We start from the raw sequence: 54,700 nt of genomic DNA, 5'->3' as shown, positions 1-54,700 counted from the left end.
CCCCGGCGATTCCACGCCGTGCCGCGGCCCTCGACCGCGGCACGGCGCCTCACAGGAGGAGCAGCGAGCTATGCAAGACGTGATCGTCGCGCCCGCCCCGCAGGCCGCGACCCCAGAGCCGCCGCGCAGGCGCCGGCCGCTGAGCAGGACCGCCGAGCCGTACGGGTTCCTGGCGCCGACCCTCGCCCTGATGTTCGTACTGATGATCATCCCGGTCGTCCTCGTCGTCGGCTACTCGTTCATGGACAACGTGATCCTGAACGCGACGCCGGAGCTCGTCGGCGTCGACAACTTCGTCACGGTCCTCACCGACAGCGTGTTCCTGACCGCGACCGGCAACACCCTCTTCTTCACGGTCGGCAGCGTCGCCGCACACCTCGTGATCGGCCTCTGCTTCGCGATGCTGCTCAACAGCCCGCTCATCGGCAACATCCCGCGTGCGATCTTCCGCGCCCTGTACATCCTTCCGTGGCTGTTCACTGCGGCCGTGATCGCAGTGCTGTGGCGGATGCTGCTCGCCCCCAACGGCGTCATCAACTACCTGCTGAGCACTGATGTCGAATGGCTCGCCTCGCCGGCCCTCGCGCTCGGCACCGTCACGTTCATCAACATCTGGGCCGGCTACCCGTTCTTCATGGTGAGCCTGCTCGCGGGTCTCCAGGGCGTCCCCGCCCAGCTGCACGAGGCGGCGACGGTGGACGGCGCCAGCGCCTGGCAGCGGTTCTGGAACGTGACGATCCCTCAGCTCAGGCCGATCATCATCAGCCTGACGCTGCTCGACCTCATCTGGACCTCGCAGCAGTTCGCGCTGATCTGGATGACGACAGGCGGCGGGCCCGTCAACGTGACCGAGATGCTCAGCACGTACACCTACAAGCTCGCGTTCAGCCGCTACGAGTTCTCGCTCGCGTCCACGAGCGCGGTGCTGGTGCTGCTCATGTCGATGGTGCTCGCGTTCTTCTACGTGCGTCACCAGAGGGCGGGGGACTGACCATGTCCGAGACCAGGACCACGATGGAGCGCCGGCGGTCGCGCCAGCGGGTCGGTGTCGTCATCGGCCTCGTGCTCGGGGCGATCTTCGCCGCGGCACCCGTGCTGTGGATGCTCGCGAGCTCGTTCAAGTCGAACACTGAGATCTTCGAGCTCCCGCCCCGGCTGATCACCGACGGCTTCTCGTTCGACGCCTACGCCGCGATCTTCAGCGATCCCGAGAAGGTGCGGTTCTTCGTCAACAGCTACGTGGTGTCATTGTCGGTCACGGTGCTCACGCTGCTGGTGGCGATCCACGCGGCCTACGCCTTCAGCCGGTTCGACTTCGCGGGCAAGAGGCCGATCAACATGGTGATCGTCAGCGTGCAGGCGGTCCCGCCGATCACGCTGCTGATCCCGTACTTCGGCATCGTGGTCGCGCTCGGCCTGTACAACACGTATCCCGGGCTGATCCTCACCTACATGGTGTTCACGCTGCCGTACGCCATCGTCATGATGACCGGCTACCTCAACACGATCCCCAAGGAGCTGGACGAGGCCGTCCGTATGGACGGCGCGGGGTCGATGACGGCCCTGTGGCGCGTGCTCGTGCCGGTGTCGGTGCCCGGGATCGTCTCGGTCGGCGTCTACACGTTCATGATCGCGTGGAACGAGTACCTGTTCGCGCTCACGCTGACCCGCACGCAGGACATGCGCACGGTTCCGATCGGCATCCAGCTGCTCATGGGCCAGCACTCGTACGAGTGGAACGAGCTCATGGCGATGAGCATCCTCGGGTCGATCCCGGTGCTCGTCCTCTTCCTCTTCTTCCAGCGCTACTTCATCAGCGGCCTCACCTCCGGATCGGTGAAGAGCTGACCGGCCCCTCGACCCATCCCCGGAAACAAGCATCGGAGAACACACAGTGCTCATCAACGGTAAGGCTCTGCTCGACGTCGCCAACGCGAACAACTTCGCGGTCCCGGCGTTCAACATCAGCGACTGGGCCATGTTCACCGGAATCATGGACATCAGCGAGGAGCTCGAGGCTCCCGTCATCATCGCGATACATCCCGACGAGGTGAGCCACGTGACGACGGACCTGATCCAGGCCATCCGCTCGCGGGCGCACCGCTCGCGGGTGCCCGTCGTCATCCACTGGGACCACGGCGGTACGTACGAGCAGATGCTCGTCGCGATCCAGGCCGGCTTCACGTCGGTCATGATCGACGCGTCGCTGCTGCCGTTCGAGGAGAACGTGGCGATCACGAAGAGGGTCGTCGACACCGCCCACGTCGTGGGGGTGTCGGTCGAGGGCGAGCTCGGCACGATCGGCGCCAACGACAGCTACGGCGAGGCCGGCGCCGCCGAGATCACCTACACCGACCCCGCCGACGCCCTGCGCTTCGTGCAGGAGACCGGCGTCGACAGCCTCGCGATCGCGATCGGCACGTCGCACGGCCTCTACCCGGCGGAGAAGAGTCCGGAGCTCAAGCTCGACCTGCTGCGCGAGATCAAGGGCGTCGTCGGCATCCCCCTGGTGCTGCACGGCGGCTCGTCCAACCCGGACGAGGAGATCGGCCAGTCCGTCAAGCTCGGCGTCAACAAGATCAACATCTCGAGCGACATCAAGGTGGCCTATCACGAGCGCATGCGCGAGGTCCTCGGCACCGACCGCAAGCTACGCGAGCCCAACGCGATCCAGCCCGAGCCGATCGCCGCCCTCAAGGTCACCGCCGCCCAGAAGATCCACCTCTTCGACGCCGCGGGCCAGGCAACCCTCTACTGAAAGCCGTACATGAGCGACTCGATAGTGCTGGGCCTCGGCGGGACCGTCGACTACGAGCTCACCTGGGACGCCCGGGTGCTCGAGTCGCTCGCGGCGCACCACGGGATCGTGGCATCCGAGCTGGATGCCACGATCCCGGTGGTCGACGAGCGCAGCCTCGTCGTCTCGATCCTCGGCTACCTGCGGGACGGCGTCGGCGGGGAACGCTTCGTCGCGAGCTCGGCGATCCTCGACGCGTTCGCCGCCCGGTTCGACACCCGGGTGACCCTGGGCGGCACGTGCGTGCGGGCGGCGATCGCCATGCGCTCGCTCGGCGTCGGCTCGCTCGTGCACCTGGTCAGCATCGACGATCACGTGCGCCGGCTGCTGCCCGACGGCGTCTCGTACGTGTGCAGCGCCGACCAGGACTCGACCGAGCCGCACCTGATCGTGCAGTACCCGGCGGGCGCGACGATCCGCGTGGGTGACGCCGAGATCATCACCGAGCACCCGAACCGCCTGATCTACGTCAACGACAGGCCCAACCGGGAGCTCGTGCTGAGCGACGAGCTCGACACGCTCGTGCCGGATGCCGGGGTGTTCCTGGTGTCGGGATTCAACACGATCCAGGACCCGGTCCTGCTCGAGGACCGCCTCCGGCACATCGAGCGGCTGCTCAAGGCCGTCCCGGCCGGCGGGGTCTCGATCTTCGAGGACGCCGGCTACCACGAGCCGGCGTTCAGCCTCCGCGCCCGCGCGGCGATGGCACCTGCCGTCAGCGTGTACTCGCTCAACGAGGACGAGCTGTTCGCCTACCTCGGCCGCCGGTTCGATCTCCTCGATGCCGACGCCGTCGAGCAGGGCCTGCACGACATCGCGACACTGATCCCGGCGCGCTGCCTCGTGATCCACACGAAGTACTGGGCCCTGGCCCTGGGCGAGCGCGCCCAGGAGCTCGCCGGCGCTGTCCGCGGCGGAATCCTGATGGCGAGCACGCGCTACCTCGTGGGCGACGGCCAGACGGCCGACGACTACGCCCGCACCGCCGCGCTGGATCCGCCCGCGCGCGGCGCCGACTTCGCGCAGGAGCTCGAGCGCCGGTTCGGTGCCCGGCTCGCGTGCCGGCCCGCTCTCGCCCTGACGACGCCTACCCCGACCACGATCGGGCTCGGTGACACCTTCGTCGGCGGCTTCATCGCGGCCCTGGCCCTGGGCGCGGATTCCGCACCGGCCTGAGCTGCCCCGGGCCGGACGCCGAGCGAACCGGATTCCCCCAGGAGCGCGGCCACCGTGCCCTGCAGGACGGTCGCGGCAAGGACGAAGAGCATGACGGGCACGCTACATCCCGCCCAGAATCTTCCACTGTAAGAATTTTTGGGTACGATCGGTCGCGGTACTCGAGGATGCAGCTGCAACGGGGTGGCTGTGGAGAGGGCCGTGCCGAATGAAGGGGTTCCCCATGCCGACGACATCCGTACAGCTCTACTCGGTCCGAGACGCGGTTGCTGAAGACCTGGACGGCGCCGTGGCGCGCCTGGCCGAGATCGGGCTCGAGCACGTCGAGCCGTACGCCTTTCACGAGCGCACCGAGGAGTATCGGCGCGCGTTCGCGACCACGGGGCTGACGGCGCCCTCCGGGCATGCGCCCGTCCTGGCGTCGGAGAAGCCCGAGGCGATCTTCGACGCCGCCGCCGCGCTGGGGATGACCACCGTGATCGACCCGTTCGTCCCCGCCGAGCACTGGCAGACGGCGGACCAGGTGGCCGAGCTCGCCGAGCGCGTGAACCGGCTCGCCACGCTGGCCACGGAACGGGGCCTCGAGTTCGGGTACCACAACCACGCCTGGGAGCTGAGCACCCGGATCGACGGTCGGCACGCGCTGGAGCTGTTCGTCGGGCACCTGGCGCCCGGCGTGGTGCTGGAGATCGACACCTACTGGGCCGGTGTCGGCGGCGCCGACACCCCGGCGCTGCTGGCCGCGCTCGGCGACCGCGTACGGCTCATCCACGTCAAGGACGGCACGCTGGACGGCGACGTCGACAAGCAGCGGCCGGCCGGCTCGGGCGACGTGGGCGTGCCGGCGATCCTGGCGGCGGCCCCCCAGGCGACCCGCGTGATCGAGTTCGACGCGTACGCGGGCGACGTGTTCGCCGGCATCGCGCAGTCGTTCGCCTGGCTGACGGAGAACGACCGATGACCCGGCCCGGTGCGGCGGGCGTCGGCATCATCGGCGCGGGCAACATCTCGACCCAGTACCTGGAGAACCTGACCCGCTTCCCCGACGTCGAGGTCCGGTTCGTCGCGGACCTCGACCAGGCGCGCGCCTCCGCCCGGGCGGAGGCGTACGGCGTGCCCGGCTCGGGGAGCGTGGACGAGCTGCTGGCCCGCGAGGACATCGAGGTGGTCGTGAACCTCACCGTCCCGGCGGTGCATACCGATGTCGGGCACCGCATCCTCGCGGCCGGGAAGCACGTCTGGAGCGAGAAGCCGCTCGCCCTCGACCGGGCCGCGGCCTCCGCCCTGCTGGCCGACGCCGAGGCGCGCGGCCTGCGGGTCGCGTGCGCACCCGACACGGTGCTGGGCGCGGGCATCCAGACGGCGCTCCGGGCGATCGCGCGCGGCGACATCGGGGAGCCGCTGACCGCGACCACGATGTTCCACGTACCCGGTCCGGAGGCGTGGCACCCGAGCCCCGACTTCCTGTTCGCGGTCGGCGCGGGTCCGCTGTTCGACATGGGCCCGTACTACGTGACCACGCTCGTGCACGTCTTCGGGTCCGCGACGCGGGTCCAGGCCGTGGCCTCTACCTCCCGCCCGACCCGCACCATCGGCAGCGGCCCCCGGGCCGGCGAGGTGTTCGACGTGCTCGTGCCGACGCACCACGCCGCGCTGATCGAGTTCGGGCCCGGGCGCTCGGCGCAGTCGACGTTCTCGTTCCAGCACGCCCTGCCCCGGAACGGGCTCGTGGAGATCAACGGCACCGAGGGCACGATCGTCCTGCCCGACCCGAACACCTTCGGCGGAGACTCCAGCCTGTGGCGGTACGGGCAGGACGAGCCCACCACGCTCCCCGCCGTCGGCCCCGAGCTCGGCCGCGGCGCCGGGGTGGTCGACCTGGTCCGCTCGGTCCGGGACGGCGGCAGCGAGCGTGCGTCGGGTGCGGTCGCCGCGCACGTGCTGGACATCCTGCTCGCCGTCCGGGACGCGGCGGACGGCGAGAAGCCCGTGGAGATCGACTCTTCGGTGGGGCCGGTCGAGCCGTTGCCGGACGGCTGGGACCCGACCGTCGCGTCGGTGGGGTAGCGCTACCGGCGTGGCTCCGGCCCGGTGCTGGTCCCTTCGGCACCGGGCAGGAGCCGCTCCAGCAGCGCCAGCGAGCGGCGGACGTCGACGTTGTCGGGGTCGAGCAGCCACTGCAGCTGCAGTCCGTCGGACGCGGCGACGACCAGCGCAGCGGCGTCGTCCGGGTCGACGTCGGCGGCTATCGCGCCGGAGCGCTGCCCGGCCCGGACCCGCTCGGCGAGGTCCGACCGCACGCGCCGGTACCGCGTGTGCACGAACTCGCGTGTCCCCGGGTGCTGCTGACCCTGGAGGGCGTCCGTCGTCAGCGTCGCGTACAGCTCCACGAGGCCGGGGATCGAGCGGTTCCGTTCGGCGCTGTTCTCCATCATCGCCACCGCCGAGACCTCGCTGCCCGCAGAACGCTCGTCCGCCTGTGCCTGGTGCACCCGGGCCTCGTGCGTCCGGTAGACCTCGACGAGCAGCTCGTCGCGGTTCGCGAAGTAGTAGCGCAGAGCGGCGTGCGAGACGCCGATCGCCTCGCCGATCGCGCGCAGCGAAGCACCCACACCGCGCTCGGCGAACAGCTCCAAGGCGCTGAGGAGGATCTGCGCGCGCCGCTCGGGCCCTTTCCGGTAGGACCGTTCGTGGGATCCCGCATCGCCGTTCGCCATGGGGGTCATCGTACGAATGCCTGTGACGTACGGCGCTCGCGCGTACGGAATGCGTCTCGCGCCCCGTAGGTTGCCGAGCGTATGAGCACATTCGGCATCATCGGAGCAGGGAACATCGGCAGCCAGGTGGCCCGCGTGGCGATCGCGCAGGGCAACGAGGTGGTGATCGCCAACTCGCGCGGTCCCGAGACCCTCGCGGACCTGGTCGCGGAGCTCGGGCCGAAGGCTCGGGCGGCAACGGCCGAGGAGGCTGCAGCGGCGGCCGACGTCGCCGTCGTGTCGGTGCCGCTCAGGGCGTACCGCGACATCCCGGTCGAGCCGCTGGCGGGGAAGATCGTGCTCGACACGAACAACTACTACTGGGAGCGCGACGGTCACGTCGAAGCGCTCGACCGCGGCGAGGCGACGGTGTCCGGCCTGTTGCAGGAGCACCTGCCGACCTCGAAGGTCGTCAAGGCGTTCAACCACATCACCGCCCCGAGCATCACGACCGACGGCACCCCTGCGGGGACGGAGAACCGCCGGGCGCTCGTGACGGCGAGCGACTACCCGGAGGCCATCGAGCTCGTCACGCGACTCTACGACGGGGCCGGTTTCGACACCGTCAGCGTGGGGCCGCTCAGCGAGTCCTGGCGCGCCGAGCGCGACCGGCCGGCCTACGGGGCGCGCCAGAACGCCGAGCAGCTCGAGGCGAACCTGGCCCGGGCGCAGCGCGTCATCTGATCCGCCGCGGGGCCGGCGTCTTAGGAGGGCCGGCCCCGGTCACGGCTCAGGCCCCGAACGCATCCAGCGCGACGGGCTCCCACTCGCGCCACGTGCGCAGGCGCTCGGCATAGATCTGCTCGACCTCGGCGAAGGGCCTGCCGAGAAAGACGTGCAGCGGGGGCTGCTCGGCGTCGGCGATCCGGAGGAGGGCCGCGCGGGTCGCGTGCGGGTCGCCGATCTGGAAGTCGGGGGCCGTCGCCTCGCGCACCTTGTCGTAGTCCGGGCTCGGGTCGCTGACGTGCGCGGCGGTGGCGAACCCCGTGGCGTAAGGGCCGGGCTCGACGTCAGTGACGTGGATGCCGAACGCCGCCACCTCCTGCGCGAGCGACTCGGTCAGGCCCTCCACCGCCCACTTGGACGCGTGGTACGCGCCGAAGCCGGGGTAGGCCCGGACGCCGCCCTCGCTCGTGACCTGGAGGATTCGCCCGGCCCTCTGCGCGCGCATGACCGGCAGGACCGCCTGGGTGACCCAGACCGTGCCGAAGAAGTTGGTCTCGAGCTGGGCACGCAGCTCGCGCTCGGTGACCTCCTCGACCATGCCGAGGTGCCCGTACCCCGCGCTGTTGACGACCACGTCGAGCCGGCCGAGGCGCTCGGCGGCGCGCGCGACGGCGTCGAACACGGCGGCGCGGTCCGTGACGTCGAGGGCGATCGGCAGGACGGCGTCGCCGTACTTGCTGGTGAGCGGCTCCAGCGTGCTGGTGTCGCGGGCGGTGGCGGCGACGCGGTCGCCGCGTTCGAGTGCTGCCTCGGCCCACTCGCGGCCGAGGCCGGTTGATGTTCCGGTGATGAGCCATGTCTTCTGCATACCGCCAGCGTGCGATGCCGCGAGCCATTCCACCAGCGACTCTTTCGCACACCAGACATGAGTCTGTCGCATGACTCATGATGGGCCGTATGGCTGAGCTCACCGTCACCGCTCTGCGGGTCGTGCACGCCGTCGTCGGCACGGGGTCCTTCACCGCGACGGCGGACCTGCTGGGGTACACCCAGTCGGCCGTCTCCCGTCAGGTGGCGGCGGCGGAGTCCGCGGCGGGCGTGCCGCTGTTCGTGCGCGGGGCGCGCGGCGTCGTGCCGACGCCGGCCGGGGCGCTGGTCGCCCGCCGCGCCGCGACGGTGCTCGCCGAGCTGGACGCCGTCGGCAAGGACCTCGCGGGGCTGGCCGACCGGCTCGGCGGCCGGGTGGTGCTCGGCGCGTTCCCGACGGCGATGTGGGTGCTCGCGCCACGGGCGGTCGCGGCCGTGCGGGGGCGGCATCCTGGCCTGACGGTCGACCTGCAGGAGGCGTCCTCTCCCGCGCAGCTCCGTCAGCTCCGGGCAGGGCGTATCGACGTCGCCGTGATCGGCGTGGGCGCGGACCTGCCCGCGTACGACCTGGACGGGCTGCGGCGCGAGCACCTCCTGGACGGCCGCTCCCTCGTGGCGGTGTCGAAGGAGCACCGCTTCGCCGGCCGCGGTCAGGTCCCGGTGACGGAGCTGGCCGAGGAGGAGTGGATAGTCGGCAAGGGGCTGCGGGGCGAACCGCAGTTCGGGGCGTGGCCCACCCTGCTCGAGCCGAAGGTGGCGCACACCGCCCGTGAGTGGCACTCGCGGCTCGGTCTGGTCGCCGCAGGGCTCGGCATCACCACGCTGCCCGAGATAGCCGCGCCCGCGATGCCCGCCGACGTCGTGACGGTCCGCGTGGACGACCCGGCCTGGCTCGGCCGCGCGGCGGTCGCGGTCACGCGGCCGGAGCGCGCCGCGAGCGTGGAAGCCGTGCTGGCGGTGCTCCGGGACGTGGCGCAGGAGCTGCGCTGAGCCCGTTCCGTTAATCTCGGCGCATGCCGACGACCAGCCCGGACGACCCCTGGTCCGCCGTCGCCGACGACTGGGGGCGGTACTGGGGCACGTTCGCGCAACCGGTCTGGGAGCCGCTGCTGCGCACCGCCCGGATCGGGCGTGGCACCCGGGTGCTCGACGTCGGCTGCGGCAGCGGCGAGCTGCTCGAACACCTCCAGGACCGAGGCGCGGTGCCCAGCGGCGTCGACCCGTCGTCCCGGATGGCCGAGCTCGCCCAGGCTCGCGCGATCGGCGTGGACGTGCGGCTCGGTGACTTCGAGCGGCTCCCGTTCGGCGACGGCGCGTTCGACGCGCTGCTCGCCGTGAACGCGCTCCAGTTCGCCGAGGACCAGGACGCCGCGCTGGCCGAGGCCGGCCGCGTGCTGGTGCCCGGCGGAGTCGTCGGCCTGGCCGGGTGGGCCGAACGTGCGCGGAACGACCTCGACGCGATCAACGTCGCGCTCGCGGAGGTCGACGACGACGAACCGCCCGAGGACGGTCCGTTGCGCGTCGAGGGCGGGCTCGCCGACGTGCTGCGGGGCGCGGGCTGGGACGTGCTCGACGACGGCGTCGTGCCCGTGGCGTGGACCGCACGCGGCGACACCGACCTGGTGCGCGGGATCCTCTTCGGCGAGGCGGATTCGACGATCGCGGACCTCGCGCCCGTCGTGCTCGACGCCGCCGCGCCGTTCCGCAGGCCGGACGGCACGTACCGGCTCATGAACGCCTATCGCTGGGCCGTGGCGCGCGTTCCCACCTGACCGTCCGCGAGCGTCGGCCTACTGCGCGTAGAGGCTCGTCGCCGTCCGGACGAACCGGGCGACGTGCGGCGAGCGAGAACCCTCGGGCCAGGCGATCACCACGGTGTACGGCGTCGCGTCGGTGACGCGGCGGTACGCGACGTCGGCGCGCGGGTTGCTCAGCGCCAGCGACTCGGGAACCAGCGCAACGGCCTGCCCGAGCGCCACCACTTCGAGGAGCTGGCCGGGGTCCGCGACTGCCGGGCCGGGGCGGCGTGTGACGCGCGGCTCCGCCGGGTCGGCGTCGGCGCCCGACCAGTAGGCGTGCTCGGCGGGCGTGGTCCCGGGCCACACGGGTACCGGCTCGTCGCGCAGGTCGTGGCACCGCAGGGTGTCGCGCCGGGCGAGCGGGTGTTCCGCCGGCAGGGCGGCCACCCGGGGACCCGAGGTCAGGGGCTCGACGTCGAGCCCGCGCCGGTCGAACCAGGAGCCCAGCAGGGCGACGTCCGCTCGGCCGTCCCGCACCATGTCCGCCTGATCGCGGAAGCCGCTGACGAGCACCGTCGCCTGGGCGGCGTCCTGGGCCGCGTACGCGGCCACTATGCGCTGCAGCATGCCGGTCGCGATGCCGGGCTTGGCGGTCGTCAGCAGGGTGGGGGCCGTCGTCGCGGCGCGCCGGGCACGGCGGGAGACGCCGGAGACGACGTCGAGGGCCGGACGCGCGTCGTCGAGCAGGGCCTGACCGGCGTCGGTCAGGGCGACGTGGCGGGTGTCCCGGCGGAAGAGGTCCGCCCCGACCCGCCGCTCGATCTGTCGGATGGCGGGTGAGAGCGGCGGCTGCGCCATGTTCAGCCGCTCGGCCGCGCGCGAGAAGCTGAGCTCCTCCGCGACCGCGACGAAGTAGCGCAGCTGACGCACGTCGAGGTCCTCCATACCCCCAGGATATGAGTCATATCAAGGCGGTCTTTCCGCTCTCGGTACCCCCGGTGCTGCGATGGGCGCATGACAGATCTCCAGCAGAACGCGGTCCTCCTCGGCGAGGGCACGCGTCGCACCGCGTCCGACATCGGCCTGCTCGTGCTCCGGCTCGCGGCCGGCGCGATCTTCATCGCCCACGGCTGGGGCGACGCGTCGCAGGACGGCGGCGCGGGCGCCAACATCGTCAACTATCGGGACGCCGGCATCCCGCTGGCCGAGCTGAGCGCGTGGTTCGGCGCCTATATGCAGCTCATCGGCGGCGGCCTGCTCGTCCTGGGTGTGCTCACCCCGGTGGCCGCGGCCGGCCTCGCGGTCGTCATGGCGGGCGCCCTGGTCTTCGTGCATCCCGGCGAGCCGCTCGTCATGGCGCCCGACGGCAGCGGCGCGGGATTCGCGCTCGCCATGTTCGCGATCTCGCTGTGCCTGCTGGGTACCGGCGCGGGCAGGCTGAGCGTCGACCACGTGCTGCTGCCGCGGCTGGCGCGCCGAGGCTGACCGCTCACGCCTCCCGCGCGCGGCCGGCGATGTCGATGACCACCTTGCCGAGGGCGTGCCCCTCGCCGTGGACGGCCAGCGCCTCGGGTACCTCGTCGAGCGGGAACGTGCGGTCGATGTGGATGTCGATCTCCCCGGCGAGGCACCGGTCGGCCAGCTGCTCGAAGTACCGGGGTCCCGGGCGCACGAGCAGCAGCCCGATCCGGCGTCCGCTCAGCCCGCCCACGACGGCGCCGCCGATCAGGACTGCCAGCACCCGCGGCACCGGCCCGCCGACGCACAGGTACCTACCGCCGCGCGCGAGCGCGCGGCAGTAGGCGAACACGGACCGGCGGGCGACGAGGTCGAGGATCAGGTCGTACGGCCCGGTCCTGGTGTAGTCCTCGGTGCGGTAGTCGATGACCTCGTCGGCGCCGAGGGAGCGCATGTAGTCGAGCTTGCCGGCGTTGTCCACGGCGGTCACGTGGGCGCCTGCCTGCTTGGCGAGCTGGATCGCGAAGGATCCCGAACCGCCCCCGCCGCCGTTGACCAGTACCCGCCGGCCCAGGTCCGCCGCGGCGGTGCCCTGGAGCGCGATCGGGCCGGCCTGCGGCAGCGTCGACGCCTCGGCGAACGTCAACGACGCCGGCTTGTGCGCGAGGGCCGACTCGGGCGCGACCGCGTACTCGGCGAATCCGCCCATGAGCGTGAGGATGTCGCCGTACACCGCGTCGCCGGGCCGGAACCGCGTGACCTCCGAGCCGACGGCGTCGACCCAGCCGGCGATGTCCGAGCCGAGCACCCGCCGGCCCGGCCGGAACAGCCCGCCGAACCGGGCGTAGGCCGGCGTCCCGTGCAGGCCCTCCCAGTCGGAGAGGTTGACCGACGCAGCGGCGACCTCGACCAGCACCTGGTCCGGTCCCGGAGCCGGCTTCGGCATCTCCTCGACCCGCAGCACGTCCGGTGGCCCGTACGCGTCGTACACGACTGCCCGCATCCCGGTCTCCTGTCGATCTCGGCTGCTGTCAGACGCGCAGGTCACTCCTGTGACCTGCGGATCTGACTCGTCGGGCCGATGTGGTGCCCGGTTTACACGGTTTGGCCGTGGGCGACAAGGGTTCCGTGGGGCGAACCTCGTACTGAGAACGGTTATCATCTACCCGGCGACGAGCGGACGCCGCCGGACCGCCGTCGAACCCGGGAGAGAGGCACGATGAGCAGGGCTGCCGCGAGTGGGCGCGTGCCCGTGGTGACACTGACCGGGCACCTCGGCGCCGGCAAGACGACGCTGCTCAACCACCTGCTCCAGCAGCCCGGCGCGCGGGTCGGCGTGGTGGTCAACGACTTCGGCGACGTCAACGTCGACGCCGGCCTCGTCACCGGGCAGATCGACGAGCCGGCGTCTATTGCCGGTGGCTGCCTGTGCTGCCTGCCCGACGCCGGTGGCCTCGACGACGCGCTCGAGAAGCTCACCCACCCGCGGCTCGGGCTGGACGTCGTCATCGTGGAGGCCAGCGGCATCGCCGACCCGGTGACGCTGTCCCGCATGATCCGGTTCAGCGGCGTCGAACGCGTGCGGCCCGGGGGAGTGGTCGACGTCGTCGACGCCGCCGAGCAGTTCGGCACCGTCGACCACGGCGGCGAGGCGCCCGCGCGGTACGCGGTGACGTCGCTCGTCGTCGTGAACAAGACCGACCGACTCCCGGCCGGGGAGGCCGAGCGGACGCTCGCGCGCATCGAGGCCCGCGTCCGCGAGCGCAACCCCGCGGCGCAGGTCGTGCGCACCTCGCACGGCCGCGTGGACCCCGCTCTCGTGTACGACGCCGCGTCCGCCGAGGACCCGCCCGACCAGCTCCCGCTCGCCGCCCTGCTGCGCGACGGCCGCGAGCACGACCACGAGCACGCCGACGCCGTCACGGTCACAGCGCCCGGGCCGGTCGCTCCGGGGCGGCTGGTCGATCTCCTGGAGGAGCCGCCGCCGGGCGCGTACCGGATCAAGGGCAGGGTGGTTGTCGACACCGGACGCAGCCTGCGGGGATACGTCGTCAACGTCGTGGGGCGGTCGGTGCACGTGAGCAGCCGCAGGGTCGACGGGTCGGCGGGTGCGGCAGGCGGCACCGGTGAGCTGGTCGCGATCGGCATGCACCTCGACGTGGGACACGTCCGCGAGCGGCTGGAGCATGCGCTGGCGCCGGCCGAGCGGCCCGACGCCGGGGGCTTCGCCCGCCTGCAGCGCTACCGGCGGCTGAGCGACTGACGGCCTCCGCCGACCTCGTAGGGTGAGTTCACGTGAGCAGCACGTCGACCGACCAGCAGAACCCACCCATCCTGCGTGTCCCCGGGATGCGTGCGCTGCTCGGCGTGTCGCTGCTCGGCTTCGCCGGCTACGCGCTCCTGCTCCCGACAGCGCCCCTGTGGGCCACGCGCCGCGGCGCCGACGAGGGCGGTGCGGGCCTGGTCAACGCCGTCCTGATGCTCGCAACCGTCGCCTTTCAGACGACGGTGCCGTGGGCGCTGCGCCGGTGGGGCTGGCGCACCACGCTCGTCATCGGGGTGCTGCTGCTCGGTCTGCCCTCGTTCGCGCTCGTGCTCACCGATCAGCTCGCCGGGATCCTGGCCGTGTCCGCCGTGCGCGGCGCCGGGTTCGCGATCGTGACAGTCTGCGGCGCGAGCGCCATCGCCGAGCTGGTCGACGCCGCCCGGCGGGGGCGGGCGATCGGCGTCTACGGGCTCGCGGTCGCCGGGCCGCAGCTGGTCCTCGTGCCGAGCGCCGCCTGGATCGCCGAGTCGGTGGACTTCCGGGTGGTGTTCGTGGTCGGCGCGCTGCCGGCGCTCGCGGTGCCGTTCGCGGCGGCCCTTGGTCGTCGTCTGGACGAGATCACCCGCCGTGCTGAAGCCGTCAGCCGCGACGCCGGTGACGAGCCGCGGCACACGCGGGGGCGGGTGCTCCTGGCGCTGGTCCTGCCCTCGCTCGTCCTGCTCGCGGTCACCACCCCGGGCGGGGCGCTGCTCACCTTCGCCCCGCAGTTCCGGCACGGCGCTCAGGTCGCGGTGCTCGGCCTGCTGGGCTTCACCGCGGCGGCGGCCCTGTCCCGCCTGCTCATCGGCGCGCCGGCCGACCGGTTCGGGCCGCGCCGGTTCGTCCCGCCGCTGCTCGTGCTCAGCGCCGGAGGCCTGGTGCTGTGCGCCTGGTCGCTCGCCGAGACCGGCCCGGGCGCCGGCGTGCTGGCGGTGGGAATGACCGTCGTCGGTGTCGCTTACGGCAGCCTGCAGAACCTGACCCTGGTCAGCGCCTTCGCCGCCGTGCCCGACCGGGACCGCAGCGTCGCGAGCGCGGTCTGGAACATCGGGTTCGACACCGGCACCGGCCTCGGCTCGCTCGTTGTCGGCTTCATCGCCGCGGGGACGAGCTTCTCCGTCGGTCTGGCGACCACCGCCGTGCTGTGCGTGCTGATCGCCGTGGTCGCCCTGGTGGCCCCCGCCCGCGCCGCTTGACGTCCCGTCCAGGGCGGTGCCACACTCGTCGACATCACCGGAAACGTTTCCAGGCCGATCAACCCTGGAACCTGGAAACGTTTCCAACCGAGCCACCGCAAGACCTCACGACGAAGTGGAGCCGACAGTGTCGTCATCACGCGCCACCCTGATGCAGGTGGCGGAGCGCGCCGGGGTGTCGCTCGCGTCGACCTCGCGGGCGCTGCACGGCACCGGAGCGAGCCAGGCCATGGTGGACCGGGTCCGCGCCGCGGCCGCCGAGCTCGGCTACAGCCCGGACGCGATCGGCCGGTCCCTGCGGATGAAGCGCACCTTCCAGGTCGCGTTCGCCGTCGCCGACATCGGCAACCCCGTCTACGTCGAGATGCTGACCGCCATCCACGAGGTGCTGGCGCCGCACGGGTACCGCGTGGTCGTCATGTCCACCGGGCACACCGTCGCCTCCACCGTGGACCTGGTCCGCAGCCTCGGCAGCGGGTTCGTCGACGGCCTGATCGTGAGCCCGCTGCGCACCGACGACGCGCTCGTCGAGGCGATCCGGCAGGCGCCCGTGCCGGTCGTCGTCATCGGCCGGTCGCTCGAGAAGCAGGGCATCGACTCGGTCTCGACCGACTCGGCGGCCGGCATCGGCCAGGCTGTCGCGCACCTCGTAAAGATCGGGCGACGCCGGATCGGCTTCGTCAACGGCCCGCTGGACACCACGCCGGGTGCCGCCCGTCAGCGCGGTTTCGACGCCGCCACGAGCGCCCCGGCGTTCGCCGGGAACCACGCCGAGACCGAGCGGGCGGAGAACTTCACGGTCGCCGCGGGGCTCGCCGCCGCGCGCCGCCTGCTCAGCCGAACCCCGGCGTCCGGCCCGTTCGACGCCGTCGTCGCCGCCAACGACCTGCTCGCCATCGGCGTCATCCGGGCCGCGGGGGAGCTGGGGCTGTCGGTGCCCGGCGAGCTCGCGGTGACCGGGATGGACGACACCGAGATCGGCAAGGTCTTCCAGCCGAGCCTGACCAGCGTGTCCCTCGGGTCGGCCGAGCGTGGCCGCGCCGCGGCGCAGCTCGTGCTGGACCGGGTCGGCGACGTCGTCGAGCCCGCCCAGCAGATCGCCATCGGGCCGCACCTCGTCGTGCGCGAGTCCACCGCCCCGCCCACCGAACTGCCCGCTTCGAAGGAGAAGAGCGCACGATGACCGCCCCCACCACCTCCCGGCCGCCGGCGCGGACGCCCCGGCCCGGACGCCGTCGCGCCCCGAGCGGCCTGGACCGGGCCCGGCGTCGCGAGGCGGCGGCGCTGGTGATGCCGTCGCTGCTGCCCATCCTGGTGCTGTCCGTGGCGCCGCTCCTGATGGGCGTGCTCCTGGCGTTCACCGACGCCGAGCTGGTGCGCCGTCCCGACTACCAGTTCGTCGGCATCGACAACTTCACGCGGCTGGCGGGCAACTCGTTCTTCTGGGACTCGTTCCGCATCGGCATGATCTGGGCGGTCGCGGTGACGCTGCTCCAGCTCGTCGCCGCGCTCGGGCTCGCGCTGCTGCTCAACTCCGGGCTGCGGCTCCAGTCGCTCACGCGGGTGCTGGCGCTCATCCCGTGGGCGATGCCGCCCGTCGTCGTCGCGATCATGTGGCGGATGATCTACTCGCCCAACGCCGGGCCGCTCAACGCGTTCCTCGGCTCGCTGGGCCTGCCGGACGACATCAACTGGCTCGCCGACTTCTCGACCGCGCTGCCCGCCGTCATCGTCGTCGGCGTCTGGGTGGGCATGCCGCAGACGACGGTGACGCTGCTGGCCGGCCTGCAGCAGATCCCGCCCGAGCTGAACGAGGCCGCCTCGATGGACGGCGCCGGGGCGTGGCGCCGGTTCACGGCCGTGACGCTGCCGAGCCTGCGGCCCATCGTCACGTCGATCACGTCGCTGAACTTCATCTGGAACTTCAACTCGTTCTCCCTGGTCTACGTGCTGACCGAGGGCGGCCCCGGCGGCCGCACCATGCTGCCGATGCTGTTCACCTACCTGGAGGCGTTCAAGAACCGCAACATCGGGTACGCGGCGGCGATGGGTGTCGTGCTCGTCGTCGTGGTCGTGCTCCTGCTGACGGTCTACCTGCGGTCGCAGTTCCGCGACGACCGCGTCGAGACGAAAAAGAAGGAGGGCTGAGCTGATGCGCGTCTTTGCCCAGCAGCTGGTCCGCCCCGCCCAGTACGTGGCGCTGGCCGGTTACATCGTCTTCCTCGGCTTCCCGCTGCTGTGGCTGATCTCCGCGTCGGTGAAGTCGTCCGCCGAGCTCAACTCGCTCGTAGTGAGCCTGCTGCCGCAGGAGTGGCACTGGGCGAACTACGCCGACGCGCTCGCCCGCCAGGGCCTCGTGAGCTCGGCCGGCAACAGCGCGATCGTGGCGCTGGCGTCCACCGCGCTCGTCATCCTGATCGCGCTGCCGGCGTCCTACGTGCTGGCCCGGCTCAAGGGTGCGATCCGCGCGGCCGGCGTCGGCTGGATCCTGGTGAGCCAGGTGTTCCCCGTGATCCTCGTGGTGCTGCCGCTTTTCCTGATCCTGCGGACGATCGGCCTGACGGACAGCCTCGTCGGCCTCATCCTCGTGCACACCACGTACACGATGCCGTTCGCGCTGTGGATGCTGCAGGGCTACGTCGCCGCGATCCCGGTCGACCTCGAGGAGGCCGGGGCGGTGGACGGCGGCAACCGCCTGGTCGTGCTGCGCCGGATCGTCTTCCCGCTGCTCGCCCCGGGTGTCGTGGCGACGGCGATGTTCAGCTTCGTCTCGTCGTGGAACGAGTTCTTCTTCGCCCTCGTCCTGCTCCAGTCGCCCGAGAACTACACCCTGCCCATCACCCTGTCGACGTTCATCGGCGGCGAGGGCAAGGTCGCGCTCGGACCCCTCGCCGCGGGCTCCGTGCTCGCCGCGATCCCCAGCATCGTCTTCTTCTCCATCATGCAGAAGAAGCTCACCGGCGGCCTCATGGCCGGGGCGGTCAAGGGATGACCGCCCACCCCATCGGAAAGGTAGACCCATGAAGACCCGTGGAGTGTCCATCGCCGCATGCCTCACGATCACCACCGCGCTGCTCGCGTCCTGCGGGAGCGGGGACGCCGGCGACGACGGCCCGGTGACGCTGAAGTTCCAGGCCCTGTCCGACCAGCCCGCGGCCATCGCCGCGACGGAGTCGATAGTCGAGGACTGGAACACCGAGAACCCCGACATCCAGGTCGAGATCGTCCCGGCGGGCTGGGACGGCGTCTACGACAAGCTGATCACCCAGTTCAACGGCGGCGCCGCGCCCGACATCATCCACTTCGAGGCCGCGAGCATCGTGTCCTTCGCCCGCGACGGCTACCTCGCGGACCTCACCGACCTCATGTCGGACGAGCGCCGCGCGGACATCCCCGAGGGCATCCTCGACTCGGTGACTGTCGACGACCAGGTCATCGCCTACCCGACCGAGCTGCAGTCGTACGTCGCCTTCGCCAACCGGACGCTCCTGGAGGACGCCGGCGTGGAGATCCCCACGGGTGACACGATGACGTGGGACGAGCTGCGCGAGATCGCGAAGGCGACCACGAAGGGTGACGTGTACGGCCTCGGCTGGGGCCTGTCGAGCCCGACGGCGACGTTCATGTCGCTGGCGCCCGGGTTCGGCGGTACCTACCTGGAGGGCACCGGCGAGGACGCCACCCTGACCATCGGCGAGGGCGAGATGGCCCTGCCCGAGCTGGTGCACGACATGGCGTACGAGGACGAGTCGATCCTCCCGGTCACCATGACTCAGTCGGGGTCGGAGGCCATCGCCTCGTTCTACGCGGGCCAGACCGCGATGACCGTGCAGGGCTCCTACCAGGCCGCGAACATCGCGAAGGACGCGCCCAAGGACCTCGACTGGGTGGCGCTGCCGCCCCTGGCCGGGCCCGAGGGGCCGCAGCAGGCCGCCAACCCGCAGACGCTGTCGGTCAACATCGACTCCGAGCACGTCGAGGAGTCGGCGGAGTTCATCGAGTTCTTCACCCAGACGGAGAACCTCGCGGCGCTCAACGAGGCGGACGCGCTGATCCCGGCGACGACGTCGGCGCAGGAGAGCCTGACCGAGAAGCTGGGCGACGAGAACGGCTGGAGCACGATCCTGGCCGGGGGCCAGAACTTCGTCTCCGCCCCGTACCTGTTCGCGGACTCCTACGCGCAGTGGAAGGACACGGTGGCGACGCCGGCCTACCAGCGCTACCTGGCGCAGGAGACCGACGAGACGGAGCTCGCGGACCAGCTCACGAGTGGCTGGACCGAGATCACCCAGTAACTGCTTGGTTGTGGGCTGGAGAACGACACTACGTAAGGAGCGTGACCGTGAGCTGGTTAGAGGACCGGTCGGTGGCCGTGATCACCGGTGCCGCCGTCGGGGACGCCCTCGGCGGCGCCACCGAGGGCTGGACACCCGCGCAGATCGAGGAGCGGCACGGGGGCCGCGTCCGCGGGATCGTCGGGCCCTGGTACCCGAACTGGCAGGACGCGCGCCCCATCGCGCCGTACCACAAGGGCGACGGGCACATCACCGACGACACCCTCATGACCAGGGCACTGGTGGAGGTGTACGCGAAGCGGCGCGAGCACCTCGACGCGTACGCGATGGCCGAGGACCTGGTGCCGCTGATGATCGGCGAGCCCCGCTGGATCCCCGAGCTCGAGTCGACGGCGCTGCTGCTCCAGCGGGTGTTCCTCGCCGAGAAGTGGCTGGTGGCGCGGCTGCACTACGGGCACGTCGACCCGCGCGAGGCCGGTGTGGGCAACGTCGTGAACTGCGGGGCCGCGATGTACGCGGCGCCGGTCGGGCTGGTGAACGCGGGCGACCCGCGGGGCGCCTACGCAGAGGCGATCGACCTCACGGGCGCCCACCAGTCCAGCTATGGGCGGGAGGCGGCGGGGGTCTTCGCGGCGATGGTCGCGGCGTCCGTCGCCCCGAGGGCCACGCTCGACGACGTCGTGGTGGCGGCGTTCGACGTCGCGCACGACGGGACCGCAGCTGCCCTCCGCGCCGTGGTGGACGCCGTCGGCGGGTGGTCCGGCTCGGGCGCCGGCGGGGTGCCCGCAACCGACGACGAGGAGCGCGAGCTCGCGCGCGCCGTCCGGGAGGCCGTCGCCCCGTACGACTCGGTGGGGCCGGAATACCGGCACATGTCGATGGACGCCCGCCGTCCGTCGCGGACCAAGTCGATCGAGGAGCTGCCCGCCGCGCTCGGGCTGCTGCTCGGCCACCGGGGTGACTACCGTGGCTCTGTGCTCGCCGCGGTGAACTACGGACGCGACGCCGACTCGATAGCCGTCATGGCCGGCGCGATCTGCGCCGGGCTGGGCGGGAGCGGCGTCGTGCCGACCGACTGGCTCGACGAGATCGAGTCGGCCAGCAAGATGGACGTCCGGGAGACCGGCCGGCTCATGGCCTCCGCCGCGGCGGACATCCTCCGCGCGGACCGCGAGCGGGCCCTGACCCGGCTGACGGCGCTCGACGCGGTCGATGCAGCCGACGTGGCGACGGTGGGTGAGCCCGCGTGAGGCTGACCTGGGCCCAGCCGGAGGACCTGCTGACGCACGAGCTCGTGCAGTCGGCGGACGAGGGCAAGGACGTGACCGACGTCCGCCACCGCTGGGTCGCCGTCGGCGGGGATCCGACGCCGGCGGTGAGCGGCGCCGGACCGGCGCCCGCGACCCCCCAGCTCCGCGCGGTGGCGCGGGTGCTGCTGGACGAGCTGGACGCGCGGCCCGCGCCGTCGGCCCCCGAGGAGCCGGACGAGTGGGACCGGATCGAGGCGCTGCTGCCGCCCGCGCCCGATCTGCCGCGGCGGCCGTCCGGGCCTGACGCCGCGTACGCCGACCGGGTGCTCGGCGCCTGGACCGGCCGCGCGGCCGGCTGCCTGCTCGGCAAGCCCGTGGAGAAGATCCCCCGGGCGGGCATAGAGGAGATCCTGCGGTCCACCGGCCGGTGGCCGCTGGACCGCTACTTCACCGCGGCAGGCCTGCCCGACGACGTCGCGGCCCGGTGGCCCTGGAACCGCCGGTCGGCGCCGACGTCGCTGGAGGAGAACATCCACGGCATGCCCGAGGACGACGACCTGAACTACCCGATCCTCGCCCTTGAGCTCCTGGAGCGGCACGGCCGCGGGTTCACCACCGACGACGTCGCGCAGCTCTGGCTCGACAACCTGCCCGCCGGGCGCACCTTCACGGCGGAGCGCGCCGCGTACCGCAACATCCTGGACGCGCGCCCCGTGCCTGAGACCGCCACGCATCACAACCCCTTCCGTGAGTGGATCGGCGCGCTCATCCGCACCGACCTGCTCGGCTGGGTCTCGCCCGGCGACGTCCGCGAGGCGGCCCGGCTGGCCTGGGCGGACGCCCGGCTCAGCCACACCCGCAACGGGGTGTACGGGGCGGCGTGGGCCGCGGCGCTCGGCGCGGCCGCGATGGTGTGCGACGGCGTGGAGGAGGTGCTCGACGCCGCGGACGCCGTCGTGCCGCCGGACAGCCGGCTGGCCGCCGCCGTGCGGCTCGGGCGCTCGCTGGGGCGCGAGTGCGACGGGAGCGAGGCGGGCGTGCGGGCCGGCCTGGACCGGATCCACGCCGAGTACGGGCACCTGCACTGGGTACACGTGCTGAACAACGCGGCGGTCATCGCCTTCGCGCTCACCACGGGCCGGGGCGAGTTCGGTCCGTCCGTCTCGATCGCCGTGACCGCCGGGTGGGACACCGACTCGGCCGCGGCGACCGTGGGCGGCGTCGTGGGGGCGCTGCGCGCCGGGGACATCGGGGAGCGGTGGACCGCGCCGCTCGACGGGCGGATCGCAACGTCGCTGCCGGGCGGGGAGCAGCGGATCGCGGACCTCGCGGCACGCACGGTCGCGCTCGCGCGGCCGGCCGGGGGTGCCGAATGAGCGGCGGCCGGGTCGTGGTCGTCGGGTCGGCGAACGTCGACCTCGTCGTCGACGTGCCCCGGCATCCCGCGGGCGGGGAGACGATCCTCGGCGGCGACCTGCGCCGCACGCCGGGCGGCAAGGGGGCGAACCAGGCGGTCGCGGCGGCGCAGGCCGGGGGAGCGGACACGACATTCGTGGGCGCTCTCGGCCGGGACGAGTCGGCCGGGCTGCTGCTCGCGTCGCTCGACGGGGCGGGCGTGCGGACCGACGTCGTGGAGCGGGTCGACGCGCCGTCCGGCACCGCGCTGATCACGGTGTCGCCCGACGGCGAGAACACGATAGTCGTCGCGCCCGGCGCGAACTCGCGGGTGCGCGTGGGCCCGGCGCAGGCCGACCGGATCGCCGCCGCCGACGTCGTCCTGGCGCAGCTCGAGATCCCGCTCGACACTGTGCTCGCGGCCGCCCGGGCGCGCCGGGAGGGTGCGCTTTTTGTGCTCAACGCCGCGCCGTCGCGCGACCTGCCCGACGAGCTGTGGGAACAGCTCGACGTGCTGGTGGTCAACGAGCACGAGGCCGCCGACCTGGTGGACGGGCCGGAGCCGTCCGGCGCGGCGACGCCCGAGGCGCTCGCGGCCGCGTTGCTGGAGCGCGTGCCGGTGGTCGTCGTCACGCTCGGCGCCGAGGGCAGCCTCGTGGCCGAGCGCGACGTCCCGCCGGTCCGCGTCCCCGCCGCACGCGTCACGGCGGTCGACACGACGGGCGCGGGCGACACCTACTGCGGCGTCCTGGCCGCCGCCCTCGCCCGCTCAAGAGAGCTGTCCGGCGCCGCCCGGCTGGCCGGGGCGGCCGGCGCGCTCGCCGTCACCCGGGTCGGGGCGCAGGACGCCGTGCCCGACGCCGACGCCGTGGCCGTGCTGGCCGAAGAACTGAAAGAGGCCTCATGAGCTACACCTTCGACCCCCTCGTCCCGCGGCCGATCGACCGGCCCACCGAGGTCGTCGTCGGGCCGCTGACCGCCGAGCGGAGCGCGGCCCTCGACGAGGCGAAGATCTTCTCCGGGCCCGCGGACCCCGCCGACCGGCCCGCCTGGCGCGAGATGCTCCGCGTCTGGCGGGACGACTCCCGGGCACGGCACGCCTACACCGGTGCCGCGTACGGCCGGCCCGAGGCGGCGTGGGCGGCGCGCTGCCGCACGGTCGCGCAGGTCTGGCTGTGGGACGAGCTGCTGTACTCGTTCGAGGAGAGCCGGTTCACTCCCGAGCGGTTCCTGGCGGACGCGGACCAGCGGTTCGGCGGCCTGGACGCGGTCGTGCTGTGGCACGCCTACCCCGTGATCGGGCTGGACGACCGCAACCAGTGGGACTTCTACCGGGACGTGCCCGGGCTCGCGGGGCTGGTGAAGGCGCTGCACGACGCCGGGCTGCACGTGTTCGTCGACTACAACCCCTGGGACGTCGGCACGCGGCGCGGCGCCGACGACCTCACCGAGCTCGCGGCGGTGGTGCGCGAGCTCAAGGCGGACGGCGTCTTCCTGGACACTCTCAAGAAGGCCGAGCCGGAGCTGGTCGCGCGTCTGGAGGCGGCGCGGCCCGGGATCGTCCTGGAGGGCGAGTCGAAGCTGCCGGTCGAGCGCATCGAGGACCACTCGTCGTCCTGGGCGCAGTTCTTCGCCGACTCGCCCGTGCCGGGTGTGCTCCGGGCGCACTGGTACGAGCGCCGGCACATGCAGCACCACGTGCGGCGCTGGCACCGCGACCACTCCGAGGAGCTGCAGTCGGCGTGGCTCAACGGCGTGGGCGCGATGGTCTGGGAGGTCGTGTTCGGCGTCTGGGTGGGCTGGTCGGCGCGCGACGCCGCGACGGTGCGCCGCATGGTCACCGTCCAGCGCGCCGCGGGCGACCTGCTGCTCGACGGTGAGTGGACGCCCCTGGCCCCGCTGGCCCCGGAGGCGGAGGCCGCGGGGGTGTACGCGTCGCGCTGGGAGCTGGGCGGCGTCACGCTCTGGACGCTGGTGAACCGGGGCGAGGCCGACTACAAGGGCCCGGTACTGGCCCCCGGCGCCGCAGAACGCGGGGCCGGGCGGTTGCTTGCGCTCACCGACGTGTCAGAAACACAGGTCACCGGGGTGACCCACGCGTCTGACAACTCCGAGGTCGTGGTGCCCGGGCGGGGGATCGCCGCGCTCGTGCACGTCGGAGCGGACACCGCGGAGCCCACCTGGCTGCCAGGCCTGCTCGATGCTCTGGCGGACATGCCGCACGACGTCGATGCGCGGTTCCCGCACCGGCTCGCCCGCCGGGTCGGCCCCTCCGACGTGTCAGAAACCCAGGTCACCCGGGTGACCTCAGCGTCTGACAGGTTGCTGCCCCCGGACGCCGTCGTCGTGCCGCAAGGTCCCTACGTGCTGACCGTGCGTTACCGCGCGCGGGAGACCGGCATGTACCAGGGCGCGCCGTACGTGGACGAGTGGAAGCCGCTCCCGCCGCGCCTGCACGACGCCCGGACGCTGCAGCGCGACGGCGTGCTCGCCGCGCCGGTCGCCGTGGCGGCGACCGAGGTGACGAACGCCCAGTTCGCCGCATTCCTCGACGCAGAAGGCTACGCGCCCGCCGAGCCGCACCGGTTCCTGGCGCACTGGGACGACGGCCGCCCGGCGACCGGAACCGAGCACCACCCGGTGACCTTCGTCGACCTCGACGACGCCCGCGCCTACTGCGCGTGGCGCGGCGGCCGGCTGCCCACGGAGGACGAGTGGCAGCTCGCGGGTGAGGCGCGCCCCGTGCTGTTCGGGGCGGACCGCTCCGGCCCCGCAGTCTGGAGCTGGACCGAGAGCGAGCACAGCGACGGCCGAACCCGCTTCGTTGTGCTCAAGGGCGGCAGCGACTACCGCGCCGAGGGTTCCGACTGGTACGTCGAGGGCGGTCGGCACGCGCCCGACTACTCCGTGAAGCTGCTGCTCCCGGGCCTCGGGCTGGCCCGGAGCGCGACCGTCGGGTTCCGGTGCGCGTGGGACCTGCCCGCGCCGTCGGACATGCGGGCGGAGGCGATCGCATGACCGTCTCCCGCGACCCCGCCGACGGCGCCCTGGCCGGGCTGCGCGTCGTGGACGCGTCCACCCTGTTCGCCGGGCCGATGGCGGCCATGCATCTGGGCGACCTCGGCGCTTCCGTGGTGAAGGTCGAGCACCCCGAGCGGCCCGACCCGTCGCGCACGCACGGCGCCGCGAAGGACGGCGTCAACCTCTGGTGGAAGACCCTGGGCCGCAACAAGCGCGCGGTGACGGCGAACCTCGGCTCGCCGGGCGGGCGCGAGGTCTTCCTCGAGCTGGCCGCGCGGGCCGACGTCGTGATCGAGAACTTCCGGCCCGGCACGCTCGAACGCTGGGGACTGGGCTACGAGGAGCTGTCGGCCCGCAACCCGCGCCTCGTGCTCGCGCGGGTCACGGGGTTCGGCCAGACCGGGCCCTACCGCACGCGGCCGGGATTCGGGACGCTCGCCGAGGCGATGAGCGGGTTCGCGGCGATGACCGGCGAGCCGGACGGTCCGCCCACGCTGCCACCGTTCGGCCTGGCCGACGGCGTCGCGTCGCTCGCCACCGCGTTCGCGATCATGACGGCGCTCTCGGCGCGTGACCGGACCGGCCACGGGCAGGTCGTGGACACCGCCATCGTGGAGCCGATCCTGGCGATGCTCGGACCGCAGATCACCCGATGGGACCAGCTGCACACGACGCAGCCCCGCACGGGCAACCGGTCCAGCAACAACGCGCCGCGCAACACCTACCGTACGAGCGACGGGCACTGGGTGGCCGTGTCGACGTCGGCCCAGTCGATCGCCGAGCGGGTGGTGCGGCTTGTGGACCGGCCGGACCTGGTCGACGAGCCGTGGTTCGCGCGCGGCGTCGACCGGGCGCGGCACGCGGACGAGCTGGACGAGGCCGTGGGCAGGTGGATCGGGCTTCGGACGCGGGAGGAGGTGGTGGCGGCGTTCGAGGAGGCGCAGGCCGCGGTGGCCCCGGTCTACGACGCGCGCGACATCGTCGAGGACCCGCAGTTTCGGGCGCTGGGCACCATCCACGAGATCGAGGACCCCGAGCTCGGGCCGATGCTGATGCAGGGGCCGCTGTTCCGGCTCTCGGAGTACCACGGCGTCATCCAGTTCACGGGGCGAGCGCACGGGGCCGACACCGACGAGGTGCTCGGAGAGCTCGGGTTCTCGCCCGAGCGGGTCGCGGAGCTGCGGGAGGAGGGGGCGGTATGACGGGCTCGGCTGGCGGCGGCACGCCGCTGACGCTGCTGTACGTGCCCGCCGACCGGCCCGACCGGGTCGCCAAGGCGCTGTCCTCGCCCGCCGACGTGGTGCTGGTGGACCTGGAGGACGCCGTCGCGCCGTCGCGCAAGGATGAGGCGCGGTCGAACGCGGCGGATCTGCTCGCGGGCGTGCCCGCGGACCGCGCCGTCCAGGTGCGGATCAACCATCCGAGCACGCCGTGGCACGCCGACGACGCCGCGATGGTCGCGGCGCTGCCCGCCGGCGTCGGGGCACGGATCCCCAAGGCCGAGTCCGCCGACGAGGTGCGGGCGCTCGCCGCCGCGCTGCCCGGCCGGGCGCTGCACCTGCTGGTCGAGTCGGCGCTCGGCGTCGAGCGCGCCTTCGAGCTGGCGACGGCGTCGCCGCAGGTCGCGTCGATCGGCCTGGGGGAGGCGGACCTGCGCTCCGACCTGCGGCTCGACGGCGACGACGGGCTCACCTGGGCACGGAGCCGCGTCATCGTCGCTGCGCGGGCGGCGCGGCTGCCCCCGCCGGTGATGTCGGCCTACACGAACGTGCGGGACCTGGACGGGCTGGCGGCGTCGTGCCGGGCCGGCCGGGCGCTGGGGTTCTGCGGCCGGACGGCGATCCACCCGGCGCACCTCGACACGATCCGGGGCGCTTTTCTGCCGTCTGCGGCCGAGGTCGCCGCGGCGCGGGAGGTGCTGGAGCGAGTCCAGGGTGCCGCCGTCGAGGGCGTGGGTGCTGTCGCTCTGGAGGACGGGACGTTCCTCGACGCCGCGATGGTGGAGCGGGCTCGGTGGGTGGTGGAGACTGCTCGTTGATGACCTTCGCAGACCTGCATCACGGCTCCCGGCCCCTCGTCCTGCCCAACGCCTGGGACGTCGCCTCGGCCCTCGCGTTCGCCGAGGCCGGGTTCCCGGCGATCGGCACCACGAGCTTCGGCGTCAGCGCAGCCCTCGGCACGCCCGACGCCGGACGGACGAGCCGGCCGGCCACCGAGGAGCTGGTCCACCGCTTGCGGGCGCTGCCCGCGTACCTCACCGCCGATATCGAGGACGGCTACGGCGACGACCCACTCGAGGTCGCCGATCTCGTCGTGGCCCTTGCCGACGTCGGGCTCGCGGGCGTGAACATCGAGGACTCCACCTTCGGGGAACTCGTCGATCCGGCCGCGCACGCCGCGAAGGTGGCGGCGATCAAGGCGGCCGCACCCGAGGTGTTCGTCAACGCGCGCGTCGAGACGTACTGGCTGAACAAGGACGCGACCGTCGAGGCCACCCTCGACCGGGCCCGCGCCTACGTCGACGCCGGGGCCGACGGCATCTTCGTCCCGGCCGCGGCGGAGCCGGCCGTGCTCGAACGTCTCGCGAGCGCACTGCCGCTGCCGTTGAACGTTCTCGCCGTTCCTGGGCTCACCGTGGGAGAGCTCGGCGACCTCGGCGTCCGTCGGATCAGCACTGGATCGCTGCCCTACCGCGCGGCGATCGACGCGGCCGTCGCCGTCGTGACCGCCGTCCGGGACGAGAGGGACGTTCCGTCGGCGACGCCCTACCCGGAGGCGCAGGCGAGGCTGGAGCGGTACGCGCGGCGGGTGCGTCCCTGACACCGGCACGCGGTTAAAGGCTTGCCGCGTGATGCAAGGGTGACGGGGTGACTGATCGAGAAACTCTGGCCGGTTGCCTCCTGATCACCGGGACCCCGGGGGCGGGCAAGACGACGGTGTCGCGGCTCGTGGCCGAGCGGCTGCCGCGTTCCGCGCAGGTCGACGGGGACGTGTTCGGGATCATGCTCGTCAGCGGCGGGGCGAACATGCTCGACGCGGACGGGCACTGGAATCCCGGGCCCGAGGGGCAACGCCAGTTGCGACTCCGGATGGTGAACCTGTGCTCGGTGGCGGACAACTTCGCCGAGGCCGGGTTCACGCCGGTCGCGGACTCCGTCGTCGAGACGCGGGAGGAGCTGCGCTTCATCGCGGGGCGGCTGCGGGCACGGCCGCTCATGCTGGTGATGCTGTGCCCGCCCTTGGACGTGGCACGCCAACGCAACGCGACGCGGGCGCCCGAGACGCAGGTGGACTACGACTTCGCCCCCTTGGCGCGGAACCAGCGGCGAGAGTTGGGCGACGTCGGCTGGTGGCTCGACTCCGGGGAGCAGACGCCGGAGGAGACCGCCGACCTGATCGTGGCCGAGGCTGCTTCGCGGGCCGTGGTGTCGGAGGAGATGTTGCGGTTGTAGCGCCGGGCAGCTTTGGTCGTCCGCACGGTGCACGACGGCGGTGCGCAGGCTGCCTCGGGTGTCCGGCCGGGACTGCTGGTTCTGCTGTGGGCAGATCGAGGTTCGCTCGTCGAGCGGTACGAACGGGTGTGCCATATGTTGGTGGCATGAGATCAGTGGACGGTGCACCTGGGGCGGGCGAGCAGCCTCCCGGGTCCGTGCTGCCCGCGGACGGTGGCGTGACCACCGATGCGGCTGGTGTGCGGATGGTGCGTGAGCTGCTGGCCGGCGTGATCCTGCCAGGCGGTACTGACACGGCGTCGTCTGTCTCGAAGCGGGTGCAGGCGCAGTGGGTGGACCTGCTCAGTGAGCTGGAGGCGGTGAAGAACACGGTGACCGCGACCCAGGCGAGGCTGGCTGTCGCGCTGGAGGAGGCCACGAAGGCGGACGAGGCCGTTCAGGGTGTCCGGGCCGAGCGGCAGGGTCGTGGGCTGCCGAACCAGGTCGGTGCGGCGTTGCAGGCCAGCCCGCACGCGGGTGCGTCGTTCCTGGGTACGGCGCGGGTGTGGGTCACGCAGATGCCGCACACGTTGGATGCGCTGCGCACGGGGGTGCTGTCCTCGTGGCGGGCGACGTTGATGGTGCGGGAGACGTCTCACCTGTCAGTCGAGGATCGGGCGCGGATCGATGAGGAGATCTGCGGCCCGGGAAACCTGGCAGGGCTGTCCCGGCTGGGGACCAGGCGGCTGGTCGCCCGGATCAAGGAGCTCGCCGGTCAGTTGGACGTGCACGCGTGTGTGAAGCGGAACGCGAGGGCCGAGGCGCAGCGGTGTGTCTCGGTGCGTCCGGCACCGGATCTGATGGTGTATCTGACCGCGTTGGTCCCGATGCGACAGGGGGTGCAGGCCTACGCCCAGCTCAAGGCCCACGCCGACGCGGCCAAGGCGACGGGGGACGGGCGGGGTGCCGGGCAGATCATGGCGGACACCCTGATCGAGCGGGTCACCGGCCGTGAGCCCGGCAAGGCTGATGAGGTGCCGGTCACGATCAACCTGCTGGTCTCGGATCAGACGTTGCTGGCCGGTGGTGACCAGTCTGCCGTGGTGGTGGAGGGCACGGCCGCGGGTGTGGGTAGCGTGCCGGGGCCGGTGGCGCGGAACCTGGTCGCGCACGGGCTGGACGCGGACGCGGCGTGGTTGCGTGCGGTCTATGTCGACCCGCGGGGCCGGTTGCTGGCCACGACGTCGACGTCCCGGTTCCACCCGGCCGGTTTGGCGCGGTTGTTGCGGGCGCGGGAGCAGGGGGTGTGTGGGTCGTCGTGGTGCGACGCGCCGGTACGGCACATCGACCACATCACCCCGCACGCGGAGGGCGGTGCGACGAGTCTGGACAACGGGCAGGGGTTGTGTGCCCGGTGCAATCACGCGAAGCAGGCACCGGGCTGGTCGCAGCAGGTCACCGAGGTCGACGGCCGGCACGCGGTGCAGACCACGATGCCGACGGGGCACACGTCTGTGTTTGTCGCGCCCGCACCGCCGCGGCCGGTCGTGCCCACCGGGCAGGCGTACCCGGGGCCCGATCCCGTCAGCGAGCCGAACCTGGTCAGCGGGCCAACTCCGGCGACAGAGCCGGACCCGGTCAGTGGGGACGCCAAGGACGGTGCCGGGCAATCGACACCGCCCTGGACCCCCGCGGTCGGCATGTCCGGCCCGGCGCCGGGGCGTATCCCGCGTAGCCGGTACAGCATCGGCTGCCACACCAGACGCGACCGTGGCGCGATCGCGTACCGCCCGCCCGGGCGGCGTGAGCAGGTCGGTCCCGGGCGCCGGCGACGGTCCCGACCCGACCTCGCCTGGGCACACCCACCCGGGGCACATACCCGCTGAACCGGCGACCGGCGCGAGCTGACCCTCGCGGCGGCCACCGGCATGCCCGGTTACCCGATGCCCGGAACCAGTGCGTACGCCACCACCGTGATCGAGTTGTTGAAGGCGTGCACGACCACGCCCGGCCGCACCGAATCGCTGCGCCGGCGCAGCTCGGCGGTGATGATGCCGACGATCAGGGCGGCCGGCAGCACGACATTGATCCCGTGAAGGAGCGCGAAGATCACCGCGCTGCCCAGGGTCGCGATCACCGGCCCGTACCGACGCCCAGCCAGAGCCAGCGGGCAGTGGTCCTGTGGATGCCGAAGGACTGCCACGAGCGCCGCCGCAGAGCCGCCGCAGCGGCAAATCCGGCGAGCCCCGCCACACCTGAGAGGCACGCCAGGAAGGCACCACCCAGGGGGCTGGTCAGGTCGAGCTGGTTCGAGGCAACGATCGGGAGCCCGAACCCGACCGCGGCCATCGCGACGATCCCGGCCACTGTCTCGGGCCAGCCAGGCAGCGCGGTCTTCGGATTGACGTCCGTCGTGTCTTCCGATGACATCGGTTGAAGCCGTGTTCCTGCACACGGTCAAGCGCTACGGCACGAGCACGATCCGCCCGAACACCGAGCCGCCGTCCATCAGCCGGTGTGCCTCGGCGGCCTGGTCCAGCGGCAGTACGTCGTGCACGACGGCATGCAGCTCGCCCCGTGTCGCGGCGGCGAACAGCTCGGCCCGGACGGCGTCCCTGGCCGGCGTGGGGATGGTGTCGAGGCTGAACGTCGCGACAGAGCGGGACTGCTGGAAGGTGCTGATGAGCTGCTTGCCGAAGTCGGCGGGCGGCATCCCGGCGACCGCGCCGACGACGACCAGCCGTCCGTTCGGTGCGAGCCGGTCGACGAACGCGGCGGTGTCCGGCCCGCCGACGATATCGATGATCACGTCGTACGACTCCGGAGCGTTCGAGTCGCCGTCGCCAGAGCGGTCGAGCACATGTGTCGCCCCGAGATCGCGCAACCGGCTGCCGCGCTGGGCCGACGACGTCGTCACCGCAACCGCGCTCGCGCCGCCGCGGGCCGCGAGCTCGACCGCAGCGATGCCGATGCTTCCCGCCGCACCGCGCACCAGCACGGACTCCCCGGACGTGAAGTGCGCGTGCGCGAGCCCGAAGTGCGCGACGGTCGCCGAACTGCCGAAGGTCACCGCGTCGATCGACGACAGGCCGTCGGCAAGCGCGACGACGTCGCCCACCTGCGCGAGCGCCCGCTCGGCGTACCCGCCGGTGCGCGTGAACGCCCACACCCGGCGGCCCAGCCACGATGCGTCGACGTCCGCACCCACCGCGGTCACCGTCCCGGCCACCTCGCTGCCCGGGATCAACCCGGTGGTGAAGCCGTATCCGCTGATGGTCCCGCGACGGATCACGGCATCGACCCCGCCCACCCCGATCGCCTCGGTCTCGATCACGAGCTGCCCGGGTTCGGGAATCGGCGCCGGGGCGTCGGTCACCACCATGCCGCTGGGGTCACCGAATCGCTCGATCGTCACTGCTCGCATCATTCGTCTCCGTTGTGTTGCCGCGGTTGGCGTTCGGCGGCGACGCTAACGGACGCCTGCGTCCACTTATGCGAAGTGAGAGTCCCGGCCGCTCCATTGCTCCACATGCCGCACTCACATGCTCAGGGCGACGCCGGGAAGTTGTCCCGCACGAGGCTTCCGCTTCCGGAAGTCTCTGACTAAAGTCAGAGATATGACGCTCGTCGACACGGTCCGTCGTTTCAACCGCAGCTATACCCAGCGCATCGGCGCCCTGGAGGAGTCGTTCCTCGGCACGGGCCGGCCGCTCGGCGCGTCGCGCCTCCTCTTCGAGGTGGGGCCCGACGGCGCGGCGGTCCGGGACCTGCGCGAGCGGCTCGACCTCGACTCGGGCTACCTGACCCGGCTCCTGTCCAGGCTGGCCGACGACGGGCTGGTCGAGGTAAGGCCCGACCCGGCCGACGGGCGTCGTCGGCTCGTGACGCTCACTCCCGACGGACAAGCCGCCTACCGCGAGCTGAACGAGCGCTCCGACAGCAAGGCGCGCGGGCTGCTCGAACCGCTCACCGAGCGGCAGCGCGCCCGGCTGGACGAGGCGCTCGGCACCGCCGACCTGCTGATCCGCGCGGCGACCGTGCACCTGCGCGTGGTGGACCCCGTGACCGACGCGGCCAGGACGGCGCTGGGGGAGTACTACGCCGAGCTCGACCGGCGCTTCCCCAGCGGTTTCGTGCCCGAACCGCGGGACGACGGCGCGGCCGCGCTCCGCGCGCCGAGCGGCGCGTTCGTGGTGGCGGCCAGCGACGGCGCCCCCGTGGCCTGCGGCGGAGTGCGGCGCCTCGACGACTCCACGGGCGAGATCAAGCGCATGTGGGTCGCGCCGGACTGGCGGGGCGCGGGCCTGGGCGCGCGACTGCTGCGGCGCCTGGAGGACGAGGCGCGCCGCCTCGGCTACGCGCGAGCCGTGCTCGGCACCAACAGCGTGCTCACCGAGGCATTGGCGATGTACGGGCGGGTCGGCTACCGCGAGATCGGGCCGTACCTCGTGGACAGCCCGTACGACGAGGTGTTCTTCGAGAAGTCCCTGATCTGAACCCCGACAGGATGCGAGCGGTACCCCCGCGCGGCACGGTGGAAGCCACGGCGGGGCGTCCGCCGTCGGCCCTGCCGCAGGCGAGCCGCACCAGGAAAGGAGCGCTCCATGGTTCAGCAGACAGTTGCCGACGTCATGACCCCGGCGCCGTCCACGATCGGCATGTCCGAGACGCTCCAGACCGCGGCGCAGCTGATGGCCGCGCAGGACGTGGGTGCCCTGGTCGTGCAGGCCGGGCACACGACGATCGGGATCGTCACCGACCGGGACATCGTGGTGCGCGGGCTCGCCGAGGGCCTCGGCCTCGAGGCGATGGTCGGCGAGGTCGCGAGCGAGGACATCGTCACGGTCGGCCCAGGCGTCGCCGCCGAGACCGCCGTCGAGATGATGCGCGCCGCCGCCGTCCGCCGGATTCCCGTGCTGGACGGCGACACCGTGGTGGGCATCGTCTCGATCGGTGACCTCGCCGTCGAACGCGACCCGGCGTCGGCGCTGGCGGACATCTCCGAGGCCGAGCCCAACGACTGAGCCTGGCGCACGACTGAAGATCGTGGTTGCTCGCCAGCCCTCACTCGTCGCAGCGCCGCCGGCGGGCTTCCTCGCGGCCGCCCGCCGCACCTGGGTGCGCCACCCCCGCTGGTCGCTGGCGGTCAAGGGGGCGCTGGCAGCAACTCTCGCCTGGTTCGCCGGGACCCTGGTGCCCGCGCCGTTCTCCGAGTACCCGTACTACGCCCCGCTGGGCGCGGTGCTCGCCACCACCAGCACGGTCGTGCGGTCGGTGCGCGACTCCCTCCAGGCCGTCGCCGCGGTTCTGCTCGGCGCCGTCATCGCCCGCGTCGTGGACCTCGTGCCGCTGCCCGGTCCCCTGGAGATCGCGGCGGTCGTGGGTATCGCGCTGGTGTGCGTGGGCTGGCGCATCCTCGGCGACATGGGGGACTGGGCCGTCATGTCGGCGATCTTCGTGCTCATCCTGGGTGAGGGCGACGGGGTCGCGTACATCGGCTCCTACGCGGGGCTGATCGTGGTCGGTGCGGCGCTCGGGATCGGCGTCAACCTGCTGCTCCCGCCGTTGCCGCTGACGCCGTCCGAGCTCGCGCTGGCCCGGCTGCGCGACGGGCTCGCCCAACAGGTGGAGGCGCTGGCCGGCTGGCTCGAGGACGAGGGGACACTGGCGCCCGACGAGTGGGAGGCCCGCCGGCACCGGCTCTTCCCCACGATCGAGGGGGCGCGCGCCGCGGTCGCCCAGACACGCGAGGCCTCCCGCGCGAACCTGCGGGTGCGGCACAACGGCAACGGGTACTGGGTGGCGTCCCAGACGCGCCGCGCCGGAGCGCTGGGCACGTCGGCCGAGGTGGTCGACGAGATAGTGCGCCTGCTCGTCGAGTGGGAGCGGGACGGGCGCGACGACGTCGCCCTCGGCCGGCAGCTCAGGCCCACGTTCGCCGGCACGCTCCGGGCGTTCGCCTCGGCCCTGCGTGCGGCCGAGACCCGGGAGGCGGCCCACGCGGACGAGGCCGGCAGTGCCGCGCAGGAGGCCGCCGACGCCGTCCGCCGGCTCGACGAGTCGCTCGACGAGCTCCGCGACCAGGTCCGCGCGACCCGGCGCTCGTCGGACCAGGACTACTTCGTCGCCGGGGCGCTCATCGTGAACCTCGCGCGCGGAGCCGACGCCCTGCGCTCGTGACGGCGCCGCCAGACCGCCGGGCGGCGGCCGGACCGGGACGGCGTTACGTTGGCAGAGGTCGAGAAGCGGCTGCCGATCAGACCTGCCGAGGTGCCCCCGTGAAGGCCCTTTTCATCAGCTGCACGCTCAAGAAGTCCCCCGAGCCGTCCAACACGGAGGCGCTCGCGACGGTGGTCGCCGACGCCCTCCGCGAGCGCGGCGTGACGGTGGAGCACCTCCGGCTCGCCGACCTGAACATCCCGCCCGGAGTCCTCACCGACCTGGGCGACGGCGACACCTGGCCGGGCGTGCACGAGCGGCTGCTCGGCGCCGAGATCCTCGTCGTCGCCACCCCGACCTGGCTCGGCCGACCCTCGTCCATCGCGCAGCGCATGCTCGAACGCATGGACGCGATGCTCTCCGAGACGGCGCAGGACGGCACACCCGTCGCGTACAACCGCGTCGCCGGTGTGGTCGTGACCGGCAACGAGGACGGCGCGCACCACGTGATCTCCGAGATCGGCGGCGCCCTCGGCGACATCGGGTACACGGTTCCCGGCCAGGCGTGGACCTACTGGAACCAGGGCCCCGGTCCGGGTGCCGACTACCCGCAGACCGAGCACGGGCACGAGTGGTCGCACAGCACCGGCCGGCTCATGGCGCACAACCTGTACTCCGTGGCGTCGGCGCTCGCGGCCCAGCCGGTGCCGCCACCCAAGACCTGAACCAGCAGCCGAACCAGCAGCCGAACCAGCAGCCGAACCAGCAGCCGAACCAACAGAGGAGGACGACATGGCCACCTGCGACATGTGCGGCAACGAGTACGCCCACACGTTCACGATCACGAAGGACGACGGGGCGAAGGGCACCTTCGACTCGTTCGAGTGCGCAGTCCACGCCATGGCCCCACGGTGCGCCCACTGCGGCTGCACGGTGCTCGGCCATGGCGTCGAAATCGACGACAAGACCTACTGCTGCAGCCACTGCGCACGGGTCACGACCGGTGCCCGGATCACCGACAGCGTCGGCGTCTGAGCACCGCGATACCCGGCATGCGAGCGGGCAGCCACCGGGGCATGGTGGATCTGTCGGTGAAGCAGCCCGCCGTCGGCTCAACCGTGGAAGGAGAGCGACATGGTTCAGACCGTCGCCGATGTCATGACACCAGCACCGACCGCCGTCGACCTGTCCGACACGATTCAGGTCGCCGCACGGGCAATGGCCTCGCAGGACGTAGGCGCCCTGGTCGTGCAGTCCGAGTCCAGGACCGTCGGGATCATCACCGACCGCGACCTCGTGGTCCGCGGTCTCGCCGAGGGCCTGGGCGTCGAGGCGCCCGTCAGGCAGGTAGCGAGCGAGGAGCTCGTCACCGTCGGCCCCAGCGACCCTGTCGAGACCGCCGTCGAGGTGATGCGCTCCGCCGCCGTCCGGCGAGTACCCGTGATGGACGGCGACGTGGCCGTCGGGATCGTCTCGATCGGTGACCTCGCGATCACCCGGGACCCGTCGTCCGCGCTCGCGGACATCTCCGAGGCGGAGCCGAACCGCTGAGCGTGCCGCCGACAGGTGAGGAGACGCCATGAGCCCCGCGCCCGTCGGCCGGACCCCAGTCGACCTGACCGCCGCCGAGACCGCGCGCGTCGTGCGCACGGTGCTGGCGCCGCTGATCGTCCAGGGCGTGATAGTCCGCCGACCGCGGGCGACCGCCTGGGCGGAGCGGCACCAGACCGACCGCGCGGCGCGCGCCGTCCTGACCGGGCTGCGCGAGCGCCACGGCGGGGCGCCGCTCGTGCTGCGGCTCGGGCTGCGGCGCTTCGTCGTGGTCACGGAGCCCGACGACGTGCGCCGCCTCCTGGAGAACTCACCCGAGCCCTTCACCCCCGCCACGAAGGAGAAGCGCGGCGCGCTCGCGCACTTCCAGCCCGAGGGCGTGCTCATCTCGTCCACCGCCGAGCGCTGGCACCGCAGGCCGTTCAACGAGGCCGCGCTGCAGGCGGACCGGGCCGTGCACGACGAAGGGGCCGCGTTCGTCGACGCCGTGCGACGCGGCATGACGGCGCTGACCCGGCAGCTCGACTCGACCGGGCTGCTCGACGCCGAGAGCTTCGCCGACGTCTGGTGGGGCATCGTGCTGGAGATCGTGCTCGGCCCAAAGGCCCGCGGGGACCGAGAGCTCATCGCGGACCTGAACGCGCTGCGCCGGGACGCGAACTGGTCGTCGCTGCACCCGAGGCGGGGGCGGCTCCGGGAGGAGCTGGAGCGCCGGATCGGGTCCTACCTGTTCGCCCCGGAACCGGGTTCGCTCGCCGCGGCGGCGTACGACCGCGGACCGGCGACGGCAGTGGGCCAGGTGCCGCACTGGCTGTTCGCGTTCGACGCCGCGGGCGCCGTGACCCTGCGGGCGCTCGCGATCGTCGCGGCCCGCCCCGAGGTGCGCGAGCGGGTGCTCGAGGAGGCGGACCCGGTCGGCCCGTCACCCTGGCAGACGGCGGGGCGGGGTCCAGCCCTCCTGCCCTACGCGCGGGCCTGCGTGCTGGAGTCGGTACGCCTGTGGCCGACGACGCTCGCCGTGCTGCGGGACTCGACCGGCCCCACCCGCTGGGGGGAGCGGGTCCTGCCCACCCACACGGGGTTCGTCGTCGTGAGCTCGTTCTTCCACCGGGACCAGCGACGCCTGGAGCATGCCGACGCGTTCGTCCCCGAGGCGTGGCTGGACGGCCGTAACAACGCCGACTGGGGGCTGGTCCCGTTCAGTGGCGGGCCGGTCGCGTGCCCCGGCCGGAACGTCGTGCTGCTGGTCACCTCCCACCTGCTGGCGCGGCTGGCCGTGCGGGACCTGCGCGTCGAGCGGGGGCGCTACCTGGCGCGGGACCCGCTGCCCGCCACGGTGGACCATCTGGGCCTGCGTTTCAGGATCGCCGGCACCGCCTGAGTGCGCGGCGGTGGAGGAGAGAGGAGAGGAGGCGCGCGTCGTGGATGAAGCCGGGATGCTGCCGGGGGTGCCGCACCTGCGCTCGCTCGCCGATGTCGCACAGCTCGTCGAGGCGCTGTCACCGCTCTATGTGCGGTTCAGCGCCGGCCCGGTGGCCGACGCCGCCACGGCGAGCCGGGACCACGAGAGCGGGTGCCTGCTGCCCGGGCTCAGCGTCAACCCGCTGACGCCGGAGCCGTGGTGGGACCGGCAGCCCGAGCACTGGCTCGCACGGCAGCTGTGCCAGTACGCGCACCTGCTGGCCCCAGACCGCTATCCCTGGGTCCTGACCGGCGAGATCGCGGGCCGCGGGCCGGACTGTGAGCCGCTCCTGGTCGACACCACCCCGATAGCCTCGATCGACCGCTCGGTGGTGGACGAGGCGGCCGACCTGTATGAGCGCGTGTTCCGCCAGGGCGCAACCTCCTGACAGCACTCAGCGGGTCCGGGTGCGGGGTTGGAGGACGCCCGCCAGGAGGATGACCAGAACGGCGGCGATCGGCACGACCAGCAAGCCGTAGCGCAGGCCGACGGCGTCGGCGACCATGCCGACCAGCGGTGGGGAGGCCAGGAAGCCCAGCCGCATCAGCCAGGACACGATGGTCAGGCCGGTGCCGGCGCGCAGGCCCGGCAGCTCGTCCGCCTCGTGCATGGCGGCCGGAACCAGGGTCGCGCTGCCCAGGCCGACCGCGGCGAAACCGGCGATCGTGCCGGGCACGGTCGGGAAGGCCAGCGCCAGCCCCATGCCGAGCGCGATGATGAGGCCGCCGCCCCGGGCGACCGTCCGCTGGCCGAACCGGTCCACCATGCGGTCGCCGAGCAGACGCCCGACGAACTGGGAGCCCACGAGCGCGACGAAGCCCGTGGCGGCGAGCGCGGCGGGAGCGCCGAGGGAGCCGGACAGGTACAGCGTCGCCCAGGAGCTGCCGGCGTCCTCCGCGAGGGCGCCGCCGATGGCGATGAGGACCAGCGCGGTGATGATCAGCACCGTGCGCCGGCTCAGGACGGCGCCCCGCGCGCCGGCCGCCCGCGTCTCGTGGGCCGCGGCGGCGTCCTCGCCGTCTCGTCCGGGGAGCCGGAACCGGAGGGCCACGAGGGCGACCGTGGCGAAGATCGCCGTCGAGATGCCGAGGTGCGCACCGAGCGGGAGGCCGAGCGCGATGGCGGCGGCGCCCATGGACCCGCCCAGCACGGCACCGATGGACCACACCGCGTGGAAGCTGTTGATGATCGAGCGCCCGTACCGGCGCTGTACCCGCAGGCCGTGGGCGTTCTGCGCGACGTCGGTGACGGCGTCCATGGCCCCGCCCAGGAGCAGCGCCGCCACCAGGAGGCCGAACGACGGCGCGAGCCCGGCGGCCAGCACGCCCAGGCCGGTGAGGATGGTCCCCGCCACCGCCGCCTGCGCGGAGCCCAGCTTGCGGACCAGGAAGCCCGCGCCGAGCCCCGCGACGATCGCCCCGGTCGGGAACGCGGCGACGGCCAGACCGTAGACGGTGTTGTCCAGGTCGAGCGCGGCCTTGATCTCCGGGTAGCGCGGGACCAGGTTGGCGAACAGCGCGCCGTTGGTCAGGAACAGGGCGGCTACGGCGGCGCGGGCACGCCGGTCGGCGGGTTGCGGGCCGGAACCCGGGTTGAAAGCCATGTGTACGAGCGTACCCACTCTGCGTACGATCGTACACATCGCCCGCTAGGGTGTGCTCCATGACCGAGGACTACTTCGCCGGTGACCCCCGAACGAACCGCGAGCGCATGCTCGCCGGCGACCTGTACATCGCCGACGACCCGGAGAACGCCCGGCTGGCGCAGCGCGCCGTCCGGCTCGCCGACGCCTACCACCGCGCGACGGTGGCCGACGACGCCGGGGCCCGGTCGCTCCTGGCCGAGCTGCTCGGCACGCTGGGCGACGACGCATACGTCAAGCCGCCGCTGTTCGTCGACTACGGCGAGAACGTGCACATCGGGCCGCGGACGTTCGCCAACTACAACCTCACGGCCCTGGACGTCGCGCCCATCACCATCGGCGCGGACTGCCAGATCGGGCCGGGGGTCCAGCTGCTGACACCCACCCATCCCGTCGATCCGCGGCCCCGCAGGGACAAGCTCGAGGCGGCGCTGCCGATAGTGATCGGTGACAACGTCTGGCTCGGTGGTGGTGTCATCGTGTGCCCGGGCGTGACCATCGGCGACAACACCGTGGTCGGGGCCGGCGCGGTGGTCACCCGGGACCTGCCGGCGAATGTCGTCGCCGTGGGGAACCCCGCACGCGTCGTCCGCGAGATCTGACGGGCGGGGCGCGAGATGACCGTACGCCGGCACGACCCCGACCGCAGGGACCGGATCATCGACGCGTGCCTCGACCTGATCGCGGAGGTGGGGGTCGCGGGGGTGTCGCACCGCAAGGTCGCGGCCCTGGCCGACGTGCCGCTCGGGTCGATGACGTACCACTTCGCCGGGATGGACGAGCTGTTGCGTGAGGCGTTCGGCCGGTTCTCGCGGAGCGTCAGCGACGGCTTCGAGCAGCGGATGAGCGAGGCCACCGACGTGGAGACGGCACGCGACGCCGTCGTCGCGATCATCACGGAGGACGTGTTCGACACCCAGCGGGACCTCGTGCTGACCCACGAGCTGTACACGCTCGCGGCGCGCGAGCCCGCGTTCCGAGAGCTGACCAACGCATGGATGGCGCAGTCCCGAGCGGCCCTGGAGCGGCACTTCGACCCCGTCACCGCGCGGATGCTGGACGCCCTGATCGAGGGACTCACCATCCACCGCGCGCTGGACACCGAGGCGCCGCGACGCGAGACCGTGACGGAGGCGGTGCGGCGGATCACGGCCGGCGTCTGAGAAGTGTGAGCCGTTCGTCCGGACTGCCGGGAAACATGTGCACCGTCCGGGTGTTGTCCCCGGTGTGAGCGACGAACTGCGCCGGGCGACCGTGGTCGTGATCGGGGCCGGGCAGGCGGGCCTGTCGGCGGCGTACCACCTGCGGCACAGGGGATTCGTGAGCGCCGTCGAGCAGCCGGACGCCGAACGCACCTTCGTGGTCCTGGACGCGAACCCCGCACCGGGCGGTGCCTGGCAGCACCGCTGGGAGTCGCTGCGGATGGCGACGGTCAACGGCATCTTCGACCTCCCCGGCCTCGCGCAGCCCGCCGTCGACACGAGCGAGGCCAGCCGGGCCGCCGTCCCGCGCTACTTCGCCGGCTACGAGCGGGCGTTCGCGCTGCCGATCCTGCGCCCGGTCCGTGTCGTGGCGGTGCGCCGCGCCGACGAGGACCCGGACGGTGACCTCGTCGTCACGAGCGACCGCGGGTCGTGGGCCGCCGGTACGGTCATCAACGCGACCGGGACGTGGACCAACCCCGTGCTGCCGCACTACCCGGGGCAGGAGACCTTCGTCGGGCGCCAGCTGCACACCCGCGACTACGTCCGGGCAGCGGACTTCGCCGGGCAGCGCGTGGCGGTCGTCGGCGGCGGGATCTCCGCGCTCCAGCTCCTGGAGGAGATCTCCCGCGTGGCGACCACCCGCTGGTACACCCGCCGGGAGCCGGTCTTCCGCGAGGACGGGTTCCTGCCCGAGACCGCGGGCCGCGAGACCATCGCCAAGGTCATGGCCGACGTCGCGGCGGGCCGCCCCACCGGCAGCGTCGTGTCGTACACGGGGTTGGCCTGGACTCCGTACGCGCTCGCGGCGAAGGAGCGCGGCGCGCTCGAGCGGCGGCCGATGTTCCGGACGATCGAACCCATGGGCGTGCGCGAGGCGGACGGCTCGTTCACCCCGGTCGACACGATCCTGTGGGCCACCGGCTTCAAGGCCGACCTAGCCCACCTGGACCCGCTGCACCTCCGTAACGAGCTCGGCGGCGTCGCGATGAACGGCACCCAGGCCGCCACCGAGCCGCGCGTCCACCTCATCGGGTTCGGACCGTCGCAGTCGACGGTCGGGGCGAACCGCGCGGGGCGCGAGGCTGCGGCTGCCGTGGTGCGGAGGCTCCGGATGGCGGTTCCGTCGACGGCGAATGCGGCGCGCTCGAATGCCTAACCGAAGGCACCCCCGCGTGTCGGTGACGTCCCGTACGCTCCCGCCATGCCACACGATCGCATCACCAAGGGCCATGCTCGCAATTGGCTCCACACCGGTTACGGCTGGGACCTCGGAGCGCCCGATCACGCGACATATTCCTGGGCAAGCGGAGCGTTCGCCCACACACTGAACGCAGACCCCGCGTGGCACACCTGGTGGCGCTCGCCACGCCGCGAGCTCTGGTTGCTGCCCCTCTTCACCCCGCACTCAGAGACAGAGCCGCGGGTCCGACGTCGCATCCGCACGGTAGAGGTCGTCCTCGACGTGGACTCGGCGACCTTCGGCGCCGGAGAACCGCAGGCGCTCGCGGACCTCGCTGTCGAGCACATCCAGACCTTCGTGGGTCTTGCTGGCGAGCGCTTGCGTCTTGGCCCGACGCCACGGTGGCCGAGCCTGCCGGATATTCCGGAGGACTTGTCTGGGTTCGAGCACGTGGACGAGACCCCGAATCGCGACGAGATGCGCGAACTGCTCCGGGAGATGGGCGTGGATCGCAACATGGAGGAGATCCTTGAGGGCTTCGGCTACGACGCCGAAGGACGTCCGCCGGGCCGCGGGTGACGAGCGGCGGTCAACTGCTCGCTCAGGTGTTGGCCAGTCCCGCGACCAGGTTGATCAGCAGCGCCACCACGACCGTGCCGAACAGGTACGCGAGCAGGGCATGCACCTGGGCGACCCGGCGCATGCCCGACGAGCGCAGGTCCGTGTCCGAGACGGCGAAGCTCATCCCGACGGTGATCGCCAGGTACGTGAAGTCGGTGTAGCGCGGCGGCTCGGTCTGGTGGAAGTCGATCCCGCCCGCCGGGGTCGTGTAGTAGGCGCGGGCGTAGTGGAGCGCGAACACGGTGTGCACGCAGGCCCACGAGACGATCACCGCTGCGAGGACGGCGGCCATCGTGACGTCGCCGTTGCCCAGCACACCCCCGACGAGGGTGACCGCGACCGCCGCCAGGCTGGCCAGGGCCGCGAGCAGCACGATCACGTTCGCGACGCCGCGCGTGGGCTCCTCGCGCACCGCGTGCTCGCTGGTCTCCTCGGGGTCCATCGGGACGATCACCAGCGCGGTCCAGGTCACGAACACGAGCCCCGCACCGGCCCACCCGCCGAGCACCGCCGCCACCACCGAGTTCCACGAGAGCAGCCAGCCCAGCAGCACCCCGACCAGCAGGGCCGCGCCGATCCGTGCCCCGGGTGGGCTGTCCAGCACCCGGCTCACCCGCCGCATCCGCGTCATGGGCACAGTCAACCAGCACGGGTGGCCAACGCCACCGCGTACCGGTCTGCCGCACCGCTGCCGCATGTGCGAACCTGGATCCAGAGCCTGAAGAGGTTCCCGGACGAGGGTTGCCGTACCCGGTGCGCGACAAGACGGCAATCGAAGGAGCACACCATGTCCTGGATCTTCCTCGTCGTCTCCGGCCTTTTCGAGGCCGTCTGGGCCACGGCCCTCAGCCGCTCCGAAGGCTTCAGCAACCTCGGCCCGAGCATCCTCTTCGGTGCGGCCCTCGTCGCGAGCATGGGTGGGCTCGCCTACGCCATGCGAGACCTGCCCGTCGGGACCGCCTACGCCGTCTGGGTCGGGATCGGAGCCGCGACCACCGTCGCCTGGGCGATGGTGACCGGCGCCGAACCGGTCTCGGTGGTCCGGGTGTTGCTGATCCTCGGGCTGATCGGCTGCGTGATCGGCCTCAAGCTGACCCACTGACCTCGTCGGCGTCGTCCTCCTCGATGCTGATCGTCGCCGACGGGCAGAGGTTCTCGGCCTCGCGGGTGGACGCCCACTCCGCCTCGGGCGGGTTCTCGTCGATCAGGCTGACGAACCCGTCGTCCTCGGTCCGGTTGGCGAACACGCGCGGTGCCGTGCGGCCGCAGTTCCCGGACGCGATACAGGTGGTCGGATTGATGGTGACCCTCATTGATATGCGTCCTCCATGCTTCAGCCGCGGTACCGGCGGACCAGCGGGCAGGTGTACGGGTCGCGGTGCTTCAGCCCGACCTGGTTCAGGTAGGCGATGATCGTCCGGAATGCTTCGCCGAGCGACGTCTCCGTGTAAGGGATGCCGTTCTCGGCGCAGTACCTGCGAACCATGTCCCGCAGGGCGGGCAGGTTGGGACGGGGCGCCATCGGGAACAGGTGGTGCTCCACCTGGTACTCCAGGCCGCCCATGAAGAAGTGCACCAGCGGCCCGCCCCGGACGTTGCGGGACATGTGGATCTGCCGGCGCAGGAAGTCGATGTCGGCGTCGTGCGGGACGGTGGGCATCCCGATGTGGTTGGGGGAGAACGCGCCACCCAGCAGGAACCCGAACACGGCGACCTGCACGGCGACGAAGGCGACCGCCAGCCCGGGCGGGAGAAAGACGAACAGGAAGGCGAGGTAGCCGAGCACCCGGATCCCGACGAAGAGGATCTCCGTCCAGCGATGCGCGACGTCCTTGCCGGTGAGGATGGTCCGGACCGAGCTGACGTGCAGGGAGAACCCCTCGAAGAGCAGCAGCGGCAGGAAGTAGAACCCCTGGTACCGGGCGAGCGCCGCGGCCAGGCCGGTGCGCCGGTCCGTGTTGTCCGGCGTGAAGGACAGCACCCGGGACCGGACGTCGGGGTCGTCTCGCTCCTTGTTCGGGTTCGCGTGATGGCGGCTGTGCTTGTCCGCCCACCAGCCGTAGCTGATTCCGTTGAACAGCCCGGCGATGACACGGGCCGTCCACTCGTTCCAGCCCTGGGACGCGAAGATCTCCTGGTGGGCCGCCTCGTGCCCCAGGAACGCGAGCTGCGCCATCGCGAGACCGAGCAGGGCCGCCAGGACCAGCTGGAACCAGGTGTCTCCCAGCAGGACCACCCCGACCAGGACCGCCGCCGTCACCAGCGTCCAGAACAGCATCATCGACCAGTAGAAACCGTATCGACGGCGCATCAGGCCGGCGTCGTTGGCCTCCGTCGTCAGCTGATGAAATGCCTCTACGTACTGATTCCCAAGCATTGCCACCTCTCGAGAGCGACTACTCCTTTCTTGATGCTAATGAGGGAGCGGGACACTCGCCGGTGCTCACTCCTCGACGGAGGCGGCGACCAGCCAGGCGGTGATCAGCACGATCACCACCATCAGCGACGTCTCGCGGGCGGCGCTGCGCCGCAGCACGTTGCCCGCCTTGCGGGCGCTGCGCTTCCGGAAACGCCTCGACTCGAGCCGCGGGACCACACGGAAGTGGTTGTACGTCCCGATCGCCCCGACCACCGCGACGATGCCGACCTTCGCGAGCAGGAAGAGCCCCCAGTCGCTCTCCCAGAGCTGCGCGGGGCGGTCGAGGATCTCGACCGCCAGCACGATCCCGGCAGCGCCCACCACGGCGACGGACACGGCCGCGACGACGGAGAACCGGGCGCCGATCAGCGCGGCATCCAGGGCACGTCCGTCCCGGCGCCGGCTGTGCAGCAGGATCCCCATCGCGACGACGCCGCCCACCCACGTGGCCGCAGCCGCGAGGTGCGCGACGTCGGCGCTCACGACCAGCCAGCGCGGCTCGGCGGTGTTGCTGTGGCCGCCGAGCACGTGCCCGGCGCCGACGAGCACGCTCCCGAGGATCGCGAGCCACGAGCCGGGCACGGTGCGCCGGGCACCCGCCGCGAGCGCGATCGCACCGACGGCCTGCAGGCCCAGTGCCCAGCGCGTGGTGCTGGTGAGCGAGTCCGCGATCCGGGCCGGCGAGACCGCGGCGGCGAGGTCGCCGTGCGCCATGTGCACGGAACCTGCAGCGACATGGATCGCGAGGCCGGCCAGGATCAGCAGGCCCGTCCAGCGGACCACGCGGAGGACGACCGGTACGTCCTCCCGGTCCTCACCGCGCAGCACGAGGCCGGCGAACACGAGAGCGCCGGTGCCGACCAGGCCGCCCCACAGGGCCGCCGCGCTGCCGAGCCGCGCGACCGCCTCCGTGGCGTTGCTCCCGAGGCTGTCCATCGCCGCGGCGTCGTGGTCCATCCCGTCCATGTTGCCCATGTCGTGGGCGCCGTGTGGCCCGTCGGTGTGCTCGCTCCCGGTGCCCTCCGACGCCCCGGTGCCCTCGGGCGTCTCGTCGTCAGCCCCGGTGTTCGTCCCGCCGTCCGCCCCGGCGACGGCAAAGCCGAAGGAGCCCTCCAGCGGGTGTCCGTCCTGGGCGGCCGCGGTCCAGCTCACCGTGTACTCGCCGGCGGCCGGCGGTTCGGCAAACGTCGCGACGAGGACGAGGCCGCCCTCGGCCGAGGCGACGTCGGCCGTCACCTCGCCGGCCGGACCTTCGACGACTATCCCGTCGCCGAGGGCGGTCACCGGGAGCGTGAACCGCAGCGCCACCTCGTTCACCGGGGCGTCGGACGTCGAGCCGGGGGCGGGCGCCGACGACTCGAGCTTGGTGTGCGCGGACGCGAACGGCGCGCACCATGTCGCGAGCACGAGCGCCGCGAGCGCCGCGAGCAGACCGACCACCATCCGGGTCGAGGCGCGCGTGACCCTGGAGGGTCGGACCATGAAGACTCCTCACGAGCGGGTGGTGCGCCGGCTCGTCGCCGGCGCACCACCCAGTGGTCACATCGAGGCGAGCAGGCCCTCCATCGTGGCGATCTCGGCCGTCTGCGTGTCGACGATGGTCTGCGCCATCTCGACGGCGGCCGCGTCGCTGCCCTCATCGATCTCCGTCTGCGCCATCTCCACGGCGCCCTCGTGGTGCGCGATCATCTGCTCCAGGAACAGCCGGTCGCTCTCGGGGGGAGTGGCCCCGTCCAGGGCCTGCATGTCCTCCTCGGTCATCATGCCGCTCATCCCGTCGTGGCCGTCGTGCTCCGCGGTGCGCGGTGCGCCCCAGGAGTCGAGGAACTGGCCGAGCTGCTCGATCTCGGGGGCCTGGGCCTCCTTGATCTGGGTGGCCAGTGCCGTGACCTCGGGGTTGGTTCCGTCCTTGGCCAGGACGGCGTCCGCCATCTCGACCGCCTGCTCGTGGTGCGGGATCATCATCTGCGCGAACATCATGTCCGCCTCGTTGTGGGCCGCCTGGTCGCCGGACTCCGAGCCGGCCATGGTGGACATGTCGTGGTCCATCGGCTCCTCCGAGCCGGAGCAGCCGGCCAGGGCGAGGGAGCCGGCCAGGACAACGGCGGACAGCAGGGTGCGCTTCATCAAATCTTCCTCTGACTCTTCTGGTTCGTCGGGGTAGCACTCATCGGCGCGGCCACGCGGTGGCGTGGTCGCGCTGGTGGGGTCGACGCCGGTCGCGTCGACGCCGGGTCTACGTCCGACTGATGCAGAGCTCGTGCAGGGAAGGAGCGGCGAGCGCTCGGAGGTCGACCGCCACCCGCGGCAGGGGCATCGACCACGCGGGCAGGGCACGCCACAGGAGACGTCGCGCGGGGACGACGAGGGCCAGCAGGGCGACGAGGATCATGAGGCACATCGCCATGGCGGCGTCGTGCCCGCCGCACCCCTCGCAGCAGTCGCCCGCCGGCTTGGTCAGGTCCTCGGTGACCGGGGTCGGTGTCACCGTCGGCGGCGTGCCCGGAACGGCGGCGTGCACGCTCTGCGTGGCGACGACTTCTCCGTCGGTGGGCACGTGCTGGTGCGACGTCGGGGACCCGCTCATCGAGTGCATGGTGACCACGCCGATGATGACCGTGAGGATCATCAGCGCGCCGTTCAGGCGTCGCCCGGGCTCGGCGACAGCCGAGCGGAGGAGCGAGATCACGCGCACGCCACGGAGGCTATCGCACGTCCGGTGGGTGCCGAAAACGCTGCTGCCGGGCGGGACGCGCTCAGGCGCACAACAATGGCTGGGGTGACGGACATCGACACCTGGTCGCCGACGACCTACGCACGTAACGGCGACGTCGAGCTCGCCTACGACCGGCTCGGGCAGCGCGGCGGCACCCCGCTCCTGCTCATGATGGGCCTCGCGATCTCCCGGTTCTGGTGGCCGGACGGGCTGTGCCGGGCCTTGGCGGACGAAGGCTTCGACGTCGTCCGGTACGACCAGCGCGACACCGGGTCCTCCACGCGGTTCGGCGAGTCCAAGCGGCTCGGGCCCTGGAGCATGCTGCTCGGCCCGGGGCCCGCGAGGTACACGGCCGAGGACCTGGTCGACGACGCCGTCGCCGTGCTGGACGCCGTCGGCTGGGAGCGTGCGGTGGTGTTCGGGCACTCCCTGGGCGGCATCGCGGCCCAGCGCCTCGCGCTGCGGCGCCCGGAGCGGGTGCGCGGGCTCGTCACGTGCGACGCCCCGCCGAGCGACGCGTCCGGGCCCAGGGCCTTGCGCTACCTGCGGTTCGGCCTGGTCGCGCGGCTCGCCGTCAAGAAGTATCCCGAGGGGCGCGACGGCGACATCGCGGCGTCCCTGGCCGTCGCGAAAGGGCTCGCGTCGCCGGTGAACCCGTGCGACGAGGCCGCGGCGCGCGCACGGATCGAGCGCGGTCTCGAGAGCGGGCCGCGCGACATGGCGGGACTGAGCCGGCAGATGCACGCCAGGTGGCACGGCCCGCGACTGAGCGAGGTCCGGACGCCGACCCTGGTGCTGCACGGCGAGGACGACCCCCTCGTCCGGACGTCGGCGGCCCGGGCCGTGGCGCGGGCGGTCCGGGGCGCGAAGCTGGTGGTGCTCGACGGCGTCGGCCACGACCTGCCGCCCGTGGCCTGGCGGACCGTCGCGGAGGAGACCCGGCGCCTCGTCGAGACGGACGGCGTCCCCGGGAAGGATGACCCAGCCGACGAGGTAACTGGGAGGTAGCACTGCTACGTCTCCGTTACCCACCGGGCTGGGTCATCCTCCCCAGGACGCGGACTTGCCGCGCCGGCCGGCGAGGACTGGGTGCCGCCCGGGGCCCGACCGGCGCGTTCGAGCTGCTGCGCCAGGTCGAGCATCTCGCGCCCCAGAGCGTTGAGCCGAGCCTGGAGCTCGGCGCCGGCCATGTGGGCGCCGGCCACGTCAGGGCCGCCCACATCGGCGCCGCCCAGGTTCGCTGTCGCGTCGGGCTCGCGGATCACGTTGATGTCGAAGACCACCCGGTCGGCCCGGTGCCAGGTACGGAACACCTCGACCGGCCGTGCTGCCTCGTCGGTGCTGGTGCCCTCCAGCAGGAGCACTGGTGCCCCGACCGGCACCTGGAGCAGCTCGGCGGTCTCGGTGTCGGCCCCGACGGCCCGGACCTGGCGCTTGCCCGCCACGATCTGCGTGCCGAACCGGCGTCGGACCGTAGCGTGCAGGGAGGTGTCGGTCAGCTCCTCGGCGGTCAGGTCGCCGAACTCCTCGGGTAGCCAGGTCTCGATGACGGCGAGCGGCTCCCCGCCGGCGCTGCGCAGGCGGCGCATCCGCAGCACCTGGCCGGAGCCCAGCACGCCGGTGGCCTCGGACGCGGGCTCGGGCCCGAGGTCGAGGACCCGGGTGCTGACATGCACCCCGCCGTCCTCCACCTGGGTCGAGAGGCCAGGGACCCGCTGCACGAGGCGGTGGAGCTCGCCGCGCTCGCGTACGGTGGTGCCCCGCCCGCGGCGCCGTTCGACGAGGCCCTCCTGCTCCAGCGCGGCCAGCGCCTGCCGGACCACCGAGCGGGACACCCCGTAGCGTTCCTGCAGCTCGGCCTCGGTGGGCACGTGCGCGCCCGGTGCGAGCGCGCGGCCGAGGATCTGCGCGCGCAGCTCGCTGCTGAGCCGCCGGTGCAGCGGTGTGCCGTCGGGTCCGGGGAGCGCCATGGTCAGCTCGCGGTCTTCTGCGCCGTCTGCCACACGTGCTCCCAGCCGGGCGCGAGCTCGGCGGCTCGCTCGATCGCGAGCACGAGGCTGGCCTCGCGTGCGATGCCCTGGCCGGCGATGTCGAACGCGGTCCCGTGGTCGACGGAGACGCGCACGACGGGCAGGCCGACGGTGATGTTCACGCCGTCGTCACCGTAGACCGCCTTGAACGGGGCGTGGCCCTGGTCGTGGTAGCAGGCGATGACCATGTTCCACTTCCCCTTGACCGCGGCCGGGATGAGGGCGTCGGCGGGCAGCGGGCCGTGGGCGTTGATACCGCGGCCGCGCGCCTGCTCGACGGCGGGCGCCAGGATGTCGGCGTCCTCGTCGCCGAACAGGCGGTTCTCGCCGGCGTGCGGGTTGAGGCCGGCGAGCCCGATCGCCTCGTCGGGCCGGCCCAGTGCCGTGGTGAACGCGCCCGCCAGGTCGAGGACGTTGCGCGTGCGTTCCGGCGTGATGTCCTCGATCGCCTGCCGCAGGGAGACGTGCGTCGTCAGGTGGAAGAAGTACAGGTCGCCCGCGGAGAGCACCAGGCTGAAGTTCTCGACGCCGAACTCGTGGGCGAGCAGCTCGGTGTGCCCGGGCCACTTGTGCCCGCCGGCATGCATCGCGGCCTTGTTCAGCGGCGGCGTCACGATGCCGTCGACCTGGCCCTCGCGCGCCAGGCGGCAGGCCTCGACGACGAACCGGTAGGCGCCGTCGCCGGCCGCGGCGCTGAGCTCGCCGATCGGGACGTCCCTGAGTGACGGGCCCGTCTGGAGCAGTTCGATGGTGCCAGGGGTGTTGGCCGCCTCGGCGGGGGACGCGATCACGCGGATCGCCGCAGGGTCGGCGCCGAGCGCGGAGACGGCGCGGCGCATCGCGCCCTCGTCGCCCACGACCACCGGAACGCACCGCGCGCGCAGGTCGTCGTGGCCGAGCAGCGCCTTGGCCGTGATCTCCGGGCCGATGCCCGCGACGTCGCCCAGCGTGATCGCGAGGGTGGGGATGCTCAAGGGGTTACCTCCTGGTGGGAACAGTACGACCTCAGGTTCGTGAGGACGTCGACGACGGTTCGTGCGGTGCCGAAGCCGCCGGCCTTGGTCACGACGACGGTGCCGGCGGCCGACCCGCCCTCGAGGTGACCGAGGGGGACCCCTTCGGCCACCGATCCGGCGACCCGTACGCTGCGGGCGCCGAGGCGGGCGAGGACGGCGCGGCTGCCGTCCCCGCCGATCAGGACTATGGCGTCCGGGCGGGTCCGTCCGGCGATCGCGGCGACCAGCCCGGCCAGGGAGCTCGCCACCTGGACCGCGCGCTCCCGCCCGGTCTCGGTCGGCTCCGGGGTGCGCACGAGGACGGTCCGGGGCGACGCCCCCGGCCCGAGACCCGCCAGCCACGAGGCGACGACCTGGTCCGCCCCTACGGCGGGGTCGGGAACCAGGACGTGCGTGCCCGGCTCGGCGCGGACGAGCTCGTCGGCCTGCTCCAGCGAGACCTCGTTCAGGGAGCTGAGCACCACGAGGGCCCGCTCGACGGCCACGCGCGGGGGCTCCGGAACGGCGGCGGCACCGCCCCAGCGCGGGGCGAGCGCCGCCGCGAGGCCGGCCGAGCCGACCGGGACGGCGTCGGCGCCCAGCAGGGCGACCGCATCGGCGAGGCGCTCCAGGTCGGCGTCGTCGACGGCGTCGACCACCACCGTGCCCGCGCTCGACCCGGCCGCGGCGAGGCGGAGCGCGAGGGTGCGCGCGTCGTCGTCGGCGGGCACCCGGACGGCGCTGGGCAGGAGGGCGGTCAGGTCGCTGTCGCGGACCGGTGTGACGGGGTCGTGGCCGGCAGTGGTGGTGGCGACGGGTGCGCCGTCCACCAGCAGGACGCCGCCGCTGACCGTCCGCCGCAGCGCCGGATAGCTCGGGCAGACGACGGCGAACGCGCCGGGGACCCGCTCGCGCCAGGCGGCCAGCGCCCCGGCGACCTGCCCCGCGACGCTGCCGCGCATCGTCGAGTCGATCTTGACGTAGAGCCGGCGCGTCCCGGCGGACACCAGGGCGCGGACGGCGTCGGCGGTGGCCGCTCGGGCGGCGGCGTCGTCGAGCGGCCGCGCGTCGGTGACCACGGCGACCGCCGTCCGCTCGCCGACGGGCAGCGCCGAGCCGAGCGCCAGATGGCTGGTCCACCCGGCGCGGGCGAACTGCACCACGCAGTCGCCGGCTCCGGTGAGGTCGTCTGCGACGACCCCGACGGTGCTCTGGCTGGTGTCCTGGCTCATGCCGCGCCGCGTCCCTCGCCCGCGGTGCCGGCCGCGACGGGCGCGGTCTCGGCGTCGTCCGCGGTGCTGAGGCCGCCCTGCCGCTTGAGGACGACGGTCGCGAGGAGCGGCGCGAGGATCGCACTGACCAGGACCGCGGAGGCGACCTGGGCCGTGGCCACGGCGACGTACGGCTCGAACGCCGGGTCGATCCCGCCGATGATCGCCGGCGTGGCGACGGCGTTGCCCGCCGTCGTCGCGGCGGCGATCGCAACGCCGGACCTGATGCCGCGCCGCAGGATGAACCGGTAGCCCGAGTAGGTCAGGAGGGCGGTCAGGGCGACGGCGATGATGCCCACGAGGATGCCGCTCGCGCCGCCGGCCACGACGTCGCGCAGGTTGATCCCGGTACCCAGGGCGAACGCGAAGAACGGGATGACGATGTTCGGGACCGGGCGCATGATCTCGGTCCAGCGGGGATCCAGGTTGCCGACGACGAAGCCGAGCACCAGCGGAATGATCGCCGCGAGGAACGCCGTCAGGGGGATGTCCGCCAGTCCCGAGGCGCCGAGGAAGAGCATCGAGATGAACGGGCCGTCGTTCAGGGCCGACGCCATGTAGGCGCCGCGGTCGCGTGCGTCGCCGTACTTACCCGTGAAGGCCAGCCACAGGCCGCCGTTGCTGTTGTCCACCGTGGCCATGAGCGCCAGGATCGAGACGCCGAGGAAGCCCTCGATGCCGAAGACGCTGCCCGCCAGGGCGACGAGCGCCGCCGGAATCAGCGACTTGGTCAGGAGCAGCGTGCCGGTCGCGGCCAGGACCGGCCCGGAGGTGCGGGCGGTGATCTGCATGCCGGTGGCGAAGATGAGGACGGCGATCAGCGGTAGGGCCGAGTCCTTGAACAGAGCGGTCGTGAAGGAGCCCAGCTCCAGGAAGCCCGGGAAGAACGTGCCGACTATCGAACCAAGGACGAGCGGGATGAGCATGAGCCCGCCCGGGATCCTGTTCATCCAGTCGTAGAGGGGGACAGTCGACTTCGGTGAGCGCCCGGCATCCATGGCGAACCTCTCGCTCGTGCGCCGCCGACGATGGCGACAGCAGTTGTCAGTACAAGAAAGTACGGACAAAACTACGCCACGGCCGGGTCGTCGAGCAAACCCCGAGGTCAGGTGTAGAGCGGCACCTCCGCGGCCTGGCTCACGAACCAGGGCGAGAACGCCCAGGGCGCGGCACGGAGCGCGCTGCCCAGCGCGCCGGCCTCGGCCCAGCGGGCGTCCATGACCTCGTCCGGGTTCGGGTGCGGCTCCTCGTCGGTGACCGCGAGGTAGACGGGGCACACCTCGTTCTCCACGACTCCCGAGGCGTCGGTGGCGCGGTACCGGAAGCCGGGCAGCTCTACCCGGACCTGGCGCACGGACAGCCCGAGCTCGTCGTGCGCGCGGCGGACCACGGCGTCCTCCATCGCTTCGCCAGGCTGCGGGTGGCCGCAGAAGGAGTTGGTCCAAACCCCTGGCCAGGTGAGCTTGCCCAGGGCACGCCGGCTGACCAGCACCTGACCCGCGGCGTTCAGCACGTGGCACGAGAACGCCAGGTGCAGCGGTGTGTCCGTGGTGTGGACCAGGCGCTTGAGCTCCGAGCCGATCGGCGTGCCGTCCTCGCCCAGCAGGACGACTCTTTCCTCGGTCATGGGTCCTCCTCGATGGTGCGTGGCTTCGAGAGCGCAGGGCTGACTACGTCCCGGTCGTCGTGAGGGCGTCCTCCAGGCGATCCACGAACGCGGCCTGCGCGCTCACGACGAGGCGCCGGGCGTCGTCGGGTGCGAGCCAGGCGACGCGGTCGATCTCGGGAACCTCGATGCGCCGCCCCGACCGCGGGGGCCACTCGATCTCGACCGTGTTGCTGTTGATCTGCTCCAGGTCGGGTCCGGGCCGCGGCCACTCACGCGCCCAGGCGAGGACCTTCTTGCCCGCGCGCTGACGGACCTCGCCGAGCTCGATGTCCGGGGCCGAGGACGGCGGTAGCGCCATCCCGAGCTCCTCGCTCGCTTCGCGCAGCGCCGCGACGTGCGGATCTTCGTCAGGGTCGAGCTCGCCCTTGAGCAGGGTCCATGCGCCCTCGTCCTTGCGCGCCCAGAACGGCCCGCCCATGTGACCCAGCAGAACCTCGATGCCGGCGCCGGGCAGTCGTCGGTAGGGCAGCAGGCCCGCGCTCGTCGTCGGCATCAGTCCTTCCCGGCCTGTGCCTCGGCCGCGAGAAACTCCCCCGGCGGGTCGAACTGCGCCAGGACGAGCTCGGCGCCGAACGGGTCGCGGATCGTCGCCTCCTTGGACCACTCGCCGTCCTCCGTCGCCAGCACCGTCGCGCCTCCGCGCTCCGCCGCCGCCACGGAACCGTCCCGGTCGGCGACAGCAAAGGCCACGGACCAGCGCGCCGGACCGTCGGCCTGCACCACCCCGGCGACGACGTCGGCGAAGCCTGGCGGTACGAACTCCTGACGCTCGTGGATGCCGGGGTCGGACGTGCTGACCAGGTGGTCGCCATAACCGGGGACCCGTGCCATGCCGGCCCCGAGGTCGTCGCTGCGCTCCCACCCGAACAGCGGACCGTAGAACTGCAGGGCACCATCCACGTCCGGCGTGAGCAGGTTGCTGAAGTTCCACGTGCCCGGCGCGTTGACGGCCTGTGCGCCGGGCCGCGTCCCCGCCTGCCACAGGCGGCTGGGTGCTCCCTGGCGGTCGACGATCCGCGCCATCCGGCCCGCGGGCTGCCCCGGCGGTCCCACGGCCTCCGGCCGCGAGCTCACGACGCCGCCCAGCCCCGCGACACGGGCCGCTGTCTCGCCGATGTCGTCCACGGCGAGGTAGGTGTGCCACGCGACCTCGCCGTCGAAGCCCTCGTCCGGGGTGGCGATCCCGGCGATCGCCGTGGCGTCGGTGCCGTCCTGGGACGCGATGACGTAGCGCCCCGGCGCCCCGGGCGGCATCTTGTCGGTGAACCTCCAGCCGAACAGGTGGCCGTAAAAGGCGAGCGCCGCCTCGACGTCGTGCGTCTCCAGGTCGATCCAGCTGGGTACGCCGTGCGGATAGGTCCGAGTGGTGTGTGGGTCGGCCATGACTTCCTCCAGAAGGGGTTCCATTACCCCCGATGCTGCACCCGA

Annotated in this window: 60 protein-coding genes and 1 riboswitch; of the genes, 39 read left to right on the top strand and 21 right to left on the bottom strand. The window is 72.5% G+C overall.

Annotation, left to right across the window (positions count from 1 at the left end):
- Positions 1-70: 70 nt before the first annotated feature.
- The 6 genes from EW117_RS26765 to EW117_RS26740 all read left to right on the top strand — a co-directional run bounded on the left by EW117_RS26765 (position 71) and on the right by EW117_RS26740 (position 6,040).
- Positions 71-991: a carbohydrate ABC transporter permease gene (locus EW117_RS26765; protein ID WP_129789773.1), complete on the top strand. Its 921-nt coding sequence runs from the start codon at positions 71-73 to the stop codon at positions 989-991.
- 2 nt (positions 992-993) lie between these two features.
- Positions 994-1,848 carry a carbohydrate ABC transporter permease gene (locus EW117_RS26760; protein ID WP_207212081.1) on the top strand — a complete coding sequence of 285 codons (855 nt, stop codon included), beginning with the start codon at positions 994-996 and terminating at the stop codon, positions 1,846-1,848.
- A gap of 46 nt (positions 1,849-1,894) precedes the next feature.
- The gene (locus EW117_RS26755; protein ID WP_129789772.1) at positions 1,895-2,758 is read left to right on the top strand and encodes a ketose-bisphosphate aldolase; all 864 of its coding nucleotides are present in this window, start codon (positions 1,895-1,897) and stop codon (positions 2,756-2,758) included.
- 9 nt (positions 2,759-2,767) lie between these two features.
- A complete protein-coding gene (locus EW117_RS26750) occupies positions 2,768-3,973 on the top strand; it encodes an ADP-dependent glucokinase/phosphofructokinase (protein ID WP_129789771.1) in 1,206 nt (401 codons plus the stop codon).
- A 223-nt stretch (positions 3,974-4,196) separates the two neighbouring features.
- The gene (locus EW117_RS26745) at positions 4,197-4,934 is read left to right on the top strand and encodes a sugar phosphate isomerase/epimerase family protein (RefSeq protein ID WP_129789770.1); all 738 of its coding nucleotides are present in this window, start codon (positions 4,197-4,199) and stop codon (positions 4,932-4,934) included.
- Positions 4,931-6,040: a Gfo/Idh/MocA family protein gene (locus tag EW117_RS26740; protein WP_129789769.1), complete on the top strand. Its 1,110-nt coding sequence runs from the start codon at positions 4,931-4,933 to the stop codon at positions 6,038-6,040. The genes EW117_RS26745 and EW117_RS26740 overlap by 4 nt, the downstream gene beginning before the upstream one ends.
- Positions 6,041-6,042: 2 nt before the next feature.
- On the opposite strand, the gene EW117_RS26735 is transcribed toward EW117_RS26740, so the two are convergent.
- Positions 6,043-6,690 carry a TetR/AcrR family transcriptional regulator gene (locus EW117_RS26735; RefSeq protein WP_129789768.1) on the bottom strand — a complete coding sequence of 216 codons (648 nt, stop codon included), beginning with the start codon at positions 6,688-6,690 and terminating at the stop codon, positions 6,043-6,045.
- Between the two features lie 81 nt (positions 6,691-6,771).
- Between EW117_RS26735 and EW117_RS26730 the strand changes: the two genes are divergently transcribed.
- The gene (locus tag EW117_RS26730) at positions 6,772-7,413 is read left to right on the top strand and encodes an NADPH-dependent F420 reductase (RefSeq protein WP_129789767.1); all 642 of its coding nucleotides are present in this window, start codon (positions 6,772-6,774) and stop codon (positions 7,411-7,413) included.
- Positions 7,414-7,459: 46 nt separating this feature from the next.
- Here EW117_RS26730 and EW117_RS26725 read toward each other — a convergent pair whose 3' ends face one another.
- A complete protein-coding gene (locus EW117_RS26725) occupies positions 7,460-8,263 on the bottom strand; it encodes an SDR family NAD(P)-dependent oxidoreductase (protein ID WP_129789766.1) in 804 nt (267 codons plus the stop codon).
- A gap of 89 nt (positions 8,264-8,352) precedes the next feature.
- Here EW117_RS26725 and EW117_RS26720 point away from each other — a divergent pair, with 89 nt between their 5' ends.
- Positions 8,353-9,252, top strand: coding sequence for a LysR family transcriptional regulator (locus EW117_RS26720; protein WP_129789765.1), 900 nt, complete (start codon positions 8,353-8,355; stop codon positions 9,250-9,252).
- A 23-nt stretch (positions 9,253-9,275) separates the two neighbouring features.
- Entirely contained in the window at positions 9,276-10,034 is a 759-nt protein-coding gene (locus tag EW117_RS26715; protein ID WP_129789764.1) for a class I SAM-dependent methyltransferase, read from the top strand.
- 18 nt (positions 10,035-10,052) lie between these two features.
- Here EW117_RS26715 and EW117_RS26710 read toward each other — a convergent pair whose 3' ends face one another.
- Positions 10,053-10,946 carry a LysR family transcriptional regulator gene (locus tag EW117_RS26710; protein ID WP_129789763.1) on the bottom strand — a complete coding sequence of 298 codons (894 nt, stop codon included), beginning with the start codon at positions 10,944-10,946 and terminating at the stop codon, positions 10,053-10,055.
- Positions 10,947-11,015: 69 nt separating this feature from the next.
- On the opposite strand from EW117_RS26710, the gene EW117_RS26705 reads away from it, so the two are divergent.
- On the top strand, positions 11,016-11,486 hold the full coding sequence (locus tag EW117_RS26705) for a DoxX family protein (protein WP_129789762.1): 471 nt from the start codon (positions 11,016-11,018) through the stop codon (positions 11,484-11,486).
- A gap of 4 nt (positions 11,487-11,490) precedes the next feature.
- On the opposite strand, the gene EW117_RS26700 is transcribed toward EW117_RS26705, so the two are convergent.
- Entirely contained in the window at positions 11,491-12,462 is a 972-nt protein-coding gene (locus EW117_RS26700; RefSeq protein ID WP_129789761.1) for an NAD(P)-dependent alcohol dehydrogenase, read from the bottom strand.
- 216 nt (positions 12,463-12,678) lie between these two features.
- Here EW117_RS26700 and EW117_RS26695 point away from each other — a divergent pair, with 216 nt between their 5' ends.
- From EW117_RS26695 to EW117_RS26625, 15 genes are all read left to right on the top strand, one after another.
- Entirely contained in the window at positions 12,679-13,722 is a 1,044-nt protein-coding gene (locus tag EW117_RS26695; RefSeq protein WP_129789760.1) for a CobW family GTP-binding protein, read from the top strand.
- A 32-nt stretch (positions 13,723-13,754) separates the two neighbouring features.
- Entirely contained in the window at positions 13,755-14,960 is a 1,206-nt protein-coding gene (locus tag EW117_RS26690; RefSeq protein ID WP_129789759.1) for an MFS transporter, read from the top strand.
- Between the two features lie 127 nt (positions 14,961-15,087).
- The gene (locus EW117_RS26685; protein ID WP_242504593.1) at positions 15,088-16,143 is read left to right on the top strand and encodes a LacI family DNA-binding transcriptional regulator; all 1,056 of its coding nucleotides are present in this window, start codon (positions 15,088-15,090) and stop codon (positions 16,141-16,143) included.
- Positions 16,140-17,108, top strand: coding sequence for a carbohydrate ABC transporter permease (locus tag EW117_RS26680; protein WP_129789758.1), 969 nt, complete (start codon positions 16,140-16,142; stop codon positions 17,106-17,108). The genes EW117_RS26685 and EW117_RS26680 overlap by 4 nt, the downstream gene beginning before the upstream one ends.
- A gap of 4 nt (positions 17,109-17,112) precedes the next feature.
- Positions 17,113-17,952 carry a carbohydrate ABC transporter permease gene (locus EW117_RS26675; RefSeq protein ID WP_129789757.1) on the top strand — a complete coding sequence of 280 codons (840 nt, stop codon included), beginning with the start codon at positions 17,113-17,115 and terminating at the stop codon, positions 17,950-17,952.
- Between the two features lie 28 nt (positions 17,953-17,980).
- Positions 17,981-19,255: an ABC transporter substrate-binding protein gene (locus tag EW117_RS26670; RefSeq protein WP_129789756.1), complete on the top strand. Its 1,275-nt coding sequence runs from the start codon at positions 17,981-17,983 to the stop codon at positions 19,253-19,255.
- A gap of 47 nt (positions 19,256-19,302) precedes the next feature.
- Complete coding sequence (locus EW117_RS26665; RefSeq protein ID WP_129789755.1) at positions 19,303-20,505, top strand: ADP-ribosylglycohydrolase family protein; 1,203 nt, start codon at positions 19,303-19,305, stop codon at positions 20,503-20,505.
- Positions 20,502-21,881, top strand: coding sequence for an ADP-ribosylglycohydrolase family protein (locus EW117_RS26660; RefSeq protein WP_129789754.1), 1,380 nt, complete (start codon positions 20,502-20,504; stop codon positions 21,879-21,881). The genes EW117_RS26665 and EW117_RS26660 overlap by 4 nt, the downstream gene beginning before the upstream one ends.
- Positions 21,878-22,807 (top strand): ribokinase, encoded by a 930-nt coding sequence (locus tag EW117_RS26655; RefSeq protein ID WP_129789753.1) that lies wholly within the window; start codon positions 21,878-21,880, stop codon positions 22,805-22,807. The genes EW117_RS26660 and EW117_RS26655 overlap by 4 nt, the downstream gene beginning before the upstream one ends.
- Positions 22,804-24,918 carry an SUMF1/EgtB/PvdO family nonheme iron enzyme gene (locus EW117_RS26650; RefSeq protein WP_129789752.1) on the top strand — a complete coding sequence of 705 codons (2,115 nt, stop codon included), beginning with the start codon at positions 22,804-22,806 and terminating at the stop codon, positions 24,916-24,918. Before EW117_RS26655 ends, EW117_RS26650 begins: the two co-directional genes overlap by 4 nt.
- Positions 24,915-26,123 carry a CaiB/BaiF CoA transferase family protein gene (locus EW117_RS26645; RefSeq protein ID WP_129789751.1) on the top strand — a complete coding sequence of 403 codons (1,209 nt, stop codon included), beginning with the start codon at positions 24,915-24,917 and terminating at the stop codon, positions 26,121-26,123. Before EW117_RS26650 ends, EW117_RS26645 begins: the two co-directional genes overlap by 4 nt.
- Positions 26,120-26,959: an HpcH/HpaI aldolase/citrate lyase family protein gene (locus tag EW117_RS26640; RefSeq protein ID WP_129789750.1), complete on the top strand. Its 840-nt coding sequence runs from the start codon at positions 26,120-26,122 to the stop codon at positions 26,957-26,959. The genes EW117_RS26645 and EW117_RS26640 overlap by 4 nt, the downstream gene beginning before the upstream one ends.
- Positions 26,959-27,741, top strand: coding sequence for an isocitrate lyase/PEP mutase family protein (locus EW117_RS26635; protein ID WP_129789749.1), 783 nt, complete (start codon positions 26,959-26,961; stop codon positions 27,739-27,741). The genes EW117_RS26640 and EW117_RS26635 overlap by 1 nt, the downstream gene beginning before the upstream one ends.
- A 47-nt stretch (positions 27,742-27,788) precedes the next feature.
- Positions 27,789-28,373, top strand: coding sequence for an AAA family ATPase (locus EW117_RS26630; RefSeq protein ID WP_129789748.1), 585 nt, complete (start codon positions 27,789-27,791; stop codon positions 28,371-28,373).
- 146 nt (positions 28,374-28,519) lie between these two features.
- On the top strand, positions 28,520-30,238 hold the full coding sequence (locus EW117_RS26625) for an HNH endonuclease (protein WP_422891557.1): 1,719 nt from the start codon (positions 28,520-28,522) through the stop codon (positions 30,236-30,238).
- A gap of 50 nt (positions 30,239-30,288) precedes the next feature.
- Here the strand turns inward: EW117_RS26625 and EW117_RS29885 are convergent, their stop codons facing one another.
- The 3 genes from EW117_RS29885 to EW117_RS26615 are packed head-to-tail and all read right to left on the bottom strand — an operon-like array spanning position 30,289 to position 31,776.
- Positions 30,289-30,489 (bottom strand): CPBP family intramembrane glutamic endopeptidase, encoded by a 201-nt coding sequence (locus EW117_RS29885; protein WP_207212080.1) that lies wholly within the window; start codon positions 30,487-30,489, stop codon positions 30,289-30,291.
- On the bottom strand, positions 30,486-30,782 hold the full coding sequence (locus EW117_RS29880; RefSeq protein WP_207212079.1) for a hypothetical protein: 297 nt from the start codon (positions 30,780-30,782) through the stop codon (positions 30,486-30,488). The genes EW117_RS29885 and EW117_RS29880 overlap by 4 nt, the downstream gene beginning before the upstream one ends.
- 34 nt (positions 30,783-30,816) lie before the next feature.
- A complete protein-coding gene (locus EW117_RS26615) occupies positions 30,817-31,776 on the bottom strand; it encodes a zinc-binding dehydrogenase (RefSeq protein WP_129789747.1) in 960 nt (319 codons plus the stop codon).
- Positions 31,777-31,969: 193 nt separating this feature from the next.
- On the opposite strand from EW117_RS26615, the gene EW117_RS26610 reads away from it, so the two are divergent.
- The 8 genes from EW117_RS26610 (at position 31,970) to EW117_RS26575 (ending at position 37,912) form a co-directional block, all read left to right on the top strand.
- Positions 31,970-32,848, top strand: a complete 879-nt coding sequence (locus tag EW117_RS26610) for a bifunctional helix-turn-helix transcriptional regulator/GNAT family N-acetyltransferase (RefSeq protein WP_129789746.1) — start codon at positions 31,970-31,972, stop codon at positions 32,846-32,848.
- A gap of 108 nt (positions 32,849-32,956) precedes the next feature.
- Positions 32,957-33,376: a CBS domain-containing protein gene (locus tag EW117_RS26605; protein ID WP_129789745.1), complete on the top strand. Its 420-nt coding sequence runs from the start codon at positions 32,957-32,959 to the stop codon at positions 33,374-33,376.
- Positions 33,377-33,398: 22 nt separating this feature from the next.
- Positions 33,399-34,532 (top strand): FUSC family protein, encoded by a 1,134-nt coding sequence (locus EW117_RS26600; protein ID WP_165362880.1) that lies wholly within the window; start codon positions 33,399-33,401, stop codon positions 34,530-34,532.
- A 98-nt stretch (positions 34,533-34,630) separates the two neighbouring features.
- Positions 34,631-35,236, top strand: coding sequence for a flavodoxin family protein (locus EW117_RS26595; RefSeq protein WP_129789743.1), 606 nt, complete (start codon positions 34,631-34,633; stop codon positions 35,234-35,236).
- 67 nt (positions 35,237-35,303) lie between these two features.
- Complete coding sequence (locus EW117_RS26590) at positions 35,304-35,546, top strand: hypothetical protein (RefSeq protein WP_129789742.1); 243 nt, start codon at positions 35,304-35,306, stop codon at positions 35,544-35,546.
- A gap of 99 nt (positions 35,547-35,645) precedes the next feature.
- Positions 35,646-36,062, top strand: a complete 417-nt coding sequence (locus tag EW117_RS26585) for a CBS domain-containing protein (protein ID WP_129789741.1) — start codon at positions 35,646-35,648, stop codon at positions 36,060-36,062.
- Positions 36,063-36,090: 28 nt separating this feature from the next.
- Positions 36,091-37,443 (top strand): cytochrome P450, encoded by a 1,353-nt coding sequence (locus tag EW117_RS26580; RefSeq protein WP_207212078.1) that lies wholly within the window; start codon positions 36,091-36,093, stop codon positions 37,441-37,443.
- Between the two features lie 40 nt (positions 37,444-37,483).
- Positions 37,484-37,912 carry a DUF6098 family protein gene (locus tag EW117_RS26575; protein ID WP_242504592.1) on the top strand — a complete coding sequence of 143 codons (429 nt, stop codon included), beginning with the start codon at positions 37,484-37,486 and terminating at the stop codon, positions 37,910-37,912.
- 6 nt (positions 37,913-37,918) lie between these two features.
- On the opposite strand, the gene EW117_RS26570 is transcribed toward EW117_RS26575, so the two are convergent.
- Positions 37,919-39,127: an MFS transporter gene (locus EW117_RS26570; protein WP_129789740.1), complete on the bottom strand. Its 1,209-nt coding sequence runs from the start codon at positions 39,125-39,127 to the stop codon at positions 37,919-37,921.
- Between the two features lie 59 nt (positions 39,128-39,186).
- Here EW117_RS26570 and EW117_RS26565 point away from each other — a divergent pair, with 59 nt between their 5' ends.
- The 4 genes from EW117_RS26565 (at position 39,187) to EW117_RS26550 (ending at position 42,130) form a co-directional block, all read left to right on the top strand.
- Positions 39,187-39,768 (top strand): sugar O-acetyltransferase, encoded by a 582-nt coding sequence (locus EW117_RS26565; protein ID WP_129789739.1) that lies wholly within the window; start codon positions 39,187-39,189, stop codon positions 39,766-39,768.
- Positions 39,769-39,783: 15 nt separating this feature from the next.
- On the top strand, positions 39,784-40,329 hold the full coding sequence (locus EW117_RS26560) for a TetR/AcrR family transcriptional regulator (RefSeq protein ID WP_129789738.1): 546 nt from the start codon (positions 39,784-39,786) through the stop codon (positions 40,327-40,329).
- A gap of 64 nt (positions 40,330-40,393) precedes the next feature.
- On the top strand, positions 40,394-41,527 hold the full coding sequence (locus EW117_RS26555) for an NAD(P)-binding domain-containing protein (protein ID WP_207212077.1): 1,134 nt from the start codon (positions 40,394-40,396) through the stop codon (positions 41,525-41,527).
- Positions 41,528-41,572: 45 nt separating this feature from the next.
- The gene (locus EW117_RS26550; protein WP_129789737.1) at positions 41,573-42,130 is read left to right on the top strand and encodes a hypothetical protein; all 558 of its coding nucleotides are present in this window, start codon (positions 41,573-41,575) and stop codon (positions 42,128-42,130) included.
- A gap of 22 nt (positions 42,131-42,152) precedes the next feature.
- Here the strand turns inward: EW117_RS26550 and EW117_RS26545 are convergent, their stop codons facing one another.
- Complete coding sequence (locus tag EW117_RS26545; RefSeq protein ID WP_242504591.1) at positions 42,153-42,803, bottom strand: DUF1345 domain-containing protein; 651 nt, start codon at positions 42,801-42,803, stop codon at positions 42,153-42,155.
- An 80-nt stretch (positions 42,804-42,883) separates the two neighbouring features.
- A riboswitch (guanidine-III (ykkC-III) riboswitch) is annotated at positions 42,884-42,947 on the top strand.
- 12 nt (positions 42,948-42,959) lie between these two features.
- On the opposite strand from EW117_RS26545, the gene EW117_RS26540 reads away from it, so the two are divergent.
- Positions 42,960-43,274 carry a DMT family transporter gene (locus tag EW117_RS26540; RefSeq protein WP_129789736.1) on the top strand — a complete coding sequence of 105 codons (315 nt, stop codon included), beginning with the start codon at positions 42,960-42,962 and terminating at the stop codon, positions 43,272-43,274.
- Here EW117_RS26540 and EW117_RS26535 read toward each other — a convergent pair.
- From EW117_RS26535 to EW117_RS26515, 5 genes are all read right to left on the bottom strand, one after another.
- Entirely contained in the window at positions 43,258-43,485 is a 228-nt protein-coding gene (locus EW117_RS26535; protein WP_129789735.1) for a ferredoxin, read from the bottom strand. The genes EW117_RS26540 and EW117_RS26535 overlap by 17 nt on opposite strands.
- Before the next feature lie 20 nt (positions 43,486-43,505).
- Positions 43,506-44,483 carry a fatty acid desaturase family protein gene (locus tag EW117_RS26530; protein WP_207212075.1) on the bottom strand — a complete coding sequence of 326 codons (978 nt, stop codon included), beginning with the start codon at positions 44,481-44,483 and terminating at the stop codon, positions 43,506-43,508.
- 132 nt (positions 44,484-44,615) lie between these two features.
- The gene (locus tag EW117_RS26525; protein ID WP_129789733.1) at positions 44,616-46,073 is read right to left on the bottom strand and encodes a copper resistance CopC/CopD family protein; all 1,458 of its coding nucleotides are present in this window, start codon (positions 46,071-46,073) and stop codon (positions 44,616-44,618) included.
- Positions 46,074-46,130: 57 nt separating this feature from the next.
- The gene (locus tag EW117_RS26520; RefSeq protein WP_129789732.1) at positions 46,131-46,718 is read right to left on the bottom strand and encodes a DUF305 domain-containing protein; all 588 of its coding nucleotides are present in this window, start codon (positions 46,716-46,718) and stop codon (positions 46,131-46,133) included.
- 109 nt (positions 46,719-46,827) lie between these two features.
- On the bottom strand, positions 46,828-47,286 hold the full coding sequence (locus EW117_RS26515) for a DUF6153 family protein (RefSeq protein ID WP_129789731.1): 459 nt from the start codon (positions 47,284-47,286) through the stop codon (positions 46,828-46,830).
- Positions 47,287-47,370: 84 nt separating this feature from the next.
- Here EW117_RS26515 and EW117_RS26510 point away from each other — a divergent pair, with 84 nt between their 5' ends.
- The gene (locus tag EW117_RS26510) at positions 47,371-48,315 is read left to right on the top strand and encodes an alpha/beta fold hydrolase (RefSeq protein WP_242504590.1); all 945 of its coding nucleotides are present in this window, start codon (positions 47,371-47,373) and stop codon (positions 48,313-48,315) included.
- 5 nt (positions 48,316-48,320) lie between these two features.
- On the opposite strand, the gene EW117_RS26505 is transcribed toward EW117_RS26510, so the two are convergent.
- The 7 genes from EW117_RS26505 to EW117_RS26475 form a co-directional block, all read right to left on the bottom strand.
- Positions 48,321-49,310, bottom strand: coding sequence for a GntR family transcriptional regulator (locus EW117_RS26505; protein WP_129789729.1), 990 nt, complete (start codon positions 49,308-49,310; stop codon positions 48,321-48,323).
- Positions 49,280-50,311, bottom strand: a complete 1,032-nt coding sequence (gene pdxA, locus EW117_RS26500) for a 4-hydroxythreonine-4-phosphate dehydrogenase PdxA (RefSeq protein WP_129789728.1) — start codon at positions 50,309-50,311, stop codon at positions 49,280-49,282. The genes EW117_RS26505 and pdxA overlap by 31 nt, the downstream gene beginning before the upstream one ends.
- Complete coding sequence (locus EW117_RS26495) at positions 50,308-51,564, bottom strand: four-carbon acid sugar kinase family protein (RefSeq protein ID WP_129789727.1); 1,257 nt, start codon at positions 51,562-51,564, stop codon at positions 50,308-50,310. Before EW117_RS26495 ends, pdxA begins: the two co-directional genes overlap by 4 nt.
- Complete coding sequence (locus tag EW117_RS26490) at positions 51,561-52,601, bottom strand: 2-keto-3-deoxygluconate permease (protein ID WP_129789726.1); 1,041 nt, start codon at positions 52,599-52,601, stop codon at positions 51,561-51,563. The genes EW117_RS26495 and EW117_RS26490 overlap by 4 nt, the downstream gene beginning before the upstream one ends.
- A gap of 107 nt (positions 52,602-52,708) precedes the next feature.
- Positions 52,709-53,230: an isopentenyl-diphosphate Delta-isomerase gene (gene idi, locus EW117_RS26485; protein WP_129789725.1), complete on the bottom strand. Its 522-nt coding sequence runs from the start codon at positions 53,228-53,230 to the stop codon at positions 52,709-52,711.
- A 43-nt stretch (positions 53,231-53,273) separates the two neighbouring features.
- Positions 53,274-53,765, bottom strand: coding sequence for an NUDIX hydrolase (locus EW117_RS26480; protein ID WP_129789724.1), 492 nt, complete (start codon positions 53,763-53,765; stop codon positions 53,274-53,276).
- Positions 53,765-54,655, bottom strand: a complete 891-nt coding sequence (locus tag EW117_RS26475) for a VOC family protein (protein WP_129789723.1) — start codon at positions 54,653-54,655, stop codon at positions 53,765-53,767. The genes EW117_RS26480 and EW117_RS26475 overlap by 1 nt, the downstream gene beginning before the upstream one ends.
- Positions 54,656-54,700 lie beyond the last annotated feature (45 nt).

It is taken from the genome of Promicromonospora panici, from assembly GCF_900608595.1.
GTDB lineage: Bacteria > Actinomycetota > Actinomycetes > Actinomycetales > Cellulomonadaceae > Promicromonospora > Promicromonospora panici.
Note: the sequence above shows the minus strand (reverse complement) of the source record. Positions and strands in the feature narration are given on the sequence as shown.

Bases quoted from the DNA above. Each gene is read 5' to 3' on its own strand.
- EW117_RS26730 (WP_129789767.1), top strand. From the start codon at position 6,772: ATGAGCACATTCGGCATCATCGGAGCAGGGAACATCGGCAGCCAGGTG.
- EW117_RS26540 (WP_129789736.1), top strand. From the start codon at position 42,960: ATGTCCTGGATCTTCCTCGTCGTCTCCGGCCTTTTCGAGGCCGTCTGG.
- EW117_RS26740 (WP_129789769.1), top strand. From the start codon at position 4,931: ATGACCCGGCCCGGTGCGGCGGGCGTCGGCATCATCGGCGCGGGCAAC.
- EW117_RS26550 (WP_129789737.1), top strand. From the start codon at position 41,573: ATGCCACACGATCGCATCACCAAGGGCCATGCTCGCAATTGGCTCCAC.
- EW117_RS26715 (WP_129789764.1), top strand. From the start codon at position 9,276: ATGCCGACGACCAGCCCGGACGACCCCTGGTCCGCCGTCGCCGACGAC.
- EW117_RS26720 (WP_129789765.1), top strand. From the start codon at position 8,353: ATGGCTGAGCTCACCGTCACCGCTCTGCGGGTCGTGCACGCCGTCGTC.
- EW117_RS26490 (WP_129789726.1), bottom strand. From the start codon at position 52,601: ATGGATGCCGGGCGCTCACCGAAGTCGACTGTCCCCCTCTACGACTGG.
- EW117_RS26705 (WP_129789762.1), top strand. From the start codon at position 11,016: ATGACAGATCTCCAGCAGAACGCGGTCCTCCTCGGCGAGGGCACGCGT.
- EW117_RS26645 (WP_129789751.1), top strand. From the start codon at position 24,915: ATGACCGTCTCCCGCGACCCCGCCGACGGCGCCCTGGCCGGGCTGCGC.
- EW117_RS26480 (WP_129789724.1), bottom strand. From the start codon at position 53,765: ATGCCGACGACGAGCGCGGGCCTGCTGCCCTACCGACGACTGCCCGGC.
- EW117_RS26475 (WP_129789723.1), bottom strand. From the start codon at position 54,655: ATGGCCGACCCACACACCACTCGGACCTATCCGCACGGCGTACCCAGC.
- EW117_RS26565 (WP_129789739.1), top strand. From the start codon at position 39,187: ATGACCGAGGACTACTTCGCCGGTGACCCCCGAACGAACCGCGAGCGC.
- EW117_RS26760 (WP_207212081.1), top strand. From the start codon at position 994: ATGTCCGAGACCAGGACCACGATGGAGCGCCGGCGGTCGCGCCAGCGG.
- EW117_RS26525 (WP_129789733.1), bottom strand. From the start codon at position 46,073: ATGGTCCGACCCTCCAGGGTCACGCGCGCCTCGACCCGGATGGTGGTC.
- EW117_RS26605 (WP_129789745.1), top strand. From the start codon at position 32,957: ATGGTTCAGCAGACAGTTGCCGACGTCATGACCCCGGCGCCGTCCACG.
- EW117_RS26710 (WP_129789763.1), bottom strand. From the start codon at position 10,946: ATGGAGGACCTCGACGTGCGTCAGCTGCGCTACTTCGTCGCGGTCGCG.
- EW117_RS26545 (WP_242504591.1), bottom strand. From the start codon at position 42,803: ATGACGCGGATGCGGCGGGTGAGCCGGGTGCTGGACAGCCCACCCGGG.
- EW117_RS26700 (WP_129789761.1), bottom strand. From the start codon at position 12,462: ATGCGGGCAGTCGTGTACGACGCGTACGGGCCACCGGACGTGCTGCGG.
- EW117_RS26670 (WP_129789756.1), top strand. From the start codon at position 17,981: ATGAAGACCCGTGGAGTGTCCATCGCCGCATGCCTCACGATCACCACC.
- EW117_RS26625 (WP_422891557.1), top strand. From the start codon at position 28,520: ATGAGATCAGTGGACGGTGCACCTGGGGCGGGCGAGCAGCCTCCCGGG.
- EW117_RS26580 (WP_207212078.1), top strand. From the start codon at position 36,091: ATGAGCCCCGCGCCCGTCGGCCGGACCCCAGTCGACCTGACCGCCGCC.
- EW117_RS26745 (WP_129789770.1), top strand. From the start codon at position 4,197: ATGCCGACGACATCCGTACAGCTCTACTCGGTCCGAGACGCGGTTGCT.
- EW117_RS26680 (WP_129789758.1), top strand. From the start codon at position 16,140: ATGACCGCCCCCACCACCTCCCGGCCGCCGGCGCGGACGCCCCGGCCC.
- EW117_RS26650 (WP_129789752.1), top strand. From the start codon at position 22,804: ATGAGCTACACCTTCGACCCCCTCGTCCCGCGGCCGATCGACCGGCCC.
- EW117_RS26725 (WP_129789766.1), bottom strand. From the start codon at position 8,263: ATGCAGAAGACATGGCTCATCACCGGAACATCAACCGGCCTCGGCCGC.
- EW117_RS26530 (WP_207212075.1), bottom strand. From the start codon at position 44,483: ATGCGCCGTCGATACGGTTTCTACTGGTCGATGATGCTGTTCTGGACG.
- EW117_RS26570 (WP_129789740.1), bottom strand. From the start codon at position 39,127: ATGGCTTTCAACCCGGGTTCCGGCCCGCAACCCGCCGACCGGCGTGCC.
- EW117_RS26615 (WP_129789747.1), bottom strand. From the start codon at position 31,776: ATGCGAGCAGTGACGATCGAGCGATTCGGTGACCCCAGCGGCATGGTG.
- EW117_RS26560 (WP_129789738.1), top strand. From the start codon at position 39,784: ATGACCGTACGCCGGCACGACCCCGACCGCAGGGACCGGATCATCGAC.
- EW117_RS26750 (WP_129789771.1), top strand. From the start codon at position 2,768: ATGAGCGACTCGATAGTGCTGGGCCTCGGCGGGACCGTCGACTACGAG.
- EW117_RS26735 (WP_129789768.1), bottom strand. From the start codon at position 6,690: ATGGCGAACGGCGATGCGGGATCCCACGAACGGTCCTACCGGAAAGGG.
- EW117_RS26765 (WP_129789773.1), top strand. From the start codon at position 71: ATGCAAGACGTGATCGTCGCGCCCGCCCCGCAGGCCGCGACCCCAGAG.
- EW117_RS26655 (WP_129789753.1), top strand. From the start codon at position 21,878: ATGAGCGGCGGCCGGGTCGTGGTCGTCGGGTCGGCGAACGTCGACCTC.
- EW117_RS26495 (WP_129789727.1), bottom strand. From the start codon at position 51,564: ATGAGCCAGGACACCAGCCAGAGCACCGTCGGGGTCGTCGCAGACGAC.
- EW117_RS26675 (WP_129789757.1), top strand. From the start codon at position 17,113: ATGCGCGTCTTTGCCCAGCAGCTGGTCCGCCCCGCCCAGTACGTGGCG.
- EW117_RS26585 (WP_129789741.1), top strand. From the start codon at position 35,646: ATGGTTCAGACCGTCGCCGATGTCATGACACCAGCACCGACCGCCGTC.
- EW117_RS26590 (WP_129789742.1), top strand. From the start codon at position 35,304: ATGGCCACCTGCGACATGTGCGGCAACGAGTACGCCCACACGTTCACG.
- EW117_RS26640 (WP_129789750.1), top strand. From the start codon at position 26,120: ATGACGGGCTCGGCTGGCGGCGGCACGCCGCTGACGCTGCTGTACGTG.
- idi (WP_129789725.1), bottom strand. From the start codon at position 53,230: ATGACCGAGGAAAGAGTCGTCCTGCTGGGCGAGGACGGCACGCCGATC.
- EW117_RS26695 (WP_129789760.1), top strand. From the start codon at position 12,679: ATGAGCAGGGCTGCCGCGAGTGGGCGCGTGCCCGTGGTGACACTGACC.
- EW117_RS26520 (WP_129789732.1), bottom strand. From the start codon at position 46,718: ATGAAGCGCACCCTGCTGTCCGCCGTTGTCCTGGCCGGCTCCCTCGCC.
- EW117_RS29880 (WP_207212079.1), bottom strand. From the start codon at position 30,782: ATGTCATCGGAAGACACGACGGACGTCAATCCGAAGACCGCGCTGCCT.
- EW117_RS26535 (WP_129789735.1), bottom strand. From the start codon at position 43,485: ATGAGGGTCACCATCAATCCGACCACCTGTATCGCGTCCGGGAACTGC.
- EW117_RS26610 (WP_129789746.1), top strand. From the start codon at position 31,970: ATGACGCTCGTCGACACGGTCCGTCGTTTCAACCGCAGCTATACCCAG.
- EW117_RS26635 (WP_129789749.1), top strand. From the start codon at position 26,959: ATGACCTTCGCAGACCTGCATCACGGCTCCCGGCCCCTCGTCCTGCCC.